This window comes from Enterobacter sp. RHBSTW-00175 (assembly GCF_013927005.1).
In the GTDB taxonomy this organism is placed as follows: Bacteria; Pseudomonadota; Gammaproteobacteria; order Enterobacterales; family Enterobacteriaceae; genus Enterobacter.
On sequence record NZ_CP055930.1, the window covers coordinates 1,153,433 to 1,210,553 of the forward strand.

At 53.7% G+C, this 57,121-nt stretch carries 55 protein-coding genes and 1 tRNA gene (2 of these 56 cut by a window edge); 27 read left to right on the forward strand and 29 right to left on the reverse strand.

Annotation, left to right across the window (positions count from 1 at the left end; all coding sequences use genetic code 11):
• Positions 1 to 877: the 5' portion of a phosphoglycerate dehydrogenase gene (gene serA / locus HV107_RS05405; RefSeq protein WP_182062355.1), read on the reverse strand. Its footprint begins 356 nt before the window's first position; 877 of the gene's 1,233 nt are visible here — the first part of the coding sequence; the start codon lies at positions 875 to 877; the stop codon falls past the left edge of the window.
• Positions 878 to 1,143: 266 nt separating this feature from the next.
• A complete protein-coding gene (rpiA, locus tag HV107_RS05410) occupies positions 1,144 to 1,803 on the reverse strand; it encodes a ribose-5-phosphate isomerase RpiA (RefSeq protein WP_014071676.1) in 660 nt (219 codons plus the stop codon).
• A gap of 189 nt (positions 1,804 to 1,992) precedes the next feature.
• Between rpiA and argP the strand changes: the two genes are divergently transcribed.
• Positions 1,993 to 2,886: a DNA-binding transcriptional regulator ArgP gene (gene argP, locus HV107_RS05415; RefSeq protein WP_003860089.1), complete on the forward strand. Its 894-nt coding sequence runs from the start codon at positions 1,993 to 1,995 to the stop codon at positions 2,884 to 2,886.
• 45 nt (positions 2,887 to 2,931) lie between these two features.
• Here argP and HV107_RS05420 read toward each other — a convergent pair whose 3' ends face one another.
• The 8 genes from HV107_RS05420 to tkt form a co-directional block, all read right to left on the reverse strand.
• Positions 2,932 to 3,654, reverse strand: a complete 723-nt coding sequence (locus tag HV107_RS05420) for an oxidative stress defense protein (RefSeq protein ID WP_182063462.1) — start codon at positions 3,652 to 3,654, stop codon at positions 2,932 to 2,934.
• 92 nt (positions 3,655 to 3,746) lie between these two features.
• On the reverse strand, positions 3,747 to 4,382 hold the full coding sequence (gene argO, locus HV107_RS05425) for an arginine exporter ArgO (protein WP_182062356.1): 636 nt from the start codon (positions 4,380 to 4,382) through the stop codon (positions 3,747 to 3,749).
• 142 nt (positions 4,383 to 4,524) lie between these two features.
• Positions 4,525 to 5,379: a small-conductance mechanosensitive channel MscS gene (gene mscS, locus HV107_RS05430; protein ID WP_182062357.1), complete on the reverse strand. Its 855-nt coding sequence runs from the start codon at positions 5,377 to 5,379 to the stop codon at positions 4,525 to 4,527.
• 187 nt (positions 5,380 to 5,566) lie between these two features.
• On the reverse strand, positions 5,567 to 6,646 hold the full coding sequence (gene fbaA / locus HV107_RS05435) for a class II fructose-bisphosphate aldolase (RefSeq protein WP_134348806.1): 1,080 nt from the start codon (positions 6,644 to 6,646) through the stop codon (positions 5,567 to 5,569).
• A gap of 89 nt (positions 6,647 to 6,735) precedes the next feature.
• Positions 6,736 to 7,899: a phosphoglycerate kinase gene (gene pgk / locus HV107_RS05440; protein ID WP_182062358.1), complete on the reverse strand. Its 1,164-nt coding sequence runs from the start codon at positions 7,897 to 7,899 to the stop codon at positions 6,736 to 6,738.
• Between the two features lie 49 nt (positions 7,900 to 7,948).
• Complete coding sequence (gene epd, locus HV107_RS05445; protein ID WP_182062359.1) at positions 7,949 to 8,968, reverse strand: erythrose-4-phosphate dehydrogenase; 1,020 nt, start codon at positions 8,966 to 8,968, stop codon at positions 7,949 to 7,951.
• A 305-nt stretch (positions 8,969 to 9,273) separates the two neighbouring features.
• Positions 9,274 to 11,601, reverse strand: a complete 2,328-nt coding sequence (locus tag HV107_RS05450; protein ID WP_182062360.1) for a glycosyl hydrolase family 18 protein — start codon at positions 11,599 to 11,601, stop codon at positions 9,274 to 9,276.
• Between the two features lie 247 nt (positions 11,602 to 11,848).
• Entirely contained in the window at positions 11,849 to 13,840 is a 1,992-nt protein-coding gene (tkt, locus tag HV107_RS05455) for a transketolase (protein WP_182062361.1), read from the reverse strand.
• A 272-nt stretch (positions 13,841 to 14,112) separates the two neighbouring features.
• On the opposite strand from tkt, the gene HV107_RS05460 reads away from it, so the two are divergent.
• Entirely contained in the window at positions 14,113 to 14,871 is a 759-nt protein-coding gene (locus HV107_RS05460; protein WP_014071684.1) for a M48 family metallopeptidase, read from the forward strand.
• 209 nt (positions 14,872 to 15,080) lie between these two features.
• A complete protein-coding gene (locus HV107_RS05465) occupies positions 15,081 to 16,349 on the forward strand; it encodes an OprD family outer membrane porin (protein WP_182062362.1) in 1,269 nt (422 codons plus the stop codon).
• 51 nt (positions 16,350 to 16,400) lie between these two features.
• On the opposite strand, the gene speB is transcribed toward HV107_RS05465, so the two are convergent.
• The 3 genes from speB to yqgB all read right to left on the reverse strand — a co-directional run bounded on the left by speB (position 16,401) and on the right by yqgB (position 19,645).
• A complete protein-coding gene (speB, locus tag HV107_RS05470; RefSeq protein WP_014071686.1) occupies positions 16,401 to 17,321 on the reverse strand; it encodes an agmatinase in 921 nt (306 codons plus the stop codon).
• Between the two features lie 207 nt (positions 17,322 to 17,528).
• Positions 17,529 to 19,505, reverse strand: a complete 1,977-nt coding sequence (speA, locus tag HV107_RS05475; protein WP_182062363.1) for a biosynthetic arginine decarboxylase — start codon at positions 19,503 to 19,505, stop codon at positions 17,529 to 17,531.
• Between the two features lie 8 nt (positions 19,506 to 19,513).
• Entirely contained in the window at positions 19,514 to 19,645 is a 132-nt protein-coding gene (gene yqgB, locus HV107_RS05480; protein ID WP_182062364.1) for an acid stress response protein YqgB, read from the reverse strand.
• Positions 19,646 to 20,308: 663 nt separating this feature from the next.
• On the opposite strand from yqgB, the gene metK reads away from it, so the two are divergent.
• The 8 genes from metK (at position 20,309) to ruvX (ending at position 27,388) form a co-directional block, all read left to right on the forward strand.
• Complete coding sequence (gene metK / locus HV107_RS05490) at positions 20,309 to 21,463, forward strand: methionine adenosyltransferase (RefSeq protein WP_182062365.1); 1,155 nt, start codon at positions 20,309 to 20,311, stop codon at positions 21,461 to 21,463.
• Positions 21,464 to 21,830: 367 nt separating this feature from the next.
• Complete coding sequence (galP, locus tag HV107_RS05495; RefSeq protein ID WP_182062366.1) at positions 21,831 to 23,228, forward strand: galactose/proton symporter; 1,398 nt, start codon at positions 21,831 to 21,833, stop codon at positions 23,226 to 23,228.
• A gap of 58 nt (positions 23,229 to 23,286) precedes the next feature.
• Positions 23,287 to 23,784: a SprT family zinc-dependent metalloprotease gene (locus HV107_RS05500; RefSeq protein ID WP_182062367.1), complete on the forward strand. Its 498-nt coding sequence runs from the start codon at positions 23,287 to 23,289 to the stop codon at positions 23,782 to 23,784.
• Between the two features lie 94 nt (positions 23,785 to 23,878).
• Entirely contained in the window at positions 23,879 to 24,586 is a 708-nt protein-coding gene (endA, locus tag HV107_RS05505; RefSeq protein ID WP_182062368.1) for a deoxyribonuclease I, read from the forward strand.
• Between the two features lie 52 nt (positions 24,587 to 24,638).
• On the forward strand, positions 24,639 to 25,370 hold the full coding sequence (rsmE, locus tag HV107_RS05510) for a 16S rRNA (uracil(1498)-N(3))-methyltransferase (protein WP_182062369.1): 732 nt from the start codon (positions 24,639 to 24,641) through the stop codon (positions 25,368 to 25,370).
• Between the two features lie 19 nt (positions 25,371 to 25,389).
• Entirely contained in the window at positions 25,390 to 26,337 is a 948-nt protein-coding gene (gene gshB, locus HV107_RS05515; RefSeq protein ID WP_182062370.1) for a glutathione synthase, read from the forward strand.
• A gap of 74 nt (positions 26,338 to 26,411) precedes the next feature.
• A complete protein-coding gene (locus HV107_RS05520; RefSeq protein ID WP_182062371.1) occupies positions 26,412 to 26,972 on the forward strand; it encodes a YqgE/AlgH family protein in 561 nt (186 codons plus the stop codon).
• Positions 26,972 to 27,388 (forward strand): Holliday junction resolvase RuvX, encoded by a 417-nt coding sequence (ruvX, locus tag HV107_RS05525; RefSeq protein ID WP_014071696.1) that lies wholly within the window; start codon positions 26,972 to 26,974, stop codon positions 27,386 to 27,388. Before HV107_RS05520 ends, ruvX begins: the two co-directional genes overlap by 1 nt.
• On the opposite strand, the gene HV107_RS05530 is transcribed toward ruvX, so the two are convergent.
• Positions 27,382 to 28,104, reverse strand: coding sequence for an IclR family transcriptional regulator (locus HV107_RS05530; protein ID WP_182062372.1), 723 nt, complete (start codon positions 28,102 to 28,104; stop codon positions 27,382 to 27,384). The genes ruvX and HV107_RS05530 overlap by 7 nt on opposite strands.
• A gap of 60 nt (positions 28,105 to 28,164) precedes the next feature.
• The gene (locus tag HV107_RS05535) at positions 28,165 to 29,172 is read right to left on the reverse strand and encodes a type IV pilus twitching motility protein PilT (protein WP_182062373.1); all 1,008 of its coding nucleotides are present in this window, start codon (positions 29,170 to 29,172) and stop codon (positions 28,165 to 28,167) included.
• A gap of 17 nt (positions 29,173 to 29,189) precedes the next feature.
• Between HV107_RS05535 and HV107_RS05540 the strand changes: the two genes are divergently transcribed.
• Genes HV107_RS05540 through HV107_RS05565 form a run of 6 tightly spaced genes read left to right on the forward strand, consistent with a single transcriptional unit; the run spans position 29,190 to position 32,905 of the window.
• Positions 29,190 to 29,894, forward strand: a complete 705-nt coding sequence (locus tag HV107_RS05540) for a YggS family pyridoxal phosphate-dependent enzyme (RefSeq protein WP_182062374.1) — start codon at positions 29,190 to 29,192, stop codon at positions 29,892 to 29,894.
• A gap of 18 nt (positions 29,895 to 29,912) precedes the next feature.
• On the forward strand, positions 29,913 to 30,479 hold the full coding sequence (locus HV107_RS05545; RefSeq protein WP_182062375.1) for a YggT family protein: 567 nt from the start codon (positions 29,913 to 29,915) through the stop codon (positions 30,477 to 30,479).
• Positions 30,476 to 30,772 carry a DUF167 family protein YggU gene (gene yggU / locus HV107_RS05550; RefSeq protein WP_182062376.1) on the forward strand — a complete coding sequence of 99 codons (297 nt, stop codon included), beginning with the start codon at positions 30,476 to 30,478 and terminating at the stop codon, positions 30,770 to 30,772. Before HV107_RS05545 ends, yggU begins: the two co-directional genes overlap by 4 nt.
• A 3-nt stretch (positions 30,773 to 30,775) precedes the next feature.
• The gene (locus tag HV107_RS05555) at positions 30,776 to 31,369 is read left to right on the forward strand and encodes an XTP/dITP diphosphatase (protein WP_182062377.1); all 594 of its coding nucleotides are present in this window, start codon (positions 30,776 to 30,778) and stop codon (positions 31,367 to 31,369) included.
• Positions 31,362 to 32,510 (forward strand): radical SAM family heme chaperone HemW, encoded by a 1,149-nt coding sequence (gene hemW / locus HV107_RS05560; protein ID WP_182062378.1) that lies wholly within the window; start codon positions 31,362 to 31,364, stop codon positions 32,508 to 32,510. The genes HV107_RS05555 and hemW overlap by 8 nt, the downstream gene beginning before the upstream one ends.
• Before the next feature lie 56 nt (positions 32,511 to 32,566).
• Positions 32,567 to 32,905: an endonuclease domain-containing protein gene (locus tag HV107_RS05565; protein WP_182062379.1), complete on the forward strand. Its 339-nt coding sequence runs from the start codon at positions 32,567 to 32,569 to the stop codon at positions 32,903 to 32,905.
• A gap of 99 nt (positions 32,906 to 33,004) precedes the next feature.
• Here HV107_RS05565 and HV107_RS05570 read toward each other — a convergent pair whose 3' ends face one another.
• The 4 genes from HV107_RS05570 to trmB all read right to left on the reverse strand — a co-directional run bounded on the left by HV107_RS05570 (position 33,005) and on the right by trmB (position 36,096).
• Positions 33,005 to 34,159 carry an IS481 family transposase gene (locus HV107_RS05570; RefSeq protein ID WP_182059390.1) on the reverse strand — a complete coding sequence of 385 codons (1,155 nt, stop codon included), beginning with the start codon at positions 34,157 to 34,159 and terminating at the stop codon, positions 33,005 to 33,007.
• Between the two features lie 118 nt (positions 34,160 to 34,277).
• Positions 34,278 to 34,997 (reverse strand): DUF2884 domain-containing protein, encoded by a 720-nt coding sequence (locus tag HV107_RS05575; RefSeq protein ID WP_014071705.1) that lies wholly within the window; start codon positions 34,995 to 34,997, stop codon positions 34,278 to 34,280.
• 53 nt (positions 34,998 to 35,050) lie between these two features.
• Positions 35,051 to 35,377 carry a YggL family protein gene (locus tag HV107_RS05580; protein WP_182062380.1) on the reverse strand — a complete coding sequence of 109 codons (327 nt, stop codon included), beginning with the start codon at positions 35,375 to 35,377 and terminating at the stop codon, positions 35,051 to 35,053.
• Positions 35,377 to 36,096: a tRNA (guanosine(46)-N7)-methyltransferase TrmB gene (gene trmB / locus HV107_RS05585; RefSeq protein ID WP_182062381.1), complete on the reverse strand. Its 720-nt coding sequence runs from the start codon at positions 36,094 to 36,096 to the stop codon at positions 35,377 to 35,379. The genes HV107_RS05580 and trmB overlap by 1 nt, the downstream gene beginning before the upstream one ends.
• Positions 36,097 to 36,240: 144 nt before the next feature.
• Between trmB and mutY the strand changes: the two genes are divergently transcribed.
• The 3 genes from mutY (at position 36,241) to mltC (ending at position 38,794) form a co-directional block, all read left to right on the forward strand.
• Positions 36,241 to 37,293: an A/G-specific adenine glycosylase gene (gene mutY, locus HV107_RS05590; RefSeq protein ID WP_182062382.1), complete on the forward strand. Its 1,053-nt coding sequence runs from the start codon at positions 36,241 to 36,243 to the stop codon at positions 37,291 to 37,293.
• Between the two features lie 26 nt (positions 37,294 to 37,319).
• Positions 37,320 to 37,592 carry an oxidative damage protection protein gene (locus HV107_RS05595; protein WP_182062383.1) on the forward strand — a complete coding sequence of 91 codons (273 nt, stop codon included), beginning with the start codon at positions 37,320 to 37,322 and terminating at the stop codon, positions 37,590 to 37,592.
• 125 nt (positions 37,593 to 37,717) lie between these two features.
• Positions 37,718 to 38,794: a membrane-bound lytic murein transglycosylase MltC gene (mltC, locus tag HV107_RS05600; RefSeq protein WP_182063463.1), complete on the forward strand. Its 1,077-nt coding sequence runs from the start codon at positions 37,718 to 37,720 to the stop codon at positions 38,792 to 38,794.
• A gap of 77 nt (positions 38,795 to 38,871) precedes the next feature.
• Here the strand turns inward: mltC and HV107_RS05605 are convergent, their stop codons facing one another.
• Positions 38,872 to 40,026 carry an IS481 family transposase gene (locus HV107_RS05605; protein ID WP_182059485.1) on the reverse strand — a complete coding sequence of 385 codons (1,155 nt, stop codon included), beginning with the start codon at positions 40,024 to 40,026 and terminating at the stop codon, positions 38,872 to 38,874.
• Between the two features lie 279 nt (positions 40,027 to 40,305).
• Between HV107_RS05605 and HV107_RS05610 the strand changes: the two genes are divergently transcribed.
• Positions 40,306 to 41,562, forward strand: coding sequence for a nucleoside permease (locus HV107_RS05610; RefSeq protein ID WP_182062384.1), 1,257 nt, complete (start codon positions 40,306 to 40,308; stop codon positions 41,560 to 41,562).
• Between the two features lie 90 nt (positions 41,563 to 41,652).
• On the opposite strand, the gene citG is transcribed toward HV107_RS05610, so the two are convergent.
• From citG to HV107_RS05650, 8 genes are read right to left on the reverse strand one after another with little or no spacing between them, the layout of a single operon-like run.
• On the reverse strand, positions 41,653 to 42,456 hold the full coding sequence (gene citG, locus HV107_RS05615) for a triphosphoribosyl-dephospho-CoA synthase CitG (RefSeq protein ID WP_182062385.1): 804 nt from the start codon (positions 42,454 to 42,456) through the stop codon (positions 41,653 to 41,655).
• A complete protein-coding gene (gene citX, locus HV107_RS05620) occupies positions 42,434 to 42,973 on the reverse strand; it encodes a citrate lyase holo-[acyl-carrier protein] synthase (protein ID WP_182062386.1) in 540 nt (179 codons plus the stop codon). The genes citG and citX overlap by 23 nt, the downstream gene beginning before the upstream one ends.
• A gap of 2 nt (positions 42,974 to 42,975) precedes the next feature.
• Positions 42,976 to 44,493, reverse strand: a complete 1,518-nt coding sequence (citF, locus tag HV107_RS05625) for a citrate lyase subunit alpha (RefSeq protein ID WP_182062387.1) — start codon at positions 44,491 to 44,493, stop codon at positions 42,976 to 42,978.
• A 10-nt stretch (positions 44,494 to 44,503) separates the two neighbouring features.
• On the reverse strand, positions 44,504 to 45,379 hold the full coding sequence (gene citE, locus HV107_RS05630; RefSeq protein ID WP_182062388.1) for a citrate (pro-3S)-lyase subunit beta: 876 nt from the start codon (positions 45,377 to 45,379) through the stop codon (positions 44,504 to 44,506).
• Positions 45,376 to 45,669, reverse strand: a complete 294-nt coding sequence (gene citD, locus HV107_RS05635) for a citrate lyase acyl carrier protein (protein ID WP_182062389.1) — start codon at positions 45,667 to 45,669, stop codon at positions 45,376 to 45,378. The genes citE and citD overlap by 4 nt, the downstream gene beginning before the upstream one ends.
• A gap of 16 nt (positions 45,670 to 45,685) precedes the next feature.
• Positions 45,686 to 46,711 (reverse strand): [citrate (pro-3S)-lyase] ligase, encoded by a 1,026-nt coding sequence (gene citC / locus HV107_RS05640; protein WP_182062390.1) that lies wholly within the window; start codon positions 46,709 to 46,711, stop codon positions 45,686 to 45,688.
• A gap of 13 nt (positions 46,712 to 46,724) precedes the next feature.
• Entirely contained in the window at positions 46,725 to 47,588 is an 864-nt protein-coding gene (locus HV107_RS05645) for a fumarylacetoacetate hydrolase family protein (protein ID WP_182062391.1), read from the reverse strand.
• A gap of 17 nt (positions 47,589 to 47,605) precedes the next feature.
• The gene (locus HV107_RS05650) at positions 47,606 to 48,967 is read right to left on the reverse strand and encodes a 2-hydroxycarboxylate transporter family protein (RefSeq protein WP_182062392.1); all 1,362 of its coding nucleotides are present in this window, start codon (positions 48,965 to 48,967) and stop codon (positions 47,606 to 47,608) included.
• Positions 48,968 to 49,312: 345 nt separating this feature from the next.
• Here HV107_RS05650 and HV107_RS05655 point away from each other — a divergent pair, with 345 nt between their 5' ends.
• Positions 49,313 to 50,950: a sensor histidine kinase gene (locus tag HV107_RS05655; protein WP_182062393.1), complete on the forward strand. Its 1,638-nt coding sequence runs from the start codon at positions 49,313 to 49,315 to the stop codon at positions 50,948 to 50,950.
• A complete protein-coding gene (locus tag HV107_RS05660; RefSeq protein WP_182062394.1) occupies positions 50,940 to 51,632 on the forward strand; it encodes a response regulator in 693 nt (230 codons plus the stop codon). The genes HV107_RS05655 and HV107_RS05660 overlap by 11 nt, the downstream gene beginning before the upstream one ends.
• Positions 51,633 to 51,689: 57 nt before the next feature.
• Here HV107_RS05660 and HV107_RS05665 read toward each other — a convergent pair whose 3' ends face one another.
• On the reverse strand, positions 51,690 to 53,825 hold the full coding sequence (locus HV107_RS05665) for an ornithine decarboxylase (protein ID WP_182062395.1): 2,136 nt from the start codon (positions 53,823 to 53,825) through the stop codon (positions 51,690 to 51,692).
• A 399-nt stretch (positions 53,826 to 54,224) separates the two neighbouring features.
• Here HV107_RS05665 and HV107_RS05670 point away from each other — a divergent pair, with 399 nt between their 5' ends.
• From HV107_RS05670 to HV107_RS05685, 4 genes are all read left to right on the forward strand, one after another.
• On the forward strand, positions 54,225 to 54,938 hold the full coding sequence (locus tag HV107_RS05670; RefSeq protein ID WP_182062396.1) for a DUF554 domain-containing protein: 714 nt from the start codon (positions 54,225 to 54,227) through the stop codon (positions 54,936 to 54,938).
• A 95-nt stretch (positions 54,939 to 55,033) separates the two neighbouring features.
• A tRNA-Phe gene (locus HV107_RS05675) sits at positions 55,034 to 55,109 on the forward strand.
• 129 nt (positions 55,110 to 55,238) lie between these two features.
• Positions 55,239 to 56,909, forward strand: a complete 1,671-nt coding sequence (locus tag HV107_RS05680; RefSeq protein ID WP_182062397.1) for a site-specific integrase — start codon at positions 55,239 to 55,241, stop codon at positions 56,907 to 56,909.
• Between the two features lie 45 nt (positions 56,910 to 56,954).
• Positions 56,955 to 57,121, forward strand: the 5' portion of a protein-coding gene (locus tag HV107_RS05685) for a hypothetical protein (protein WP_182062398.1). The gene runs 769 nt beyond the window's last position; the window shows 167 of its 936 coding nt (coding positions 1-167); its start codon is at positions 56,955 to 56,957; its stop codon lies beyond the right edge, outside the window.

Below are 57,121 nucleotides of genomic sequence, written 5' to 3' on the forward strand. Positions count from 1 at the left end.
TGTGCGGCGTCAGGATCACGTTATCGAACTCGCACAGCGGAGATGTAAACGGATCGCTGTTGGTTGCAGGCTCGGTCGGGAATACGTCGATTGCCGCCCCTGCCAGATGCTTACGCTTCAGCGCATCACACAGTGCCGGGATGTCGACAACGGTGCCGCGCGCGGCGTTGATCAGCAGTGAACCAGGCTTCATCAGCGCCAGCTCTTCTGCACCCATCATGTTTTTCGTGGACGCATTTTCCGGCACATGCAGGCTCACGACATCACTCATGTTCAGCAGGTCAGACAGGTGTTGAACCTGGGTAGCATTCCCCAGCGGCAGCTTGCTTTCGATATCGTAGAAGAAGACGTTCATACCGAGGGATTCAGCAAGAATACCCAGCTGCGTACCGATATGGCCGTAACCGATGATACCCAGTTTTTTGCCACGCGCTTCGAAAGAGCCGGACGCCAGTTTATTCCACACACCGCGGTGTGCTTTGGCGTTCGCTTCAGGAATACCGCGCAGCAGCAGCAGCAGTTCGCCAATCACCAGCTCCGCAACAGAACGGGTGTTAGAGAACGGTGCGTTAAAGACAGGAATACCGCGCTTTGCAGCTGCATTCAGGTCAACCTGGTTGGTGCCGATGCAGAAGCAACCAATGGCCACCAGCTTTTCCGCCGCAGCGATAACGTCTTCAGTCAGGTGAGTACGGGATCGCAGGCCAATGAAGTGGGCATCACGGATGGACGCTTTCAGCTCTTCAGTATCCAGCGCGCCTTTGTGAAATTCGATGTTGGTGTAGCCTGCTGCACGAAGGTTATCGAGTGCTTTTTGGTGCACGCCTTCTACTAGCAGGAATTTAATCTTGTCTTTCTCCAGTGATACCTTTGCCATTTCCCCGACCCTGTTTTTGTCTGAACTGATGTTGTGCTGGATTTGAATCCGCTGTAGCCAACATATCAAAAAAAACTATTGCAGCAATATGAACGTTTGCGTCGGCACTCTGAAGAAAAGTCATACAGGGCAAAATGGCAGAGGAAAATGCTGCATAAGTTTACGAAAGTGGCAGGATCGGCAAAAGAGGCGCAAAAACGTGACACAAGTCACCGAATTTAGCTTTTCAAAAATTTTTTAGCGGGGGGAGACTTCCCCCCGTCAGATCATTTTACGATGGTTTTCACGCCGTCAGCCGTACCGATCAGCGCAACATCCGCGCCACGGTTGGCAAATAACCCTACGGTGACTACGCCTGGAAGGCCATTAATGGCATTTTCCAGGGCAATGGCATCCAGAATTTCCAGACCGTGCACATCCAGGATCACGTTACCGTTGTCAGTCACAACACCCTGACGGTATTCCGGGCGGCCACCCAGCTTCACCAGTTCGCGCGCCACTGCGCTGCGCGCCATTGGGATCACTTCTACCGGCAGCGGGAATTTACCCAGAATATCAACCTGCTTAGAGGCATCCGCGATACAGATAAATTTATCCGCAACAGAAGCGATGATCTTCTCACGCGTCAGCGCTGCGCCGCCGCCTTTGATCATCTGCATGTGGCCGTTGATCTCATCAGCGCCATCAACGTAGATCCCCAGGCGATCCACTTCGTTCAGGTCAAAAACGGTAATGCCAAGGCTTTTCAGCTTTTCCGTGGAAGCATCGGAGCTGGATACTGCGCCCTCGATCTGCCCTTTCATCGTGCCCAGCGCATCGATAAAGTGCGCCGCCGTAGAGCCCGTGCCGACACCAACAATTGTTCCTGGTTGCACGTACTGGAGAGCGGCCCATCCTACTGCTTTTTTCAGTTCATCCTGCGTCATGATCTTTTTGCCTGTGGTGTGAAAACTCAGGGCGCATTATAGAACACGTAAGCAGGAAATGTCCCTGTGACCACCATCACATAACCGCGCAAAGCCCTGACAGATCCGATGTGGGTGCATTTCGTCTGTATCAAACGTAAATTTGTGTCATAGTGCTGAATAAGCACATTTCAGGAGTAAGCCAGAGCAATGAAACGTCCGGACTACAGAACACTACAGGCACTTGATGCGGTTATTCGTGAACGAGGTTTTGAGCGCGCGGCGCAAAAGCTGTGCATCACTCAATCCGCCGTATCACAACGTATCAAACAGCTTGAAAACATGTTCGGGCAGCCGCTGCTGGTGCGTACCGTACCCCCTCGCCCAACGGAACAAGGTCAAAAGCTCCTTGCCCTGTTGCGCCAGGTTGAACTGCTGGAAGATGAATGGCTGGGTGACGAACAGACCGGCTCCACGCCACTGCTGCTGTCGCTGGCGGTGAACGCCGACAGCCTGGCAACCTGGCTGCTGCCCGCTCTTGCCCCGGTACTGGCCGACTCCCCTATTCGCCTGAATTTACAGGTAGAAGATGAAACCCGTACCCAGGAACGCCTGCGCCGCGGCGAAGTGGTGGGTGCCGTCAGTATTCAGCCGCAAGCGCTGCCAAGCTGCCTTGTGGATCAGCTCGGTGCGCTGGATTACCTGTTTGTGGGTTCGAAGGCTTTCGCAGAACGCTATTTCCCGAATGGCGTTACCCGTGCAGCGCTGCTTAAAGCCCCTGCCGTTGCGTTCGACCATCTTGATGATATGCATCAGGCCTTCCTGCAACAAAACTTCGACCTGCCGCCTGGCAGCGTGCCGTGCCACATTGTGAACTCATCTGAAGCCTTTGTGCAGCTTGCGCGTCAGGGAACCACCTGCTGCATGATCCCGCATCTGCAAATTGAGAAAGAGTTAAAAAGCGGTGAGCTTATCGATTTAACGCCGGGGCTGTACCAGCGCCGGATGCTCTACTGGCATCGTTTTGCACCCGAGAGCCGCATGATGCGCAACGTGACAGATGCACTGCTGGCATTTGGGCATAAGGTATTAAGACAGGATTAAAAAGAAAAAGCCGGGTGGCGGCTACGCCTTACCCGGCCTACTGGTTTACTGAGCGGATTTTTGAGCGGGTTCCAGCTCAAACACCACATCAACCTGATCGTCGAACTGGATAGTCGGCTGCTCGTAAGTTTCCTGAGCAGAAACCGGCGCAGCATCGGCCTTCATCATCCGAACCATCGGGCTTGGCTGGTAGTTAGAGACGTGGTAACGCACGCTATACACCGGGCCGAGTTTGCTGTTAAAGCCTGAAGCCAGCTGCTGCGCCTGATGGATTGCATCATCAATGGCCGCTTTGCGCGCTTCGTCTTTGTATTTTTCAGGTTGCGCAACGCCCAGTGAGACAGAACGAATTTCGTTCAGACCCGCTTTCAGCGCGCCATCCAGTAATGAATTGAGCTTATCGAGCTGGCGCAGCGTGACCTCAACGGTACGCACCGCGCGATAGCCTTTCAGAATACTTTTGCCGTTCTGGTAGTCGTAATCAGGCTGAGTGCGCAGGTTTGCGGAGTTGATATCCTTTTTCGCGACACCATTCTGTTCGAGGAAGGAGAGATATTGCGCAACACGATCGTCTGCCTGTTTTTTGGCAGAAGCGGCATCTTTTGCGGCCACATTCACTTCGATTGCCAACGTTGCCACATCCGGGACGGCATCCACACTTGCCGTGCCTGAAGTCACAATGTGCGGGCCAGCAGGCAATTCATTCGCCTGAACCGACACCGCGCCTAAACTTACTAATGCCGCCAGGGCCATCACTTTAAACTTCACTGTCATTCCTCCATGTTGCGAAGAGTGCCCTATCAACAGAGCACATGCCAGCAAGCTTAGCGGGTCTTATTCAGTTGTCCATAAGACAACACTTAGTTGAGTAAACCCTGTACATGTTGAACACCGTCTTTTGCCAGCTGGAAAGCGATAAACCACATAACGACACCCACAAGCGTGTTAATGATCCGCTGTGCTTTCGCCGTGCGCAGACGGGGAGCCAGCCAGGCCGCCAGTATCGCCAGGCCGAAGAACCACAAGAAAGAGGCGCTGACCGTGCCAAGTGCAAACCAACGTTTTGGTTCGACATCCAGTTGCCCGCCAAGACTTCCCAGGACGACAAAGGTATCGAGATACACATGCGGGTTAAGCCAGGTGACTGCCAGCATGGTGACGATAATCTTCCATCGCCCCTGTTTCATGACCTCTGCCGTGGCTAATTCAAGATTGCTACTCATGGCGGTTTTCAGCGCACCAAAACCGTACCACAGCAGAAACGCCACGCCACCCCAGGTGACCAGCGCCAGCAACCAGGGCGACTGCATCAGTAGTGCGCTACCACCAAAAATCCCGGCGCAAATCAGCAGCAAATCACTTATCGCGCACAGCAGCGCAATCATCAGATGGTACTGACGGCGAATTCCCTGATTCATCACAAATGCATTCTGGGGGCCGAGTGGAAGGATCATGGCCGCGCCTAACGCAAGACCTTGAAAATAATAGGATAACATGACGAAAATCTCACAGAGTTGTCTTGGGGACAGACTATACTGCGAGAGCGACATTAGAGGAAATTGATAATATTAATTGGTGATTAGCATCGCTAATAAAAAGCCCGGTGGCGCTCACGCGTACCGGGCCTGGGGGAGAACGTTATTCGGCTTCTTTCACTTTCTTAACGTTCACGTCCATCTGCGGGTACGGGAAGCTAATGCCATTGGCGTCGAAGTCACGCTTGATGCGTTCCAGAACATCCCAGTAAACGTTTTGCAGATCGCTGCTTTTGCTCCAGATACGTACCACGAAGTTGATGGATGACGCACCCAGCTCGTTCAGTCGTACGGTCTGCTCTTTGTCTTTCAGGATGCGGTCGTCCGACGCAATGATGTTGGTAATCAGCGACTTCACCTGATCGATATCCGAATCATACGCGACACTTATCACCAGTTCGTTGCGGCGCACCGGCTCGCGGGAAAAGTTAATAATGTTCCCCGCGATAATTTTACCGTTCGGAACCACCACAATACGGCCGTCGACGGTACGCATAGTGGTAGAGAAGATCTGCACCTGGAGCACAGTTCCGGCAATGCCGCCCAAATCAACATATTCGCCAGAGCGGAATGGACGGAAGGTTACCAGAAGCACGCCAGCGGCGAGGTTCGACAGCGATCCCTGCAACGCCAGACCAATCGCCAGACCCGCGGCACCGAGTACTGCGATGACCGATGCCGTTTGCACACCAACACGCCCCAGGGCGGCAATCAGGGTAAAGGCCACAATCCCATAGCGCACCAGCGCAGAGAGGAAGTCGGCAACCGTGGCATCAATGTTTCGCGCCACCATTACGCGGTTAACGGTATTTGACACAATCCGCGCCACGATCATCCCGACAATAATAATCGCGATTGCCGCAACGATGTTCACGGCATAACTCAGCAGTAACTCCTGGTTACGCGCAAGCCAGGTACCGGCGTTATTGATGCTGTCTACGACATCGAGTTGTTCCATTTATTCTTCCTTTTATTAAACCAATACACAAAATCCATCCCCCATGGAGACAGGCAGGTCAGTAAAGGGTAAACAAAAAGGACAAATATTGCCAAGCAGATCACAAAAACCAGACTAGCAGTCCATTGAAAAGCCATAAAAAAAGGCCCGCATTTGCGGACCTTTCTGTGGTGTTTAGCAACTCAAATTACAGAACGTCAACCGCGTTCAGTTCTTTGAATGCCTGCTCCAGACGAGTAATCATTGAAGTCTGTGCAGCACGCAGCCATACGCGTGGATCGTAGTATTTCTTGTTCGGCTGGTCTTCGCCTTTCGGGTTGCCCAGCTGGCCTTGCAGGTAAGCTTCGTTGGTTTTGTAGTATTGCAGGATACCGTCCCAGGTTGCCCATTGGGTGTCGGTATCGATGTTCATTTTCACTACACCGTAGCTTACTGAGTCTTTGATTTCCTGAGCAGAAGAACCGGAACCACCGTGGAATACGAAGTTCAGGCTGTTGTGCGGCAGGTTGTGTTTCTTGGAAACGTATTCCTGAGAATCACGCAGGATGGTTGGGGTCAGAACCACGTTACCTGGTTTGTAAACGCCGTGCACGTTACCGAAAGACGCTGCAATGGTGAAGCGTGGGCTGATTTTGCTCAGCTCGGTGTATGCGTAATCAACGTCTTCTGGCTGGGTGTACAGTGCAGAAGCGTCCATGTGGCTGTTGTCCACGCCGTCTTCTTCACCACCGGTGCAACCCAGTTCGATTTCCAGAGTCATATCCATTTTGGACATGCGCGCCAGGTATTTAGAACAGATTTCGATGTTTTCGTGCAGTGACTCTTCAGACAGATCGATCATGTGAGAAGAGAACAGTGGTTTACCGGTTGCCGCGAAGTGTTTCTCACCCGCGTCCAGCAGACCGTCAATCCATGGCAGCAGTTTCTTAGCGCAGTGGTCGGTGTGCAGGATAACCGGAACACCGTAGTGTTCAGCCATCTGGTGAACGTGGTGCGCACCAGAAATAGCACCCAGGATTGCAGCACCCTGAGGAACGTCAGTTTTCACGCCTTTACCTGCGATGAACGCAGCGCCGCCGTTAGAGAACTGAACGATTACCGGCGCTTTAACTTTTGCAGCGGTTTCCAGAACGGCATTGATGGAGTCGGTACCCACGCAGTTAACTGCTGGCAGAGCAAAGTTGTTTTCTTTAGCTACCTGGAACACTTTCTGAACGTCATCACCAGTGATCACGCCAGGTTTTACGAAATCAAAAATTTTAGACATGTTACGAGTCCTGTATCTTCGGCCTTGGAAAGAGGTGCGTGCCCTAAAGCGCGCTGAAAATTGGGCAGGTTTCCCTGCCCTTAAATGGCTTACTTCTTAGCGCGCTCTTCGAGCATAGCTACTGCTGGCAGTACTTTGCCTTCCACGAATTCGAGGAATGCGCCGCCACCAGTGGAGATGTAGGAGATCTTGTCAGCGATACCGAACAGGTCGATAGCTGCCAGCGTGTCACCGCCGCCTGCGATTGAGAACGCTTCGCTGTCTGCGATTGCGTTAGCAACGATTTCAGTACCTTTACGGAAGTTCGGGAACTCGAACACACCAACAGGACCGTTCCACAGGATAGTTTTTGCATTTTTCAGGATTTCGGCCAGTTTCTGCGCAGAAACATCGCCCAGGTCCAGAATCTGCTCTTCATCTTTGATGTCGTTTACAGATTTCAGGGTAGCGGTTGCTGTTTCAGAGAACTCAGTCGCGACACGAACGTCAGTTGGAACCGGGATATCACAGGTGGTCAGCAGGCGTTTAGCTTCGTCAACCAGGTCTGCTTCGTACAGGGATTTACCTACATTGTGGCCTTGAGCGGCAACGAAGGTATTTGCAATACCACCGCCAACGATCAGCTGGTCAGCGATTTTAGACAGGGAATCCAGAACGGTCAGTTTGGTAGAAACTTTAGAACCACCAACGATGGCAACCATTGGACGAGCAGGTTCTTTCAGTGCTTTACCCAGTGCTTCCAGTTCGTCAGCCAGCAGAGGACCTGCACACGCTACGTCTGCAAATTTACCGATGCCGTGGGTAGAAGCCTGAGCACGGTGAGCCGTACCGAATGCATCCATCACGAATACGTCGCACAGTGCAGCGTATTTTTTGGACAGTGCTTCGTCGTCTTTCTTCTCGCCTTTGTTGAAACGAACGTTTTCCAGAACAACCAGTTCACCGGCAGCCACTTCAACGCCGCCCAGGTAATCTTTAACCAGGCGAACCGGGTTGGACAGCTTGTCTTTCAGGTAATTAACAACTGGCAGCAGAGAGAACTCTTCGTTGTATTCGCCTTCAGTTGGACGACCCAGGTGGGAGGTTACCATCACTTTTGCACCTTGCTTCAGTGCCAGTTCGATGGTTGGCAGAGATGCACGGATACGCGCGTCGCTGGTCACTTTGCCATCTTTAACCGGTACGTTCAGATCTGCACGGATGAAAACGCGTTTACCAGCCAGATCCAGATCGGTCATCTTAATTACAGACATGGTGAATCCTCTCGTTGATTCTTAAAGTTTTGCAGACGCACGATGCGTCTTACCTGAAACCTTGAGCAGCCATTGCTAACGTGGTGTCGAGCATTCGGTTAGCAAAGCCCCATTCGTTATCACACCAGACCAGCGTCTTGATAAGGTGCGCGCCACTGACTCGCGTTTGAGTGCCATCAACAATGGCGCTATGCGGGTCGTGGTTAAAATCTACTGAGACCAACGGTAATTCCGTATAGTCAACTATACCATGAAATGCACCCTGTGCCGCTTTTTGCAGCAACAGGTTGACTTCACAGGCTTTTACCGGTTTTTTCACCGTTACACTGAGGTCAATTGCGGTGACATTAATCGTCGGAACACGCACGGCAATCGCTTCAAAACGGTCGTTAAACTGCGGGAAAATACGGGTAATCCCTGCCGCAAGTTTCGTATCCACCGGAATGATCGACTGGCTCGCCGCGCGAGTGCGTCGTAAGTCCGGGTGGTATGCGTCGATAACCTGCTGATCGTGCATGGCGGAGTGAATCGTGGTCACGGTGCCGGATTCAATGCCATACGCATCGTCTAACAGTTTGATGACCGGAATAATGCAGTTGGTGGTACAGGAGGCGTTGGAAACAATACGGTGTTCAGCTTGCAGTTCTTGCTGGTTAACGCCAAAGACGACGGTGGCGTCGAGGTCGTTACTCCCCGGATGTGAGAACAGGACTTTTTTAGCGCCTGCCGCCAGATGGGCTTCACCATGTTCACGGTTGCCGTACACACCGGTACAGTCCAGCACTACATCCACACCCAGCTCACGCCATGGAAGCGCCTCGATACTGCGCTCGTGGAGCACGCGAATCGCATCGTCACCGACAAAAAGCTGGTCTCTTTCCTGGCGAACATCCCAGGCAAAGCGGCCATGACTGGTGTCGTATTTCAATAAATGCGCCATGCCCGTGGCATCCGCCAGTTCATTGATTGCCACCACGGTCATTTCCGCACGACGCCCGGATTCATATAAAGCACGAACCACGTTACGCCCGATGCGACCGAAGCCATTAATCGCTACGCGTACGGTCATAGATCTCCTGCAAAGCTATCCCTGGGTTTGAGGTGGCTGAAAGAGTAATCCAGCTACGCCCGAAGGGGAATGCTTGCCTATCACAAACTGCGATTGATTGGTCAAATGTCGAACACATAATCGACTGAAACGCTTCAGCTAGAGTAAGCGAAAAGAGGAATAAAAGGAACGTCAGTCCAGCGCAATAAGCCAGCTATATGACTTGCGTCACATTTTCGATGGAATAATATGTTTGTTCAGAGACTGGTTTGTGCAATGGACTGGAAGATAAGGGCAAAGCGACTGCTTTGCCCGTAAGGAACAAATCAATAGTATTCTGTATAAGTTCCGCGAGGAATAGTCAGCTGTGCGACCAATGTCTTATTGCCACCAACGTTCTGGTAAACTTTCACTACGTCATCCTGCTGCGGAACAATGTCTTTCGTCGTAGCGTAGACCATTTTCTGCTGACCTTTACCTGCGGCCTTCATGTGCTCAAGAGTGTCGGAGCCTGCAGTTTTAGTCGTCACACTGGCGACGTATTGATCGTTTAAATATACTTGGTATTGGTTGTTAAAAAATCCATCTGTAACAAGCTGAATTGCAGTATAGCCATTAAGCCTACTCACATAGACGGCCTTCAACATGTTCCCGTCAACGAGCATGGCATCGCCTAACATCTGTTTCGTTGCTGTCGTCGAGATCTGAAGTATGTCTTCTCCACTGTCCTGGCGAACAACGCTAACTACGTCACCTTCGTTAATGGTGGTTGTATCCGTCGTTACCTGTACCGTCTGTCCGTTTCTGTAAATACTCGCTTTGCTAGCTGTTCCATTAACCAGTTTCGCAATCGAAACATTGTTTACCCTTACATCAAAGGTTCCGTTTTGGAAGTCCTCATAAGGCAGTTCAAAATAGACGCCAGGTATAAAAGAAAACAGTGCCGTGGCGTCGTTGTAGCTTAAGGAGTTGCCTGCACCAGGTTTTACCGTCACATACGAGACAACGCTGCTGTCGCTGTCACCGCCGTCATCATCGCCATCGTCATTGTCATCGCTGTCCGTCGGTTTCAGGGTCGCGACAATTTTTCCGAGCGCATGATCGCTGGAATCACCGCTGATATCCCAAATAATGACGCCACCAAAGCCCTGTTCCTTGATGTAATTAACCTTATCGGTAATCGAGGCTTCATCGTCGTAGGTCAAAAATTCTTTTGTTTTTGCATCGTAAAGATAGGGAACATGCGCCTGAGGATCCCAGTAACGCGTGTAGTCGCCGCTGGCGATTTTTTGCTGCAGCACGTAAAACGGATTGGTCCCGGTGTATTGGTCTTCATCGTCCCATGCCCCGTGAACCGTAGCGTTGCCCTGAGCGAATAAACCAGGCAATCCTTTTACGATCTCAGTGGGTTCAACATTTCCCCACCCGCGACCGTAGAATGGTACACCCATTGTCAGTTTATTTTTTGGAACACCCCATATCGTTGCATACTCGTTCATTGCCGAGGAAACATTGAGTTTTTGATCTTCATCCTGATCGTTGGCATACAGCGCAGCATTGTGGCCCGTAACAGGATCGAAAGCGCCGTGGATGTCGTAAGCCATGACGTTGACAGAGTCGAGTAACGTGATCGTGGCCTTAGGATTGATATATGCCATGTTATTGTGATTCACCGTCACGGCAGCGGAGAGTTGATAATAAATATCATTTTGCTTACCCAGCATATCTAGCTTACTTCGCAGGCTGGTAATTAAATTGGTGAACTGTGTTTTTTCAGCGTCAGTATCTGGATATTCCCAGTCAATATCCACACCATCAAATTTCCATTCAACAGCATAATCGACAATGCTTTGCGCCAGTTTTTCGACGCCTTCGGCCGTTGTGGTTGCCGCTTCAAATCCCCCTTCTTCCGAGTTGGTCCAGCCACCCACTGAAAGAATATTTTTCACCCCTGCCTGTTTGCTGGCTGTGGCGATCTCTCTCATCAGTTCCGGACCCTTTTCGGTATCGTGGGTCACTACCACGCCATTTTTCACCACGCCAAACGCATAAGAGATATGGGTCAGCTGATCCCAGGCAATTTTGTCCGGAGTAAAATAGTTATGCGCAGCGTAAACACCCCATTCAGGATAATACCCGTATATGCGGGTCTGTTTGGCGACCTTATCTTTTTGCTGCGTCTGATAATCTTCAGCCTGTTGCCCCTGCCACGGCGTAAAGTTGTAGCTTGCGATAACATTATCTTCCAGCGTAGTGGCGGCACCTTTTAACCATACGCTATTGCTCCCGGGAATTTCGCCTGGATTCGCCCACCATTGGTTGGTCCAGTAATATCCGTTATAGCGAACTTTAGTATTTGCAGTACTGTAGGTTTGCGTCGGATCGTAAAGAGGCGTTGTAATAACTTCGGGTAATTTGTTGGCGACAACAACGGTTTCGGTACCAGGAAAGTCGTTATTTATCCCTTTGCTTGTTTCATCGCTTGCTTTAAGCTCAAGCCAGGTTTTGCCATTATCGGTAGAACGCATCAGGGCATTACTGTACGTGCCTTCGATTTTGTTGGTGTCGTCATTAGCGGTTAAGGTAGCCATCGCACTCGTGGAAATAAAACACGACAATATCGCCATGGTAATTATTGATGGTGCTATTTTCATACAATATCCTTATTAGTTTACTTATAATATCAATCAAAACACATAATATTACCTACTAAGTAATTAAGACTAACAAATCACATTAGCAAAAACTAATATTGAAATCTTGGCGAATTCGCATGAAAATATTCACAGGACAAATAAGGTGAGACATATATTAATATATGCACAATTTATATTAATAACTGAACTGGAATTTATGTGAATAAAAAAGGGTGCCGAAGCACCCTTTTTGAAAAAACTGTAATTACAGCAGTTCTTTCGCTTTCGCGACAACGTTCTCTACGGTGAAGCCGAACTCTTCGAACAGCAGCTCTGCCGGTGCAGACTCACCGAAGGTGGTCATGCCAACGATAGCGCCATTCAGGCCCACGTATTTGAACCAGTAGTCAGCGATACCCGCTTCCACTGCCACGCGAGCGGAAACCGCTTTAGGCAGTACGGATTCACGATAGGCCGCATCCTGCTTGTCGAACGCGTCGGTAGACGGCATAGAAACCACGCGCGCTTTAACGCCTTCGGCAGACAGTTTGTCCCACGCAGCAACGGCCAGCTCAACTTCAGAACCGGTGGCGATGAAGATAAGCTCTGGCTGGCCAGCGCAGTCTTTCAGCACGTAACCACCGCGGGCGATGTTCGCCAGCTGCTCTTCGGTACGATCCTGCTGTGCCAGGTTCTGACGGGAGAGGATCAGTGCGGTCGGGCCGTCCTGACGCTCAACGCCGTATTTCCACGCCACCGCAGATTCAACCTGGTCACATGGACGCCATGTGCTCATGTTCGGGGTCACACGCAGAGAAGCCACCTGCTCTACCGGCTGGTGAGTTGGACCATCTTCGCCCAGACCGATGGAGTCGTGGGTGTAGACCATCACCTGACGCTGTTTCATCAGCGCAGCCATACGCACGGCGTTACGTGCATATTCTACGAACATCAGGAAAGTAGAGGTGTACGGCAGGAAGCCACCGTGCAGGGAGATACCGTTCGCGATAGCGGTCATACCGAATTCACGTACACCGTAATGGATGTAGTTACCGGCGGTATCTTCGTTGATCGCTTTAGAGCCAGACCAGATAGTCAGGTTAGATGGCGCCAGGTCAGCGGAGCCGCCCAGGAATTCTGGAAGCCAAGGGCCGAATGCTTCAATCGCATTCTGTGATGCTTTACGGCTGGCGATTTTGGACGGGTTCGCCTGAAGTTTCGCAATGAACTCGTTCGCTTTCGCGTCGAAGTCAGACGGCATGTCGCCTTTCATACGACGGGTGAATTCAGCTGCTTCCTGCGGGAAGGCTTTCGCGTACGCCGCGAACTTCTCGTTCCATGCCGCTTCTTTCACCTGGCCGGCTTCTTTAGCATCCCACTGAGCATAGATGTCAGATGGGATTTCGAATGCAGGGTGGTTCCAGCCCAGAGCTTCACGGGTCAGCGCGATTTCCGCATCACCCAGTGGCGCACCGTGGGAATCGTGGGTGCCCGCTTTGTTCGGAGAACCGAAGCCGATGATGGTTTTGCACATCAGCAGGGACGGTTTGTCGGTCACGGCGCGAGCTTCTTCTACTGCGCGTTTGATCGAGTCAGCATCGTGGCCATCAACACCACGCACCACGTGCCAGCCGTAGGCTTCGAAACGTGCTGCGGTGTCATCAGTAAACCAGCCTTCAACGTGACCGTCGATGGAGATACCGTTGTCGTCATAGAACGCAACCAGTTTGCCCAGCTTCAGGGTACCTGCCAGGGAGCACACTTCGTGAGAAATGCCTTCCATCATGCAGCCGTCGCCCATGAAAGCGTAGGTGAAGTGGTCAACGATATCGTGACCCGGACGGTTGAACTGTGCTGCCAGAGTTTTCTCGGCAATCGCCATACCCACAGCGTTAGCAATACCCTGACCCAGCGGGCCAGTGGTGGTTTCTACACCAGCGGTGTAGCCCACTTCCGGGTGACCCGGGGTTTTGGAGTGCAGCTGACGGAAGTTTTTCAGTTCTTCGATTGGCAGGTCATAGCCAGTGAGGTGCAGCAGGCTGTAGATCAGCATTGAGCCGTGGCCGTTAGACAGCACGAAACGGTCGCGGTCAGCCCAGGCCGGGTTCTGCGGGTTGTGGTTCAGGAAATCACGCCACAGGACTTCGGCGATATCAGCCATACCCATAGGGGCGCCCGGGTGGCCGGATTTGGCTTTCTGTACTGCGTCCATGCTCAGCGCACGAATAGCATTAGCAAGCTCTTTACGTGAGGACATTTTAACTCCAGATCGGACTGTTAAAGGCCATGCCCTTGACGACAGCGCGTTTTGGGCTACGCCGGAAAAAAGTGCCAACAATGTAACCCAAGCGACAAGGCATGTACATGGAGCATTCTTTTGCCGCTTAAGAAATCTCTGGATCATGCTCGCATGTTGCGCAATCTGCTCGCTCGCTACCGTATATCTTCCTTATACTTAGCCCGACACTGGCTTTCTGGCCGGTGCACTTTTCGGATTTAATTCAGACTAACGAGTACGGAAGCAACATCATGAAAATGCGTGCAATTGTGCTGGCCCTGGGTACAACTCTCCTGCTGAGCGGCTGTCAGAATATGGATTCTAATGGTCTGATGACCTCTGGCGCGGAAGCATTTCAGGCATATTCCCTGAGCGATGCGCAGGTAAAAGCGTTGAGCGACCAGGCCTGTAAAGATATGGACGGAAAAGCCACTATCGCCCCTGCCAGCAGCACATACGCGCAGCGTCTGAATAAGATAGCCTCCGCTCTGGGTGACAACATCAACGGCCAGCCCGTGAACTACAAGGTCTACATGGCGAAAGACGTTAACGCATTTGCCATGGCAAACGGCTGTATTCGCGTCTACAGCGGGCTGATGGACATGATGAACGACAACGAAGTTGAAGCGGTCATCGGTCATGAAATGGGTCACGTTGCACTCGGCCACGTGAAAAAAGGGATGCAGGTTGCGCTGGGCACCAACGCCGTTCGCGCGGCAGCGGCCTCCGCAGGTGGGATTGTCGGCAGCCTGTCCCAGTCTCAGTTGGGCGATATGGGTGAAAAACTGGTCAACTCTCAGTTCTCTCAGCGTCAGGAATCCGAGGCCGATGACTACTCCTACGACTTGTTGCGCAAACGCGGCATTAATCCGTCAGGGTTAGCCACCAGCTTCGAAAAACTGGCAAAACAGGAAGCGGGACGCCAAAGCTCAATGTTTGACGATCACCCAGCGTCAGAAGAACGCGCACAGCATATTCGCGATCGTATGGCGGCAGACGGAATTAAATAATTTATGAAGGAGGCAATATTGCCTCCTTTTTTATTTCGCACGTATTGTCAATTTAACCGCACGTATCGATAACGCTCTGAAAGCCTTGCCGCATCAGCATTCTGACGCTGAAACCTTTGCTCACATAATTATTGCAATCAGTAAATTTTCCGGTAATTATCCCTTCGCAGTCTTTCAAATTAATATATCAAGACAGAGATGTTCCCTCCGTGAAAAAACAATTATCGTTAGTTGCTTTAAGTTTATTTGCCGCATTACCCGCGTTTGCAAGCCAACAATCAGACAGCCAGGGTTTTATTGACGACAGCCATCTGGATCTGTTTTTACGTAATGCGTATATCAGCCGCGATTATCATCAGGGCCAGCAGGATAAAGCTGAATGGGGTCAGGGCATCGTCGCCACATTTGCATCTGGATACACCGAAGGCCTGGTCGGCTTTGGCGTCGATGGAATTGCACAGTACGGCGTACGCCTTGATGGTGGCCGTGGTAAGAGCGGCGCAGGCGGTATCGACTTTTTCAAACAGGAAGACGATGGCCGTGCGAAATCCGATCTGGCGAAATTTGGCGCGACCGCCAAAATGCGCATCTCCAGTACCGTGCTGAGCTACGGTAACCAGCGTCCTGAACTTCCGATTGTGAATGCCGACAGCTCCCGCCTGCTGTTTGAAAGCTATACCGGGACGATGCTGACCTCGAAAGAGATAGACGGGCTGGAAGTCAATGCGGGTTACTTCACTGACGAACAACGCAAAAGCGACGACCGCCACGACAGCGGCCTGAAAAGCCTCTCCTTCGGCGGCGCGAGCTATCAGTTCAATGACCAGTTCAGCGGCGCGCTTTACGCTTCTCACGTTGAAGAGGTAATGAACAAGCAGTATCTGGGCATGAACTTCAAACAGCCGTTCAGCACCGGGCAACAGCTGGTTCTCGACTTTAACGGCTACAACTCACGTCTGGATCAGGGTTACGCTGACAGCCTCGATACGGGTCGCAGCAACACCATCTGGAGCATGGCGGCGAGCTATATCTGGGATATTCATACCTTTAAGGTGGCGTATCAGCAAAGCAGCGGCAGCACCGGTTACCACTATGGCAGCTATCGCGATCAGGGCGGCGTGGGTGACGGTGGTAATACCATCTGGCTTGCGAACTCTTACTGGTCTGATTTTAACGGTGAAGACGAACGCTCATGGCAGGCATCTTACGGGCTGGACTTCGCCGGACTCGGCTTACCGGGTCTGAGCTGGACCACCGCATACGTGCGCGGCGACAACATAAAAACCTCTGAAACCAGCAACGGTAAAGAGCATGAGTGGTTTAACCAGGTTCAGTACCAGGTGCAGGATGGCCCGGCGAAAGATCTGAAACTGAAACTGCGCTACTCCGTACTGCGCGTGTCCAGTAACGCCAGTGATTACAACGTGGGCGGGGACGAAATCCGCGTCTATGTGGAATACCCGTTTAACGTGTTTTAAGCGTAAAAAAGCCCTCACCTGCTGGTGAGGGTTTTTACTTAACCGCTAAGCTTACTCGCCTTTTTTCGCCGCCTGGATATAGAGCATTTCCAGTGCCAGCGTCGCAGCAGCCAGGGCTGTGATTTCGGATTGATCGTACGCAGGCGCAACTTCCACCACATCCATACCCACGATGTTCAAATCTTTCAGGCCACGCACCAGTTTGATGGCACGGTCAGACGTCAGGCCGCCAATCACCGGCGTACCGGTACCCGGAGCAAATGCCGGATCCAGGCAGTCGATGTCGAAAGTCAGATAAACAGGCATATCACCGACGATCTGCTTCACCTGCGCGATGATGTCGTCAACGCCACGATCGTTAACCTGGCCGGCATCCAGCACGGTGAAGCCATTGTCTTTATCGAACTCAGTACGAATACCGATCTGTACAGAGTGGTTCGGATCGATCAGGCCTTCGTTTGGCGCGGTGAAGAACATGGTGCCGTGATCGAATTCACAGCCGTTCGCGTAGGTGTCGGTATGTGCATCAAAGTGAACCAGCGCCATTTTACCGAAGTGTTTCGCGTGCGCACGCAGCAATGGCAGAGTCACGAAATGGTCACCACCGAAGGAGAGCATACGTTTACCGGCAGCCAGCAGTTTCTCGGCGTGCGCCTGGAGTTTTTCGCTCATTTCACGCGCATCGCCAAAGGCGTACACCAGGTCACCGCAGTCAACCACGTTCAGGCGCTCACGCATGTCGAAGTTCCACGGGAAGCGATTGTGCTCCCAGGCCAGGTTAGTCGATACCTGACGGATAGCTGCCGGGCCATGACGACCACCCGCACGGCCAGAGGTGGCCATATCAAACGGCACGCCGGTGATAACCCAGTCAGCATCACTGTCGTACGGCTGGAAGTTCATCGGAAGGCGTAAAAAACCAAACGCGTTAGATACCAGAGAGTTATCGTACTGATGACCTAAAGTGCTCATGTCCTGACCTCTTTTAAAGTCGATTCATTAAAAAAAGATGAAAAAAAATCCCCTCCGCGTCGTTAAACCCGACGAGGAAGGGATTGATTCGTAAATAGCATATTGAGGCGAATTATCGCCGTTAATTCATACGGGTTCAAGAGAGTATAGGGCATTGTGCGGTCTTTGCCCCTTCCCCCTCTCCCCACAGGGGAGAGGGGGAAGGAATTACTCGTCTTCCAGGTAAGTGTACCCGTACAGACCCGCTTCAAACTCTTCCAGGAACTGCTGCTGCAAGGCGTCGTCCAGACCGGTGTTTTTCACCTGATCGCGGAACTGGATAAGCAGTTTTTTCGGATCCAACTGAACGTATTCCAGCATGTCCGCCACGGTGTCACCCTCATCGGACAGCTCAACTTCCACGCTGCCGTCAGGGAAGACAAACACGTCCACCGCTTCGGTATCGCCGAACAGGTTGTGCATGTTACCGAGGATCTCCTGGTACGCCCCGACCATAAAGAAGCCCAGCATTGGTGGGTTCTCCGGGTCGTATTCCGGCATTGGCATCGTGGTCGCGATACCGTCACCATCCACATAGTGATCGATGGCACCGTCTGAGTCACAGGTGATATCCAGCAGCACCGCACGGCGTTCCGGGGCGTGGTTCAGCCCTTCCAGCGGCAGTACCGGGAACAGCTGATCAATACCCCATGCATCCGGCATCGACTGGAACAGCGAGAAGTTGACGTAAATCTTATCCGCCATACGTTCCTGCAACTCATCGATAATCGGACGGTGCGCGCGGTTGCTCGGGTCGAGCTGTTTCTGCACTTCATGGCACATGTTCAGATAGAGCTGCTCTGCCCACGCGCGCTCCTGCAAGCTAAAGGTGCCTGAAGAATAGCCGACGTGAATGTCGTGCAGATCCATCTGGCTGTCATGCAGCCATTCGCGCAGTGAACGGCGCGTGCCCGGCTCGTGCATCTCCTGCCAGGTTTCCCACATGCTTTGCAGGGAACGTGGGGCATCGTCTGCCGGAGGCGTCGCTTCGGTGATTTCGCTGCGTTCAACACCAATAATGTTGGACACCAGCACCGTATGGTGCGCGGTGACTGCACGGCCAGACTCGGTGATCACCGTTGGGTGCGGCAGGCCGTTCTCTTCACAGGCATCACCAATCGCCCAGATGATGTTGTTAGCGTATTCGTTCAGACCGTAGTTTACGGAACAGTCAGACTGCGAACGCGTACCTTCATAGTCCACACCCAGGCCGCCGCCCACGTCGAAGCACTGAATATTCACGCCAAGCTTATGCAGCTCAACGTAAAAACGCGCCGACTCACGTACACCTGTTGCGATATCGCGAATGTTGGCCATCTGCGAACCAAGGTGGAAGTGCAGCAACTGAATGCTGTCCAGACGACCGCGCTCACGCAGGATCTCCACCAGTTGCAGCACCTGGTTTGCCGCCAGGCCGAATTTGGATTTTTCGCCGCCGGAGGACTGCCATTTACCGGAACCCTGAGAGGCCAGACGTGCACGCACGCCAAGGCGTGGGATCACGTTCAGACGCTCGGCTTCTTCCAGCACGATAGCGATTTCGGACATCTTTTCGATAACCAGATAGACCTTGTGGCCCATCTTCTCGCCAATCAGCGCCAGACGAATGTATTCACGGTCTTTATAGCCATTACAGACGATCACTGAGCGGGTCATCCCCGCGTGCGCCAGTACAGCCATCAGCTCCGCTTTTGAACCGGCTTCCAGCCCCAGCGGTTCGCCAGAGTGGATCAAGGATTCAATGACGCGGCGATGCTGGTTCACCTTGATCGGGTAAACCAGGAAATAGTCGCCTTTGTAGCCGTAGGATTCACGCGCGCGCTTGAACGCGGCGTTAATAGAACGCAGACGATGTTGCAGGATCTGCGGGAAGCAGAACAGTGCAGGCAAACGCTGGCCCTGTGCTTCGCGGGCTTTGACCAGCTTGGCGAGATCCACGCGCGCTTCAGGGACGTCGGGATCCGGGCAAACGCTGATGTGGCCCAGTTCGTTGACGTCGTAGTAGTTATTGCCCCACCAGGCAATATTGTAAGTGCGCAGCATCTTGCTGGCTTCCTCGGAGCTCATCGCAACCTCCTGCATAGAACGTAGTACACCCTGTTCGCCCGCTGACGAAGGCGAAAAAGAAGACATGTCGTCAGACATAGCGAACCTCAACTCTTTGTAATAAGTGTAAAACAGTTGACTACTATCGCAGCGTTATACGGCGATAACAACCCATAAACGGCTCCGTTTTCCAGCATAGTATGCTGAAATCCTGACCGTGCGACCGGTTTCTTATTCATATCATTGTAAAACACGTATCCGAACTCTGTATGACAAGGTTCGGCGAAACCACGAGAAAACTCTTGTATTAACAAGAGCGCCCTTGTTCAGTTTTCACAAAGCGTGACCGGCCCTGGAATCCTGAGAAGCGCCGAGATGGGTATAACATCGGCAGGTTTGCAGACTAGAAATGCGGGTTGCGGGAATCAAATGCGCGCCAGAACGGCTGCGCTGAATTAGCGGAAAACGATGGTTCATTATCTCGTATCACCTCCACGGCCGCTCCTGTTGAAACGGACCACAAGCCAAAGCTAAAAGTTCACTGCTTAACCCGGCTGGAAGTGGCGACACGATGAGTTCATCGAGCGCTTTTTTTGCATGAGCCGCGCGCCGCGTTTTATACCGAGAAGGTGGCTAAAAAGCAAAACAAAAATATGCGTGTTGCCATCGCCGTCAGGAAATATTTCCAGCTTCGATTTCAACGCAGTGAGAGCTTAGTCAAAAAAAACTGGAAATCGGGTGAAGAAGTGACCTAAAATAGACGTCCAGATGTTAATCCATCCATACTGATTAACACTCAGACTGCCAGTGTCAAAATCCTGCAGGCCTTGGTAGAATTATCTCCTTTGGCTATTCCACACAGCAGCTTGAGCTAACCAAATTCCTCTTAGGTGAAATAAAACATGGCAAAACACCTGTTTACGTCCGAGTCCGTATCAGAAGGACATCCTGATAAAATTGCTGACCAAATCTCCGATGCGGTGCTGGATGCGATCCTGGAGCAGGATCCTAAAGCGCGCGTAGCGTGTGAAACCTATGTCAAAACCGGCATGGTTCTGGTTGGCGGTGAGATCACCACCAGCGCATGGGTTGATATCGAAGAGATCACCCGTAACACGGTGCGTGAAATCGGTTATGTACATTCTGATATGGGCTTTGATGCCAATTCTTGTGCAGTACTGAGCGCAATCGGCAAACAGTCTCCGGACATCAACCAGGGTGTTGACCGTGCCGATCCGCTGGAACAGGGCGCGGGCGACCAGGGTCTGATGTTCGGTTATGCAACCAACGAAACTGACGTGCTGATGCCAGCACCTGTGACCTACGCACACCGTCTGGTGCAGCGTCAGGCTGAAGTGCGTAAAAACGGTACCCTGCCGTGGCTGCGCCCGGATGCGAAAAGCCAGGTAACCTTCCAGTATGACGACGGCAAAATCGTCGGTATCGATGCCGTAGTTCTGTCCACTCAGCACGCCGAAGATATTGATCAGAAATCTCTGCAAGAAGCCGTGATGGAAGAGATCATCAAGCCGGTACTGCCTTCCGAGTGGCTGAGCGCGTCGACCAAATTCTTCATCAACCCAACCGGACGCTTTGTTATCGGTGGCCCAATGGGTGACTGCGGTCTGACCGGTCGTAAAATCATCGTTGATACCTACGGCGGCATGGCGCGTCACGGCGGCGGTGCATTCTCTGGTAAAGATCCGTCTAAAGTTGACCGTTCTGCTGCGTACGCTGCACGTTATGTTGCGAAAAACATCGTTGCTGCGGGCCTGGCTGACCGTTGTGAGATTCAGGTTTCCTACGCTATCGGCGTGGCTGAACCAACCTCCATCATGGTTGAAACCTTCGGTACTGAGAAAGTGCCTTCTGAACAGCTAACCCTGCTGGTGCGCGAGTTCTTCGACCTGCGTCCATACGGCCTGATTCAGATGCTGGATCTGCTGCACCCAATCTACAAAGAAACCGCTGCGTACGGTCACTTTGGTCGTGAACATTTCCCATGGGAAAAAACCGACAAAGCCGCGCAGCTGCGTGAAGCTGCCGGCCTGAAATAACCGACTGACCGTTGCTTTGAAAGGCCAGCCTCCGGGCTGGCCTTTTTGCATTTTAAAGTCGGGTGGCTGCAGCAAAGCACATCATATGAAACCGCTTACACAACCCACGTATTGCTTTTCTTTCAGAATAATCTCTTTGCATGATCGCCTTTCTTCTGGCGTTACATTTCATTTCAGTTAAGTCTGAAATATAAACACCCCCGATGCACATCACTCAATTTATATCTATATTTTCAATATCTTAATTACATTTACATCAGAATACCTGTGTAACCGATTACACCAATGTGATTTGCATCACATATTTTTACCCCTTACTAACCTACCCTTTACATCGATAAAACTGATAACCCAACTGGAGGGCATAATGCCTGACAATAAAAAACAGGGGCGTACGTCCAACAAGGCGATGACTTTCTTCGTCTGCTTCCTCGCCGCCCTGGCAGGATTACTCTTTGGCCTGGATATCGGCGTGATTGCCGGTGCGCTACCCTTCATCACCGATGAGTTCCAGATAACCGCCCACACTCAGGAATGGGTAGTGAGCTCCATGATGTTCGGTGCAGCGGTGGGTGCAGTCGGCAGCGGCTGGCTCTCCTTCAAACTGGGCCGTAAAAAAAGCCTGATGATCGGCGCTATTCTGTTCGTAGCCGGTTCACTGTTCTCTGCGGCGGCACCAAACGTAGAAGTGCTGCTGCTATCCCGTGTACTGCTCGGTCTGGCGGTTGGTGTGGCCTCTTATACCGCCCCGCTTTACCTGTCAGAAATCGCACCAGAGAAAATCCGTGGCAGCATGATTTCGATGTATCAGCTGATGATCACCATCGGTATTCTGGGAGCCTACCTTTCCGATACCGCGTTCAGCTACAGCGGCGCCTGGCGCTGGATGCTCGGCGTCATTATTATCCCTGCGATCCTGCTGCTGATTGGTGTGTTCTTCCTGCCGGACAGCCCGCGCTGGTTTGCCGCAAAACGCCGCTTCGTGGATGCTGAGCGCGTGTTATTGCGCCTGCGCGATACCAGCGCAGAAGCGAAAAAAGAGCTGGAAGAGATCCGCGAAAGCCTGAAGGTGAAACAGTCCGGCTGGGCACTGTTCAAAGAAAACAGCAACTTCCGCCGCGCCGTATTCCTGGGCGTACTCCTCCAGGTGATGCAGCAGTTCACCGGGATGAACGTCATCATGTACTACGCGCCAAAAATTTTTGAGCTGGCGGGTTACACCAATACCACCGAACAGATGTGGGGCACCGTGATCGTGGGCCTGACTAACGTGCTGGCCACCTTTATCGCCATTGGTCTGGTTGACCGTTGGGGACGCAAACCAACGTTGACGCTGGGCTTCCTGGTGATGGCGGTGGGGATGGGCGTCCTCGGTACCATGATGCATGTGGGCATTCACTCACCTTCTGCACAGTACTTTGCCGTGGCCATGCTGCTGATGTTCATTGTAGGTTTTGCGATGAGCGCCGGCCCGCTGATTTGGGTCCTGTGCTCTGAGATCCAGCCGCTGAAAGGGCGTGATTTTGGTATCACCTGCTCTACCGCAACCAACTGGATCGCCAACATGATTGTCGGCGCAACCTTCCTGACCATGCTTAATAGCCTGGGTAATGCCAACACCTTCTGGGTTTACTCTGCTCTGAACCTGTTCTTTATTGTGCTGACCGTGTGGCTGGTTCCAGAAACCAAACACGTGTCGCTGGAACATATTGAACGTAATCTGATGAAAGGCCGTCCTCTGCGCGAGATTGGCGCGCACGACTAACCTGCCTGCGGGAGGTGCCTCTTGCACCTCCCTTTCGCAAGCTCTATGCTCTGCCCCTATGAAAACGCCCCGTCTTCCCATCGCTATTCAGCAGGCCGTAATGCGCAGCCTGCGGGAAAAACTCGCCCAGGCAAACCAGAAGCTCGATCGCAATTACCCGGAACCTAAGCTCGTCTATCAGCAGCGTGGAACCTCTGCCGGCACGGCCTGGCTGGAGTCGTACGAAATCCGTCTTAACCCGGTGCTGATGATGGAAAACCAGCAGGCGTTTATCGATGAAGTGGTTCCGCACGAGCTGGCCCATCTGCTGGTATGGAAACACTTTGGGCGCGTTGCGCCGCACGGCAAAGAGTGGAAATGGATGATGGAAGCGGTGCTTGGCATTCCGGCACGCAGAACTCATCAGTTCGAGCTGGAGTCGGTTCGCCGCAATACCTTCCCCTACCGCTGCCAGTGCCAGCAGCATCAACTGACCGTGCGCCGTCATAATCGCGTGGTACGCGGTGAAGCCACCTATCGCTGCGTCAAATGCGGCGAGCCGCTGGTTGCAGAATAATCAATTGAACAATCAGGAACTTTCCTGATCTGACTGATTGCATACAGGAACAACATTCGTTACGTTGCGGGCTCGTTTTGACACGGAGTTAACGATGTCCCGTAATATTTCTCTCGCGGTCGCTTTTCTGGCGACGGCATTCTCAGGCTATACGCTGGCCGATGGTATTAACAGTTTCTCTCAGGCTAAAAACGCAGGTGTAAAAGTTAACGCCGACGTTCCAGGTGATTTCTACTGTGGCTGTAAGATTAACTGGCAGGGCAAAAAAGGGATCGTTGATCTCGAATCCTGCGGCTATAAAGTGCGTAAAAATGAAAACCGCGCCAGCCGAATCGAATGGGAACACGTTGTTCCGGCATGGCAGTTTGGCCACCAGCGCCAGTGCTGGCAGGACGGCGGGCGAAAAAACTGCGCCAAAGACCCGGTCTACCGCCAGATGGAAAGCGATATGCATAACCTGCAACCGGCGGTGGGCGAAGTGAACGGCGATCGCGGCAACTTTATGTACGGCCAGTGGAATGGCGGCGAAGGTCAGTACGGGCAGTGCGCCATGAAGGTAGATTTTAAAGAGAAAGTGGCTGAGCCACCGGCTCGAGCGCGCGGCAGTATCGCCCGCACCTACTTCTATATGCGTGACCGTTACGACCTCACCCTCTCCCGCCAGCAGACACAGCTGTTTAATGCCTGGGATAAGCAATATCCGGTCACCGACTGGGAGTGCCAGCGCGACGAACGCATCGCCAAAGCGCAGGGGAATCATAACCCTTATGTCCAGCGAGCTTGCCAGGCGCAAAAGAGCTAACCTACACTAGCGGCAATTCGCTTACATTGCATGACACACGGAATTTCTGACTATGCGCATCCCTCGCATTTACCACCCTGAACTGATTACCGCAGGCCGCGAAATCGCCCTGTCCGACGAAGCCGCCAACCATGTTGGCCGCGTGCTGCGCATGGGCGCAGGCCAGGCTGTCCAGCTTTTCGACGGCTCAAATCAGGTTTTCGACGCTGAAATCACCCGTGCTGATAAGAAAAGCGTGCATGTAAATGTGCTGCGTGGCGAAGTGGATGACCGTGAATCGCCGCTGCATATTCATTTAGGCCAGGTGATGTCGCGCGGTGAAAAGATGGAATTCACCATCCAGAAATCGATCGAACTGGGTGTAAGCCTCATTACGCCACTTTTTTCTGAGCGCTGTGGCGTTAAACTGGATGCGGAACGTCTGAACAAAAAGATCCAGCAGTGGCAGAAAATCGCCATTGCTGCCTGTGAACAGAGCGGCCGCAACCGCATCCCGGAGATCCGCCCGGCGATGGATCTGGAAAACTGGTGTGCCGAACAGGACAGCGGGCTTAAGCTCAACCTCCACCCGCGCGCCAGCGCCAGTATTAATACGTTGCCGCTGCCCGTTGAACGTGTTCGCCTGTTGATTGGCCCGGAAGGCGGCCTGTCTGCTGACGAAATTGCTATGACGGCGCGTTACGAGTTTACTGATATTCTGTTGGGACCTCGCGTTCTGCGCACTGAGACAACGGCACTCACTGCCATTACCGCGCTGCAAGTGCGGTTTGGCGATCTGGGTTGAAGCATTATTGGAGAGGAACATGATCAAGCTCGGCATCGTGATGGATCCCATCGCAAACATTAACATCAAGAAAGATTCCAGCTTCGCTATGCTGCTGGAAGCGCAGCGTCGCGGCTATGAACTCCACTACATGGAGATGAACGATCTCTACCTGATCAACGGTGAAGCCCGCGCACGCACCCGTATTGTTAACGTCGAGCAGAACTACGATAAATGGTACGAATTCGGCACCGAGCAGGATATCCAGCTTGCCGATCTCGATGTGATCCTGATGCGTAAAGATCCGCCGTTCGACACCGAATTTATCTACTGCACCTATATCCTTGAGCGCGCAGAAGAAAAAGGCACGCTGATCGTGAATAAACCGCAGAGCCTGCGCGACTGTAACGAGAAGCTCTACACCGCCTGGTTCTCAGATCTGACGCCGGAAACGCTGGTAACCCGCAATAAAGCACAGCTGAAAGCCTTCTGGCAGAAGCACGGCGATATCATCATGAAACCGCTGGACGGTATGGGCGGCGCATCGATTTTCCGCGTGAAAGAGAGCGACCCGAACATTGGCGTGATTGCCGAAACGCTGACCGAACTGGGTACCCGTTACTGCATGGCGCAAAACTATCTGCCTGCCATCGTCGATGGCGACAAGCGCGTTCTGGTGGTGGATGGCGAACCGGTTCCTTACTGCCTGGCGCGTATCCCGCAGGGCGGCGAAACCCGTGGTAACCTGGCGGCAGGTGGCCGTGGCGAACCGCGTCCGTTGACCGAAAGCGACTGGGAAATTGCCCGCCGCGTTGGCCCAACGCTTAAAGCCAAAGGCCTGATCTTCGTTGGCCTGGATATCATCGGCGACCGCCTGACCGAAGTGAACGTCACCAGCCCAACCTGCATTCGTGAAATCGAGGCCGAATTCCCAATCTCGATCACCGGAATGCTGATGGACGCTATTGAAAAACGTTTACAGAAATAACCTGTGACAGCGCCTGAGTTTGTCCCCATACTGGGCGCTGTCGCTTTTTAAACCAGGAAACAGAACCTCTGACAATGAATTTACAGCATCACTTTCTTATTGCCATGCCTGCTCTCCAGGATCCTATTTTCCGCCGTTCCGTCGTTTATATCTGTGAATACAATGAAGACGGTGCGATGGGTATCATCATTAATAAGCCTCTGGAAAACCTGCAAATTGAAGGCATTCTGGAAAAGCTAAAAATCACCACTGAAGAACGTCTGCCTGAAATTCGTCTTGATAAACCGGTGATGTTAGGTGGGCCGCTTGCTGAAGATCGCGGTTTTATCCTGCATACGCCGCCGGGTTTCTCTTCCAGCATTCGTATCTCGGATAACACCGTGATCACGACTTCGCGCGACGTGCTTGAAACGCTGGGCACCGCCGAACAGCCTTCGGAAGTGCTGGTTGCGCTGGGCTATGCGTCCTGGGAAAAAGGCCAGCTTGAGCAGGAGATCCTGGATAACGCGTGGCTGACTGCGCCTGCGGATCTGAACATCCTGTTTAAGACCCCTATTGCCGATCGCTGGCGCGATGCAGCTAAACTCATTGGCATTGATATTCTGACCATGCCGGGCGTAGCGGGGCACGCATAATGAGCGGGACGCTTTTAGCTTTTGATTTTGGCACCCGAAGTATTGGCGTTGCCGTCGGCCAGCGTATTACCGGCACGGCGCGCCCACTGACGGCGTTAAAAGCGAACGATGGCACGCCAGACTGGACGCTTATCGAACGCCTGCTCAAAGAGTGGCAACCGGATGACGTTATCGTTGGGCTACCGCTGAATATGGATGGCACCGAACAACCGCTCACCGCGCGTGCGCGTAAGTTCGCCAACAAAATCCATGGCCGCTTTGGTGTCTCAGTGAAGCTGCACGACGAGCGCCTTAGCACTGTCGAAGCCCGTGCTGGCCTGTTCGAGCATGGCGGTTTCAGGGCGCTCAACAAGGGTAGCGTGGACTCTGCTTCTGCTGTGGTGATCCTCGAAAGCTATTTCGAGCAGGGTTACTGAGCCTCTTCTGAATTGCCCGTAAAATCGGGCATTTCCAGCAGTTTAGCGTTGAGTTCCTGTAGCGCCTGAAGGCGCGCTTCCACCACATCATTCCCGACATTCCACATTCCGGCAAATGCCAGCGCAGCATGATGAACACCAACCGGAATAGCCATCGATACTTCCCCATCATCGTGATGCCAGATAACGTGGCCGGTTTTACGCTGCAGCTCAACGTGGGGCGCCAGGTTGCGCCACTGCTCGTCGGTGAAGCGTAATTTCAGCTGTTCGTCGCTCTCTTCTGCCAGTAATGCCATGCCAATGACGGACTGCCAGGCCGGGAGCATCCGATAACCGGCCAGCGCCTGTGTCGTTTGGCTGCCTGGCACCGAGTGCCAGATGTAGATAATCTGATCCTCCCACAGCACCCCGAGCGCGACGACAATATCGCGCGGAGCGTAACGCTCCAGTATTGGCAACGCGCGGGAAAAAAGCGCTGAACCACGAATGGACTGCGCCGCAAGGGCATGGATACCTGGCCCCGGCAGATAGCGGCGGTGTTCGTCCTGCATCGTCAGGCCAATCGAGGCCATTGTCATCAGCAGGCGGTTAGCGCGAGTGGTGTTAATTCCCATCAGACGCGCCAGCTCGCGACACCCAATCGCACGATCGCTGGACACCAGGTATTGCAGACAGCGTATACCGTCAATCAGGCTTTGATTTGGTTGTGATGACATGGTTTCGTTTGCTCAAAAGATAGAGACTCGATTCTACCGCTCGCACGCAAGGATACAAGGTCAACCCGGCGCAACCGCCGACCTTTCGTGAAGCCGCCCTTGCGCTCTGCGTTCGGCAAAGCTTTGGTCAAAATTCTGCATCCCCGCCTGTTGCCCGGTCTGGATAATACCAGGCAATTGCCAGGTTTTGCCCTCACGGATAAGGTTTGCCGACGCTGAAGTATTCACCAGCAGTTCGTACAGTGCCACGCGCCCTCCCTGAACATCCCGAAAGAGCTTTTGCGCCAGTACCGCGCGAAGACTACCCGCCAGTTGATTGCGCACCGGATCTTTTTCCTGTGCCGGAAAGGTATCGACCAGGCGCTCTATTGCCTGCGCAGCACCACGTGTATGCAGCGTTGCCAGCACCAGATGGCCGGTTTCCGCTGCCGTAAGGGCCAGCCTGATCGTTTCGCTATCGCGAAGCTCCCCCAACAAAATCACATCAGGATCTTCACGTAATGCGGCGCGAAGCGCCTCTGCAAATGAAGGACAGTGTTGGCCTATCTCCCGCTGATGGATAAGACAGCGATCGCTTTGATATATAAACTCAACCGGGTCTTCCAGCGTCAGAATGTGTTTATCGTAGTGGCGGTTAAGATGATCCACCATTGCCGCAAGCGTGGTGGATTTGCCACTTCCGGTTGCCCCTGTCACCAGAATCAGACCACTGTCGTTGTCCAGCAGTACCGGGAGCACACGTGGCGCACCCAGCGCCGAAAGCTGCGGGCAGCTCGCCGGCAAGAGTCTGAGCGTGAGTGAGGCCCCGTTAATGTGGCGGAATGCACTGCCGCGTAAACGCTGCTGGCTGGTGAGCGTCACTGCAAAATCCACCTGCCCATTTGCCCACCAGGTTCCCTGTTGTTCGTCGTTAAGCCACGTTTTTAATAGCTGCGTAATATCCGGCGGCGGGAATGGCGCAGGTTCAAGCGTACCTGCCCTGCGCCAGCGTGGCGGTGAATCACTACACAGGTGTAGATCCGACACATTATGCTTTACACTAAGGGCCACAATTTCTTCCATTACCACACGACTCTCCTCGGAAAATGAACGACATTGCGCATAACCTGGCACAGGTCCGGGACAAAATCTCAGCCGCAGCAACGCGTTGCGGCCGTGCTCCAGAAGAAGTTACGTTACTTGCAGTGAGCAAAACCAAGCCTGCGAGCGCCATCGCAGAAGCGATTGCCGCTGGCCATCGTGCGTTTGGTGAAAACTACGTGCAGGAGGGCGTGGACAAAATTCGTTATTTCCAGGAACGGGGAAATAGCGACCTGCAATGGCACTTTATTGGCCCGTTGCAGTCGAACAAAAGCCGTCTGGTCGCAGAGCACTTTGACTGGTGTCATACCCTTGATCGCCTGCGTATTGCGACCCGTCTCAGCGAGCAACGTCCGGCCGGACTCGCGCCACTTAACGTGCTGATTCAAATCAATATCAGTGACGAGAACAGCAAGTCGGGCATCGCGCTAAACGAGCTGGATACGCTGGCGGCAGAGGTGGCCGCGCTTCCGGGGTTAACCCTGCGCGGATTGATGGCCATCCCGGCGCCTGAGTCAAGTTACGAAAGGCAGTTTGCCGTGGCACAGCAAATGGCTGTAGCATTTGAGGCGCTTAAAGCGCGCTACTCTACGGTCGACACGCTTTCTCTGGGCATGTCGGACGATATGGAAGCCGCAATTGCGGCAGGCAGCACTATGGTGCGCATTGGCACAGCTATTTTCGGTGCGCGCGATTACCCCCAAAAATAAGGAAACCTGAGGAACGCCATGAAGACGTTGACTTTCCTGCTCTCAACGGTGATTGAACTGTATACGATGGCGCTATTACTGCGCGTCTGGATGCAGTGGGCGCGTTGTGATTTTTACAATCCCTTCTCGCAGTTTGTTGTGAAAATCACGCAACCTGTGGTGGGGCCACTGCGCCGTGTGATCCCGGCAATGGGGCCAATTGACAGCGCCTCTTTACTGGTCGCTTTTGTACTCAGCGTCATTAAGGCCATCGTGCTGTTTATGGTGGTGACGTTCCAGCCAATTATCTGGATCGCCGCCGTTCTGATTCTGGTCAAAACCATCGGGTTGTTGATTTTCTGGGTGCTGCTGGTGATGGCAATCATGAGCTGGGTAAGCCAGGGCCGTAGTCCGGTGGAATATGCCCTGATTCAGCTTGCCGAGCCGCTGCTGCGCCCAATCCGCAGTCTGTTGCCTTCGATGGGCGGCATCGACTTTTCACCGATGATTCTGGTGTTGTTGTTGTACGTCATCAACATGGGCATCACCGAGCTGCTACAGGCTACGGGCAACATGCTGCTGCCGGGGCTGTGGATGGCGTTATGAGTGCAGTAAGCACCTGCGCCGATGGGCTGGTTTTACGGTTGTATATTCAACCTAAAGCCAGCCGCGATAGTATTGTTGGACTGCATGGCGACGAATTAAAAGTCGCCATCACCGCCCCACCCGTTGATGGCCAGGCGAATGCGCATCTGACCAAATATCTGGCTAAACAGTTTCGCGTCGCCAAAAGTCAGGTCATCATTGAAAAGGGTGAACTTGGGCGTCATAAACAGGTAAAAATCCTCGACCCGAAATCCATCCCGACGGAAGTCGCGGCTCTGAAAGAACAGGAATAAACGATGCAGAAAGTTGTTCTCGCTACCGGTAACGCCGGTAAGGTGCGCGAGCTGGCCTCGCTGTTGAATGATTTTGGTCTGGATGTCGTCGCACAGACTGAACTGGGCGTAGAGTCCGCCGAAGAGACGGGCCTGACGTTTATTGAAAACGCGATCCTGAAGGCGCGCCACGCGGCACAGGTTACTGGCCTGCCCGCGATTGCCGATGACTCTGGTCTGGCTGTTGATTATCTGGGTGGTGCGCCAGGCATCTATTCCGCGCGTTATTCAGGCGTTGATGCTACTGACCAGCAGAATCTGGAAAAACTGCTTGTTGCGCTGCAAGATGTTCCTGACGAAAAGCGTCAGGCGCAGTTCCACTGCGTGCTGGTCTATCTGCGTCATGCAGAAGACCCAACACCCGTTGTCTGCCACGGCAGTTGGCCGGGCGTGATTACCCGTGAAGCGGCAGGCAACGGCGGTTTTGGCTATGATCCGATTTTCTTTGTCCCGACTGAGGGCAAAACCGCTGCGGAACTGACCCGCGAAGAGAAAAGCGCGATTTCCCACCGTGGACGCGCACTGAAACTGTTACTGGAAGCATTACGTAATGGCTAATTTGCCACCTCTGAGTCTTTATATTCATATCCCGTGGTGCGTACAGAAATGCCCGTACTGCGATTTCAACTCGCACGCGCTGAAAGGCGAAGTGCCGCACGATGACTACGTTGCGCATCTGCTGGCTGACCTGGATGCCGATGTACCTTACGCACAGGGACGTGAAGTTAAGACCATTTTTATTGGTGGCGGTACGCCGAGCCTGCTGTCAGGCCCGGCAATGCAAACGCTGCTGGATGGCGTGAGAGCGCGCCTCAATCTGGCGGCGGATGCTGAAATTACGATGGAAGCCAACCCCGGAACCGTTGAAGCTGACCGTTTTATCGAGTATCAGCGCGCGGGGGTGAACCGTATTTCCATCGGCGTGCAGAGTTTTAGCGAGCCAAAATTAAAACGTCTGGGACGTATTCACGGCCCGGAAGAGGCAAAACGTGCGGCAAACCTGGCGACGGGTCTTGGCCTGCGCAGTTTTAACCTCGATTTGATGCACGGCCTGCCGGATCAGTCCCTGGAAGAGGCGCTGGACGACTTGCGCCAGGCAATTGCGCTGAACCCGCCGCATCTCTCCTGGTATCAGTTGACCATTGAACCGAACACGCTGTTTGGCTCCCGCCCACCGGTACTGCCGGATGATGACGCGCTGTGGGACATCTTTGAGCAGGGGCATCAGTTGCTGACCGCCGCAGGCTATCAGCAGTACGAAACCTCCGCGTATGCGAAGCCAGGCTACCAGTGTCAGCACAACCTGAACTACTGGCGCTTTGGTGATTATCTGGGTATTGGCTGCGGCGCACACGGTAAAGTGACCTTCCCGGACGGACGCATTCTGCGTACCGCCAAGACGCGTCATCCGCGCGGGTTTATGGAAGGGCGTTACCTGGAGCGCAGTCATGATGTTGAGGTTGCTGATAAACCGTTCGAGTTCTTTATGAACCGCTTCCGCCTGCTGGAAGCCGCCCCACGTGCGGAGTTTACGCTGTACACCGGCTTGCCGGAGTCGGTGATACGCCCACAGATTGACGAAGCGCTGGCGCAGAAGTATCTCACCGAGTGCGATGATTTCTGGCAGATTACCGAACACGGAAAACTGTTCTTAAATTCCCTTCTGGAGCTGTTCCTCGCCGAAGAATCTGAAAGCTGATTCAGGATTTTGCATCCCGTTCTGCCAGCTAAGAGAAAGGCTGGCAGAGTGTGGGGATGGACAAATCAAAACAACTCCGCAAACAAATGACGCCCGAAGAATTACGCCTCTGGTATTTGCTCAGAGGACGGCGATTCTTTGGGTATAAGTTTCGCCGCCAGATGCCGGTTGGTACGTATATCGTCGATTTTGCTTGTTTTAAGGCGAAACTGATCGTTGAGCTGGATGGAGGGCAACATCAGGATGAAGCGGCGTATGACTTACGAAGAACTGCGTTCTTAAACGCAAACGGCTGGGAAGTTTTGCGGTTCTGGAATAATGAATTTATGGTGAACGAAGAAGAAGTCTTGATGGTTATTTTGCAAAAATTGCAGAGCCTGATGCCCTCACCCTAACCCTCTCCCACAGGGAGAGGGAACGCTTACCCCCTCTCCCTGTGGGTGTACGTTCCGGGGACATGGTAGACAGGTGTTCGGGGACATGGTGAACACTTTTTAACATCCTTTACCCATGGTGATCGACTTTTTCTTCAGGTCGATCACCCCCACTTTCGTGCTGTACCACCACACCTCGTAGCTGCCGTCTTCCTGCATCTCCTTCAGCCCGACCCGTTCTCCCCTGAACGCCTTGCCTGCGCTCAGACTTACCCCTTTCACGCTCAGCTTTCCGCTGATATCCACTTTCCTGACCATCACGCCCTCGTCGTATTCCGGGGGCGTGGTGTTGCCGCTGTACTGCCGCTCTGACGGCTTATACCGCGACCCCGGTACCGCCATATCCAGCGCCTCATGCGGGCGTTCAAGGTTATAGACTGTCCGCCAGTGGTCGAAGGCGCGCTGCAGTTCGCCCCCGCTCGCGAACCACTTCCCCTGCAGCACTTCTGCCTTCAGGCTCCGGTGAAAACGCTCCAGCTTACCCTGCGTCTGCGGATGATACGGCCGGGAGTGCCCCACCCGGATACCCAGACGCATCAGCCACAGCTCCAGCGCCGTCCAGGTGCCGGTGGTGTCTCCCCACGGAGAACCGTTGTCCATCGTCATCCGGTCCGGCAGGCCGTAGCGCTCAAACACGCTGACCAGCTGCTGCTGCACGGTCTCGCGCCGTTCATCGGTACAGTGCGCCAGGCACAGGGAAAATCGGGAGTGGTCGTCCAGCAGGGTGAGCGGATGGCAGCGGCCGCCTCCAAAGGGAAAGTGGCCCTTAAAATCCATCTGCCAGAGGCGGTTCGGCGCGTCATGTTCGAACCGTCCCGTGGCGGGAATGCCCGGTGAAGTGCCCGGCAGCAGACCGTGACGGGCCATGAGGTTATGGACGGTGCTGAAGGCGGGCATGGTGTGCCCCTGGTCTTCCAGCCAGCGCTTTATCTTGCGTGCGCCCCAGCGTTCATGGCGGTCATGCGCTATACGCAGCAGGGCAGTGATGTCGTCAGATGAGCGGTTCGGGGAATGGTGCGGTATGCGCGGGCGGTCCTGAAGGCCGGAGGCCCCTTCCTCCGCCCAGCGGCGAAGCCACTTATAGCCGGTGGCAGGTGAAATGCCGAAGCGACGGCAGAGGGAACGGATGTTCGCCCCGTCCTGCGAGGCGAACAAAACAAACTCGGTACGTAATGACATGGTATCTCTCGCATCCCAGGACATAAGCGACTCCATAAACGGGTTCTTATGCCTTAGTTGTAAGTGTCTACCATGTCCCCGAACAAGTGTTCACTATGTCCCCGGACCGTACAGTGGGAGAGGGCCGGGGTGAGGGGCACAGCGCGCAGAAATCTTACTTCAGCGTCCCCACCAGCGCCTTACGGCTGTCTTCCAGCGATACCACGCGCTTACACACGTCTTTACCGAACTGCTGGAAATCATCTTCCTGATTCTTCCATTCGTTCTGAATCGAGGTCTGTAGGCCGCCCAGACTACCTAAAACGCCCTGCAATGGGTTTCCGCCGCCTTTTAGCACAGCTTTGGCACCCATTTCGTTGATGCTGTCCTGCAAGATACCGCCCATCGCCTGATTCACCAGTTGCTGCCCATCGGCACGGACCTGGTCAATCGCTTTATAGTGGAACGTCAGGCCATCGGTACGATGCTCAATAATGCGGTTCATCTGCTCTTTTAGCTGTTTGTCCAGCTTGGTCAGGCGAGTACGCATATTGCTGCTCTCACCCACCTCTTTGGTGATGATTTTATCCAGTGCGACACGGCTCTTTTCAACGCGTGTCAGCGCACCTTCATCAATCCACGGCAGCGCGGTACGCAAATCTGCCTGATAATCTTTTGCCTGCTCGCGCTGCGCGGCGCTCAGATTGTACTGTTTGCCGTTAAACGTTACGTTGCCATCTGGTGTAATCACCAGATTGCCGTTTTCGCCTTTAACCTGCACGGTTTGCGGGCTTAATACCACATCGTCGCGCGGCGTCACGCCACATTTATACTCCGCATGGGCGGTGAATCCGGTTGCCATTAATGCAACAGCCAGCAACGTTTTGCGCATCATAAAAACTCCCTCAGACAAAATGGGCCAGCTAATGCTGGCCCCTTGATGCTTACTTAGTCCCACCAAATATCGAAAAGTTCGCTGATACGCACGTCTTCAAATTTGCGGTCTTCAAGCCATTTACGTACTGCTGCCTGATGTTCTTCAGTGCATTTACCCACTTCTTGCAGGCAAATCAGGCCTTCCCATGACAGGTAACCACTGCCGTCAAACGCCAGCTTGTTGGGTTCAATCACGTCGCTAATGAAGGCATCAACGTCCTGATCAATTTGCTCTACGCTTGTACCTTCCGGGAAACGCCATGCGATAGAGAAACCCACTTCCTGGAATTCCTCGATGTGCATTTTTTTACGCAGACGACGGCTACGGTTCTTTGCCATTATTTTACCCTCTCGAACATTAAGTCCCATACACCGTGACCAAGACGATGGCCACGCTGTTCAAATTTCGTCACCGGACGTGAATCCGGGCGCGGTACATAGTCGTTGCTCTCAGACTGGTTTTTATACCCGTCCAGAGACGACATCACTTCCAGCATATGTTCCGCATAAGGTTCCCAGTCGGTCGCCATGTGGAAGACGCCGCCCAGTTTAAGTTTGCTTTTTACAAGCTCAGCAAACTGCGCCTGAACGATACGGCGTTTATTATGACGTGCTTTGTGCCACGGGTCAGGGAAAAAGAGCTGAACCATGTTCAAAGAATTGTCAGGAATCATTTTGTGCAGCACTTCTACCGCGTCGTGACACATCACGCGCAGGTTTTCTACGCCCTCTTCATGGGCGGTGGCCAGACATGCACCCACACCCGGCGAGTGAACTTCAATACCGAGGAAACTCTGCTCCGGGCGCGCTTTGGCCATGGTCACAAGCGACGTACCCATGCCAAAACCAATCTCAAGCGTAACCGGTGTTTCACGGCCAAACAGTTCGGCGAAATCAACAGGCTGTTCACTGAACTCAACGCCCATCACCGGCCAGTAGTTATCCAGCGCATGTTGCTGCCCTTTGGTCAGGCGGCCCTGACGGCGGACAAAGCTGCGAATACGGCGCAGTGGGCGGCCGTTTTCATCAAATTCCGGTGAAATGACGTCGTTTTTCATAAAAGAGTTGTCTGCTTGTGAGAATGTTCGTGAAACGGGCATTATCCAAAGTTAAGGCTTCTATGCAAGCATGGGAAAGATCCGGTTTACAGCAGATTGACGCTGTGCTGCAATCTGCGTCCCTGATTATGTGAATCGATAACCATGCAAGCCTCTCAATTTTCAGCCCAGGTGCTGGACTGGTACGACAAATACGGGCGTAAAACCCTGCCCTGGCAAATTGAAAAAACGCCTTACAAAGTATGGCTCTCCGAAGTGATGTTGCAACAAACGCAGGTCGCCACGGTTATTCCTTATTTTGAGCGTTTTATGGCACGCTTCCCTACGGTGACCGACCTGGCGAATGCCCCGCTGGACGAGGTACTGCACCTGTGGACGGGGCTTGGCTATTACGCCCGTGCGCGTAATCTGCACAAAGCAGCACAGCAGGTTGCCACTCGCCATCATGGCAAATTCCCTGAAACCTTTGAAGAGGTTGCTGATTTACCTGGCGTTGGGCGCTCAACCGCAGGCGCGATCCTCTCTTTGTCATTAGGTAAACATTTCCCAATCCTCGACGGCAACGTCAAACGCGTGCTCGCACGTTCTTACGCGGTGGGCGGCTGGCCTGGCAAGAAAGACGTTGAGAAACGTCTGTGGGAAATCAGTGAAGTGGTCACGCCCGCTAAAGGTGTGGAACGTTTTAATCAGGCGATGATGGATCTGGGTGCGATGGTATGTACCCGTTCCCGACCTAAGTGCGAACTCTGTCCGGTGAATAATATTTGCGTGGCCTATGCCAACAACAGCTGGGCGCAGTACCCGGGCAAAAAACCGAAACAGACGCTTCCAGAGCGCACTGGCTACATGTTGCTGATGCAGCAGGGCGATGATGTATTTCTCGCCCAGCGCCCGCCAAGCGGCCTGTGGGGTGGTCTATACTGCTTCCCACAATTTGAAGATGAAGCATCGCTGCGGGAATGGCTTAAGCAGCGCGGGATTGCTGCCGATAACCTCATGCAACAGACCGCGTTTCGCCACACCTTCAGCCATTTCCATCTGGATATTGTGCCAATGTGGCTTCCCGTGTCCTCATTTGCCTCGTGCATGGATGAAGGTCCGGCTCTCTGGTATAACTTAGCGCAACCGCCATCAGTCGGGCTCGCGGCTCCCGTAGAGCGTCTGTTACAGCAATTACGTGCCGGTGCAATGGTTTAGCATCGGCTAGATAAAGAGGAATGAGTATGGCCAGAACCATTTTTTGCACTTTTTTACAGCGCGACGCTGAAGGACAAGACTTTCAGCTCTATCCAGGTGAAATAGGAAAGCGCATCTATAACGAAATCTCCAAAGAAGCCTGGGGACAGTGGCAGAAAAAGCAAACCATGCTGATTAACGAGAAAAAACTCAGCATGATGAACCCGGAACACCGCAAGCTGCTGGAACAAGAAATGGTGAACTTCCTGTTCGAAGGTAAAGACGTGCACATCGAAGGCTATACGCCACCGGAAAAATAATATTCTGCGGGCTGGTACCCGGCGGCGCTTCGCTTACCCGGGCCTACGGTTTCGTAGGCCGGGTAAGCGCAGCGCCAACCGGCGAAAGCAACGACTAAGCAAACACAACACGCACTCCCGGAATGATGAAAAAAATTTTAGCGCTAGCTCTTATTGCGCCGTTGCTTGTGTCTTGTTCGTCTAAAAAAGGCGATGATTACAACGAAGCCTGGGTAAAGGACACCAACGGTTTTGACATTTTGATGGGGCAATTTGCCCATAACATCGAAAACATTTGGGGATTTAACGAAGTTCTTATCGCTGGCCCTAAGGACTACGTTAAGTACACCGACGCTTATCAGACCCGTAGCCACATCAATTTTGATGACGGTACGATCACGGTCGAGACTATCGCAGGCACCGAACCTGCCGCGCACCTGCGCCAGGCCATCATCAAAACTCTGCTGATGGGCGACGATCCGGGCTCTATTGACCTCTACTCCGATGCTGACGACATTACTATCTCCAAAGAACCGTTCCTGTACGGTCAGGTTGTCGATCAGACCGGTCAGGCGATTCGCTGGGAAGGCCGCGCCACGAAATTCGCCGACTACCTGTTGCAAACGCGTCTGAAGAGCCGGACTAACGGGCTGCGTATTATTTACAGCGTGACCATCAATCTGGTGCCAAACCACCTTGATAAACGTGCACATAAATACGTGGGCATGGTGCGTCAGGCGTCGCGGAAATACGGTGTGGATGAGTCATTGATTCTCGCGATTATGCAGACCGAGTCTTCCTTTAACCCTTACGCCGTAAGCCGTTCTGATGCGTTGGGCCTGATGCAGGTTGTCCAGCACAGCGCCGGGAAAGACGTTTTCCGCTCGCAGGGGAAATCGGGGACGCCAAGTCGTAACTACCTGTTCGATCCGCAAAGCAACATTGATACCGGCACGGCTTATCTGGCGATGCTGAGCAATGTCTATCTTGGCGGAATTGATAACCCAACCTCACGTCGCTATGCGGTCATCACCGCGTATAACGGAGGTGCAGGCAGCGTACTGCGCGTCTTCTCAAATGACAAAGTGCAGGCCGCGAACATCATCAACAGCATGGCGCCGGGAGATGTCTATTCGACGCTGACCTCCCGCCACCCGTCTGCGGAATCCCGTCGTTATCTGTATAAGGTCAATACGGCGCAGAAGAACTACCGTCGCCGTTAGTCCCCTCACCCTGCCCTCTCCCCCTGTACGTTCCGGGGACATGGTAGACAGGTGTTCGGGGACATGGTGAACACTTTTTAACATCCTTTACCCATGGTGATCGACTTTTTCTTCAGGTCGATCACCCCCACTTTCGTGCTGTACCACCACACCTCGTAGCTGCCGTCTTCCTGCATCTCCTTCAGCCCGACCCGTTCTCCCCTGAACGCCTTGCCTGCGCTCAGACTTACCCCTTTCACGCTCAGCTTTCCGCTGATATCCACTTTCCTGACCATCACGCCCTCGTCGTATTCCGGGGGCGTGGTGTTGCCGCTGTACTGCCGCTCTGACGGCTTATACCGCGACCCCGGTACCGCCATATCCAGCGCCTCATGCGGGCGTTCAAGGTTATAGACTGTCCGCCAGTGGTCGAAGGCGCGCTGCAGTTCGCCCCCGCTCGCGAACCACTTCCCCTGCAGCACTTCTGCCTTCAGGCTCCGGTGAAAACGCTCCAGCTTACCCTGCGTCTGCGGATGATACGGCCGGGAGTGCCCCACCCGGATACCCAGACGCATCAGCCACAGCTCCAGCGCCGTCCAGGTGCCGGTGGTGTCTCCCCACGGAGAACCGTTGTCCATCGTCATCCGGTCCGGCAGGCCGTAGCGCTCAAACACGCTGACCAGCTGCTGCTGCACGGTCTCGCGCCGTTCATCGGTACAGTGCGCCAGGCACAGGGAAAATCGGGAGTGGTCGTCCAGCAGGGTGAGCGGATGGCAGCGGCCGCCTCCAAAGGGAAAGTGGCCCTTAAAATCCATCTGCCAGAGGCGGTTCGGCGCGTCATGTTCGAACCGTCCCGTGGCGGGAATGCCCGGTGAAGTGCCCGGCAGCAGACCGTGACGGGCCATGAGGTTATGGACGGTGCTGAAGGCGGGCATGGTGTGCCCCTGGTCTTCCAGCCAGCGCTTTATCTTGCGTGCGCCCCAGCGTTCATGGCGGTCATGCGCCATACGCAGCAGGGCAGTGATGTCGTCAGATGAGCGGTTCGGGGAATGGTGCGGTATGCGCGGGCGGTCCTGAAGGCCGGAGGCCCCTTCCTCCGCCCAGCGGCGAAGCCACTTATAGCCGGTGGCAGGTGAAATGCCGAAGCGACGGCAGAGGGAACGGATGTTCGCCCCGTCCTGCGAGGCGAACAAAACAAACTCGGTACGTAATGACATGGTATCTCTCGCATCCCAGGACATAAGCGACTCCATAAACGGGTTCTTATGCCTTAGTTGTAAGTGTCTACCATGTCCCCGAACAAGTGTTCACTATGTCCCCGGACCGTACACCCCCAAGGGGAGAGGGTAAAAAGATCCCACCCATACGAAAATGTTATTTGCATCACAATCCAAACTGCAAATTAATGTGGATTGCATTTTTTTGCGGGAGGTAACAAAACAAATTGTTGCCTGCTGATAGAATTGCATCAAATACCAACCCTGAATGTTTCTATAACAACATATCTCCCGCTCACTTGTGAGGAAAGTAACATGAACCTTAAGCTGCAGCTTAAAATCTTGTCGTTTCTGCAGTTCTGCCTGTGGGGTAGCTGGCTGACTACACTCGGCTCCTATATGTTTGTGACGCTCAAGTTCGATGGTGCGTCTATCGGTGCCGTATACAGCTCGCTCGGTATTGCGGCTGTCTTCATGCCAACGCTGCTGGGTATCGTGGCGGATAAATGGTTAAGCGCAAAATGGTTATACATGCTGTGTCATCTGGTGGGTGCGGGGACGCTGTTTATGGCAGCCGAAGTCACCACGCCTGGCGCGATGTTCATGATTATCCTGCTTAACTCGCTGGCCTATATGCCAACGCTTGGCCTTATCAACACCATCTCCTACTACCGCCTGAAATCAAACGGTATGGATATTGTGACTGACTTCCCGCCAATCCGTATCTGGGGCACTATCGGCTTTATCATGGCGATGTGGGGCGTGAGCTTCGCGGGCTTCGAACTGAGCCATATGCAGCTCTATATCGGTGCTGCGCTGTCTGTTGTGCTGGCGATCTTCACCCTGACGCTGCCGCACATTCCGGTATCTAACCAGCAGAAAAACCAGAGCTGGAGCACCATGCTGGGCCTGGATGCATTTGCGCTGTTCAAAAACAAACGCATGGCGATTTTCTTTATCTTCTCCATGCTGCTGGGTGCAGAACTGCAAATCACCAACATGTTCGGCAACACCTTCCTGCACAGCTTCGATAACAACCCGCTGTTCTCCGGTAGCTTTATCGTTGAACACGCGTCCGTCATGATGTCTATCTCTCAGATCTCTGAGACGCTGTTCATCCTGACCATCCCGTTCTTCCTGAGCCGCTACGGCATCAAGAACGTGATGCTTATCAGTATCGCTGCCTGGATGTTGCGCTTCGGCCTGTTCGCTTACGGCGACCCAAGCCCGTTCGGCACCGTGCTGCTGGTTCTGTCGATGATTGTTTACGGCTGCGCCTTCGACTTCTTCAACATTTCGGGTTCCGTATTTGTGGAAAAAGAAGTGAAGCCTGAAATCCGCGCCAGTGCTCAGGGTATGTTCCTGATGATGACCAACGGCTTCGGCTGTATTCTGGGCGGTGTGGTGAGCGGTAAAGTGGTTGAGATGTACACCACCAACGGCATCACTAACTGGCAGCCAGTGTGGCTCATCTTCGCCGCGTACTCGCTGGTACTGTTCTTCGCGTTTATCGCGCTGTTCAAGTACAAACACGTTCGCGTTCCGAACGGTGCGCAGCCAATCGCGCATTGATCTTTGGCGTGTTGTGCCCGGTGGCGGCTACGCCTTACCGGGCCTACAAAAGCACAGAAAGATAGCCGGGTAAGCGTTAGCGCCACCCGGCTATTTTATTTCAGAAAGCACCCATCCCACCGACAGCAAATCCGCACTGCCTCCCGGGCTCAGGTTCCGTTCAATCAATGCGTTATCCATCTTAAGCAGCGCATCATGATCCCAGCCATTCGCCAGCAGTTCACGCGCATAGCCCTGCACGTAGCGCAGCCCATCGATACCGCCGCGCGACACCAGGTTACTGTCCTGATTAACCGCCATCAGGCATAACAGTAATTCATGAAGCGAACGCCCGCTCCACTTCGCCAGCGCGTTGCGTACCGTCGAAAAACCGCTTTCCGCCTCACCGCGTGCGCCGGTTAGACCATACTGCTGAAACTGCCGCTCGCCCGCCGTTGCCTGCCCGCTGCGCCCTGCCAGCTCACGCGTCACCAGCCCACGGCAGATGTTACTCACCTCACAGCACAGGCTCTCTGCGCTCACTTTTTGCACCCTCCCGGAGGCAAAACAGAGCAAGCCGAGGGCAAAAATCCCACCTTTGTGAGTGTTCACTCCGTCCGTTGCCATATACATGGCCTGTTCACAGGCTATGCCCATCGGGCGGATAAGGCGCAACTGTTCTGTCACAGGCTTATCTGCATGGGCATCGCCCAGCGCGGCAAAGCGCGTAAACCACGGCGAAATTGCCGCAATGCTGCGGGCAAACAGGGCATGGTCCATATCGCGGTGGGAACCATTATTAAGCTTATCCACTAGACCCGGTTTTGGCGTCAGCTCCAGCTCCTGCCAGAGCGCCTCTTCCGCAAGTCCGGGCACATCCCACTGACGCGGTTTAGTCGCGAGCAAACCAGTCATCAATCATCTTCTCCACGCGAGCCGTCACCTGTTCAACAGGATGATTTCGCGAACGGGAACAGGCGTGGGCGGGTTCGTCACAAATCAGGCAACGACGCAGATTCGCGCCTAATGATACCCGGCCAACATGGCCGTTATGGGGGCAAATCACATCCAGATCCCAGAGCCTGCCGAGTGGATGCGTCTGTTCCAGCTCTGCGCAGTGGGCTTTCATTTCCGCCGCCTGATGGGCCACGCACCATAGCGCCTCTGGCCCTGTCGGCAGCCATAAAACCTGGCGGTCAAGCACCTGCCAACGGTTCTCCCACAGCAGCTGATCGCACATCTGTAGTGCCACACCCATCGTATTGCGATAACGCAGGCTGTCTTTGATTTCACCCGGCGTGACCAGGGTAAGAGAAATCACCGGTTGTTGATAGTGCGCAAGCCAGTCAGCCTGGCGTGCTGCGCGGCGCTCTTTCGCCGCCAGCAACGCTTCCAGGCTGACACCCGCCTGCACGGGTGTCGCTGTCGTCATGATTACTCCTTCACCTGTCTTACGGTGTCGATCACACTGCCGTCGCGGTAGCGGATCACGCCCACAATTTTATCGGTAAATTCAATCGCTTTTGGCACGCCCGTTAGCGAGATAGCCCGCTCGTATAACGCATCGATATCGACGATTTTCAGCCCGGCCTCAAGCAGACGCTCGCGGATCTCCGGGCGCGCCGGGTTGACCGCAATGCCGTGGTCAGTGACTAACACATCGATGCTCTCTCCCGGCGTCAGACGAGTGGTAACACGCTTCACCACCGTCGGAATACGGCTACGCAACAGCGGCGCTACCACAATCGTCAGGTTCGCTGCCGCGGCAACATCGCAGTGCCCGCCAGATGCCCCGCGCATTACCCCGTCGGAGCCGGTGATCACGTTAACGTTAAAATCGACGTCAATTTCCAGGGCGCTAAGGATAACGACGTCGAGCTGGTCGCAACATGCGGCTTTGCTGCCCGGGTTGGCGTAGACGTTGGTGGAGATCTCCACGTGATTCGGGTTGCGCGCCAGCGATGCCGCCGCCTGCCCGTCAAAGCACTGGGTATCGAGCAGCTTTTCAATCAGCCCTTTTTCGTGCAGATCCACCAGGCTGCCGGTTATGCCGCCGAGTGCAAAGCGTGCTTTCACCCCGCTGCGCTCCATCTTTTCTTCCATAAAGCGCGTGCACGCGGTGGCTGCCGCGCCAGAGCCGGTCTGCATGGAGAAGCCCGGTTTGAAATAGCCGGAGTGTTCAATCACATCTGCCGCGTAGCGGGCAATCATCAACTCGCGCGGGTTGCTGGTTACACGCGCGGCACCAACGCTGATTTTGGCCGGATCACCCACGCTCTCGACCTGCACGATGTAGTCCACCTGATCCTGCACCAGGCTGGCGGGCATATTAGGGAATGGCACCAGCTCTTCGGTCAACAGCACCACCTTGCGGGCAAAGTGGGCGTCTACCATGGCATATCCCAGCGAGCCGCAGCTCGATTTCCCGTGCGTGCCGTTGGCGTTACCAAATTCATCGCTGCACGGCACGCCGAGGAACGCAACGTCAATATTCAGCTCCCCGTCCTGCAATAATTTGACCCGTCCGCCGTGGGAGTGGATCTGCACCGGCTCATCCATCAGCCCGTGAGAGATGGCATCTGCCAGCTTGCCGCGCATCCCGGAGGTGTAAATACGGCTGATCACGCCGCTTTGGATATGTTCAATCAGCGCATCGTTGCAGGTCATCAGCGAGCTGGAGGCCAGGGTCAGGTTTTTGAAGCCCATCTTCGCCAGCAGCGCCACCACGGAGTTGATTACCCGGTCGCCTTCACGAAACGCATGGTGAAACGAAATGGTCATGCCGTCCTGCAAGCCGCTGCGTAACACCGCCTCTTCAACAGATGCGCACAGCTTACGATTATGCTTCTCTTCCGGGCTGTTCAGCCACGGCGTCGCGCTGTGGGCCGTATCGAAAGGTGTTAACGCCCGCAGATGGGGAAAATTCACATGGAGAAGTTCTGTCTGATTCATTTTGAAATCCTTAACGACGCACGCCGGAGGCCGCCGCGCGTTCCAGCACCATCTGCGCGTGGTTGATAATCGGGGCATCGACCATTTTGCCGTTGAGCGATACCACGCCCAGGCCGTTACGCTCGCCCTCTTCTGCTGCTTCAATCACCCGTCTGGCGTGATCCACTTCCTGCTGAGTTGGCGCATAGGCGTTGTGTAGCAGGTCGATCTGGCGCGGGTTAATCAGCGATTTGCCGTTGAAGCCCATCTTGCGGATCAGTTCCACTTCACGCAGGAACCCGGCTTCGTCGTTTACGTCTGACCACACCACATCAAAGGCGTCGATGCCTGCGGCGCGCGCCGCGTGCAGCACGGCACAACGGGCGTAGAACAGCTCGGTGCCGTCACCGCGCTCGGTTTGCATGTCCATCACGTAGTCAAAGGCCGCCAGCGCGATACCGATTAAACGCGGGGAGCTGCGGGCAATCGCCACGGCATTAATGACGCCAATAGCCGATTCAATGGCCGCCATCACACGGGTAGAACCCACTTCACGCCCGCATTCGCGCTCGATGCGCTCCAGGTGGCCTTCCAGTTCAGCAATATCGTCAGGCGTATCGGTTTTCGGCAGACGGATCACGTCCACACCGGCACGCACGGCGGCTTCCAGATCCAGCAAGCCAAACGGCGTGCTCAGTGGGTTAATACGCACCACGGTTTCGATATCCTGATACATCGGGTGCTGTAACGCGTGGAAGACCAGCAGGCGCGCGGTGTCTTTCTCGCGCAGCGCCACCGCGTCTTCAAGGTCGAACATGATGGAGTCGGGACGGTAGATAAACGCCGTTGAGAGCATGGCGGCGTTCGCCCCCGGCAGGAACAGCATACTGCGGCGGAGTTTGCTCATTTCAGCGCCCCCCAGTTGATGGTCTGTTCTTCTGCGGCGCGCAGAATCGCGCTTTGCAGACGGGCGCGGATCACACAGTCCAGCGCCCCTTTATCTTCAACGATGATCAATCCCTGCTGCACGTTCATCGCGCGTAATGTCTCATCGACGACCTGGCGGATCTGCTCGCCAAACTGCTTGATCACTTCACTGTGGATGACAATCTCCAGCTCGCCGTGAGCGGGAGCGATTTTCACCATCAGGTCGCTGGACTCCTGCGTTCCGGCCAGCGCCTCCCTTACAATTTTCATGATAAATTCCTGATAGTTATGCGACTTCCGCGCGCGCACTGTAGTGCGCTTCGAGATGCGCGAAAGTGGATTCCGGGACAATCTCCCGGATCCGGGTAAACTGCTGTGTCTTGAGTAAACGGCGAACTTCCGAGGCTGAAATGGCGTTGCCGGTGGCCTTTATGCGCGGCATTTCCACTACGTCGATGCGTGAGGAAAGCAGCGCGTGCAGCGTCTGGTTGTACTGACGGGTGATATCGCAAAATGGCTCTGAGCCGATAAAACGGTGGGTGATCCCCAGGGCCGGCGCGATGTGATCCCGGAAGATCAACACATCGATTTCACTCCATGCTTGCTGCACTTTGCCGGTATCTTTCAGGAAATAGGCCGGGAAGGTCGCGCGGGAAATGATGTACTGTGAACCTTCATGCACAACCACGTTTGGCAGATGTGCCACACCTGCGCTCACCATCTCCAGGCGTGCGCTGAACGGGAAGAACGATGCGTCTTCACGCACTACAAACAGATGCAGCACATCGCACTGCTGCGCGGCCTGCTCCACCAGATGACGGTGCCCAAGGGTGAACGGATTGGCGTTCATCACAATCGCCCCCACTTTCTCGCCACACTTGCGCTTAGCGCTAAGCGTACGGCAGTAACGCTCAATGCCCTGCGGCGTGTTCTCCATCAACACGGCGTTGTTACCGCTCTGGGCAATGGGCCAGAAGCCGCTGCGGGAAAAGCGCTCTTTATTGCACGGACGCGTGCACAGAAAGAGATGAAAGTGCCCACGCGCCAGCGCAGCGTTTTCCACCTCTGCCAGTAACCGCGCGCTCAAGTTCTCGCCCCGAAGCTGCTCGTTTACCGCCACGCATTTGATGACGTTACCGGCAAGGCCTGCGCAACCCACCAGCTGCATTCCGACCCAGGCCTCAACGAACAGCGTAATGTCGTTGTCCAGGCCAAGACCGCTGTCTGCCAGTAAATAACGGATCTGGCTTAAGCGTTCCGGGTGTTTCGCCACGTCTGTCAGACGAAAATCGATAGTGGGTTGCGATTGCATACTGCCGCCTTACTTAATGTGCTGCCGCAAGCGTGGTTGCCGGCGCTTCCATGATCACGTTACTCAGATGGCCGATATGTTCGATCTCCACCTCAATGCGATCCCCCTCTTTCATAAACAGCGGTGGGTTACGCTTTTTACCTACGCCACCCGGGGAGCCGGTGATGATCACATCGCCAGGGCTTAAGCGGGTGAAGGTGGTGATGTACTCGATCAGTTCCGCCACCTTGTGGATCATGCTGCTGGTGTTGTCTTCCTGCACCATGCGGCCATTCAGCCAGGTGCGGATCGCTAACTGGTGCGGGTCCGGGATTTCATCTGCGGTAGCCATCCACGGACCGAACGCCCCGGTCTGACGCCAGTTCTTCCCGGCGGTAAACCAGGTGTGCTGCCAGTCGCGGGCTGAACCGTCCATGTAGCAGCTGTAACCGGCCACGTGGCGCAGAGCGTCGTCGCGGCTGATGTTCTCCCCGCCTTTACCGATAATCACCGCCAGCTCGCCTTCATAATCGAACTCGCTGGAGTGGCGCGGTTTCAGCACCGGCTCGTTGTGGCCAGTCTGGGAATCCGGGAAGCGGACAAACAGCGTGGGTGCCGGGTTGTGCTGGTCAAACTCCTTGCGCTTGTCGGCATAGTTCATGCCCACGCAGAGGATTTTTTCCGGCTGCTCAATCACCGGTAAAAAGGTGATGGCGCTCATCGGCACATCCACGGCATCGTTGAGATAACGGGTGGCCTGTGCCAGCCCGTTCCCCTGCAACAGCGCTTTAAGGTCGCTGTAGCGGTCGCCCAGACGGCGACCTAAATCAATCACACCTTCGGCCTGCACGATGCCGTAGCTGCGTTTACCCTGGTATAAAAAGCTTGCGAGTTTCATTGTTCTTTCCTGAAAACTTAAACGAGGAAGTTGCCCAGTATCAGCAGTGAGACGGAGACGTTAATCGCGCCGCCAATACGGGTGGCTATCTGGGCGAATGGCATCAGGCTCATGCGGTTGCCTGCGGTCAGGATCGCCACGTCACCGGTACCGCCCTGGCCGCTCTGGCAGCAAGAGACGATGGCGACATCAATTGGGTGCATCCCAATCTTTTTACCGACGAAGAACCCGGTCGCGACCAGCGCAGAGACGGTGCTCACAATCACCAGCAGGTTGCTGATGGTGAACGCAGCCACCAGTTCGTGCCACGGGGTGATAGCCACACCGACAGCAAAGAGGATTGGATAGGTCACAGAGGTCTGGAAGAATTTGTACACCACCTGCGAGCCCTCAAGCAGACGCGGGGATGCGCCGTTGCAGAGCTTCACCAGCACCGCCATAAACAACATGCCAACCGGTGCAGGCAGGCCAATCAGCTTGTGGCCAAGCATCCCGAGCATATAGAGCAGTACCGCCAGCAGTGCGCCAGAGGCAATCGTGGTGACATCGGCTTTGCCAGAGAACGCAGGCTGAGTGGCAGTTGCATCGGCATTGGCGCGGTTTGGCATCAGCTGGCCTTCACCGGTCAGATGCGGGTAGCGTTTACCGAGCTGGTTCAGGCAGCCAGAGATAATGATTGCCGTCAGACCGCCAAGCATCACCATCGGCAGCACGCGGCCGAGCGCAACGCCCTGGTCCATATGCAGCAAGGTGGCATAACCAATTGAGAGTGGAATGGCCCCTTCGCCTACACCGCCCGCCATGATCGGCAGAATAATGAAGAAGAAGATCTGGAAGGGCTCAAGACCCAGCGCCAGGCCAACGCCCATTCCGACAATCATGCCGACGATTTCACCGCACAGCATCGGGAAGAAGATGCGCAGGAAGCCCTGAATCAGCACCGTACGGTTCATGCTCATGATGCTGCCGACGATAATGCAGCAGATGTAGAGATAGAGAATATTGGTGGATTTGTAGAACTTGGTTGTGGATTCGACCACCACGTCCGGCAGCAGGCCATAATAGACCAGCGCAGACGGGATAAAGGTGGCGCAAATCGCCGCCGCGCCCAGCTTGCCGATAATCGGCAGGCGTTTGCCAAACTCACCGCAGGCAAAGCCGAAGAACGCCAGCGTCGCCACCATCACCACGATGTCGCTTGGCAGTTTGCCGCCCAGACAGTCAATGGCAATCAGCGCGCCCGCCAGGATAAACAGTGGCAGAGGAATAATCCCGACTTTCCAGGTATCCATAATATGCCACCAGCGCTCCTTGAGCGATGGCCGCTGAATATCAATCGGGTCGTGGGTAACAGAGAAAGAGTCGTCAGTTGTGCTCATAATAAGCCCCTTGGTTATTTTGTGCGTTCAGCTTAAAGTCACAAAGGCTTACTTTATGTGAGGAATGGCATATTAAAACCGAAGTTTTAATGGCAACTATGGTTTTAATGGTTTCTTTTATTTAGTGTGATTTATGCCTTATTAATGGCCGTGGTTTTTATGGTTTCTTTTCTAAATTGAACAAACAAATAACATTTCTGAATTTCATTTCAGGGCGATAAACCTTTCAGATAAATCTTTTACAGGCCGTGCTGTGCAAGGGATCACAAGTTTTCGGCAAACCGGGGGCTGGCGCGAGAAAAGATGATATATTGGCGCCTCTCATTGATACCCTGCGTGATAGTTATGAAAGTATCGTTTCAGATCAAGCTGTTTATTTCGCTGGTAGCCTTTTTCTCAGTGCTGTTTACGTTACTGGGAGGATATTATTATGTCGATGTTGGCAGGCAGCTTTATCAGGAAATGAGTACACGCGCTAAAATACAAGCTGAAGAGATTGCGCTTATTCCGACTTTGCGTAATGAAGTCGAACAAAAAGATATCAAGTCAATCCATGACTTTATGCAAAAAATAGCCATCCACAGTGATGCCAGTTTTATTGTGATTGGCGATAACAAAGGGCAGCATCTGTTCCATTCCGTGTTTGCTGACCGGGTCGGTACAACGCTTGTCGGCGGTGATAACGAAGAAGTGCTGCTGGGAAAAAGCACCACGACCATTCGCAAAGGCGGGTTGGGCATTTCTCTGCGCAGCAAAGCGCCCATTTTTAACGATGCCGGGCAGGTGGTGGGGATTGTTTCGGTGGGGTATCTCACCAGCTATCTCGACACCATTACCGTGAATAAGGTCGTCAATATTTTAATTGCAGCGGTGCTACTGCTCATCGCCCTGTTTATCTTCTCGTGGTTTTTCACCCGCAGTATAAAGAAGCAGATCTTCTCCCTGGAGCCACGCGAAATCGGCCTGCTGGTGCGCCAGCAAAAAGCGATGATGGAGTCCATTTATGAAGGGGTGATCGCCATCGATGATAACCTGCGCATTGAAGTGATCAACCAGGCGGCCAGAAAGCTGCTGGGGTTAAGCCAGCCCGCCCGGGAGTTGCGCGGCCAGCTGATTAGCCAGGTTATCGAACCTGTCCCTTTCTTTGCCCCACAAACCATGCTGGCGAAAGACACCCACGATGAGATCTGCCGCTTTAACGATCTCACGGTGATTGCCAGCCGGGTCCGCATCATGCTGGAAAATTCGCTTCAGGGATGGGTTATCACCTTCCGCGATCGCAATGAGATAGATACCCTGAGCGCCCAGCTCAGCCAGGTAAAACGCTATGTCGATAACCTGCGCATTATGCGTCATGAGCAACTTAACCGCATGACCACGCTCTCTGGCCTGCTGCATATGGGCCGTTATGAAGAAGCCATTGGCTATATTCAGGCACAATCGGAGCACGCTCAGGAGCTACTGGACTTTATTTCGTCCCGCTTTAGCTCGCCCACGCTGTGCGGCCTGCTGCTGGGTAAAACAGCCCGCGCACGTGAAAAAGGGGTCGAGCTGAATTTCGATCCGGCCTGTCGGATGGACACCGTGTTCCAGCCCCTGCATGAAGCCGAGCTGATCTCAATCATTGGTAATTTGCTGGATAACGCCATCGAAGCGACGCAACGCTCTGAACTGCCGCACGCACCGGTGGAGGTGTTGATCAAACTGAACGAACAGGAACTGATCGTTGAAGTTGCCGATCAGGGCGTGGGCATCAAACCGGAGATCCGCGACAGGATTTTTGAGCGCGGCATCACCACCAAAACACGCGGCGATCATGGTATTGGCCTGTACCTGATTGAAAGCTATGTCACGCAGGCTGGCGGCTCGATAGAAGTTGCCGATAACATGCCGCGTGGCGCAATTTTCTCACTGTTTATTCCCGCCACGGGAGCCGCCCGGCGTTCCGTTCAGGAACTGGAAGATACCGATTATGCAACATGAACTTATCGACGTACTGATTGTTGAAGACGAGCGCGCGCTGGCACAGCTCCACGCCGAGCTTATCAGCAAACACCCGCGACTGCGCCTGGTGGGTATTGCATCGTCCCTGGCAGACGCGCAAGTGCAGCTCGAAAGCAAACAGCCGCAGCTGATGCTGCTGGACAACTACCTTCCCGATGGCAAAGGGATCACGCTTATCAGCAACCCGATGCTGACCTGCGCTAACTGCTCGGTGATTTTCATCACGGCCGCAAGCGACATGGACACGTGCAGCCAGGCCATTCGCAACGGCGCGTTTGATTACATTCTGAAACCCGTGTCCTGGAAAAGGCTCAGCCAGTCGCTTGAACGCTTTGTGCAGTTCGCCGAACAACAGCGGGTCTGGAAGATTGTCGATCAACAAAACGTTGATTCGCTGTACCAGCTCCAGGCCAAAAACTATCGCCAGGATAATGGCAGTAAAGGCATTGAAGAGAACACGCTGGCGCTGGTGCAAACCCTGTTTAACCAGAAATCAGCCCACTATTTTTCCGTTGACGAGGTAGTGACCGAAACGGGGTTGAGTAAAACGACAACCCGGCGCTATCTGGAGCACTGCGTGGAGGCAGGTTTTTTGAGTGTGGAAATGCTGTACGGGAAGATTGGGCATCCGCGCAGAATGTACAGGCGGGCAGAGGTCTGAATGTTTTTGTTGGCCGGGTAAGCGTTAGCGCCACCCGGCGTTCGTTCGGGCAGAGGTTTACTTCAATACATACCCATAAAGCCGCTGGATCCCGTCGGCGTCTTTTTCGCTGTAAACGCCCTGCAACTCCGGCGAGAAGCCCGGTAACAGGTTAACGCCCTCTTCCAGCGCCAGGAAGTAACGCTGCACCGCCCCACCCCAGATTTCGCCAGGCACCACGCACAGCACACCCGGCGGGTACGGCAGCGCCCCTTCAGCAGCAATGCGCCCTTCGGCATCACGAATACGCACCAGTTCGACGTTACCGCGAATGTACTCCTGGTTAGCATCCTGTGGGTTCATCACCACCGCAGGCAGGCTCTCTTTGCGGAACATCGCCTTTTGCAGATCTTTCACGTTAAAACTGACGTACAGATCGTGCATCTCCTGGCACAACTGACGCAGGGTGTAGTCCCGATAGCGCACCGGGTATTTCTGATAAATGGTCGGCAGCACGTCGGCAAGCGGGGTGTCATCTTCAATGTGCTGCTCAAACTGCCCCAGCATCGCCACCAGCTGCGCCATCTTCTCGCTGCTTTCAGCAGGGGTTAGCAGGAACAGGATCGAGTTCAGATCGCATTTCTCCGGTACGATGCCATTTTCACGCAGGTAGTGCGCGAGGATGGTCGCCGGGATGCCAAACTCAGTGTAGTGACCGGTTTCCGCGTCAATACCTGGGGTGGTCAGCAGCAGCTTGCAGGGATCGACAAAATATTGCTCGCGGGCATAGCCTTCAAACCCATGCCATTTCGCGCCTGGCTCAAAGCTGAAGAAACGACGCTCGCTGGCGATGGTCGATGTCGGGTGATCCTGCCACGGACGCCCTGCCACCACGGGTGGAATAAAGGGTTTGATCATATGGCAGTTCGCAATGATCGCCTTACGCGCCTCAATGCCCAGCTCCACGCACTCCGCCCAGAGCCTGCGGCCACTTTCGCCTTCATGAATTTTTGCATTCACATCAAGCGCCGCGAACAGCGGATAAAACGGGCTGGTCGAGGCGTGCAGCATGAACGCGTTGTTAAGCCGCTTGTGCGGGCAGAAACGCGCCTGGCCACGAATATGGTTGTCTTTTTTATGGATCTGCGAGGTTTGCGAGAACCCGGCCTGCTGCTTGTGCACAGACTGGGTCACGAAAATACCCGGATCGTTCTCGTTGAGTTCCAGCAACAGCGGAGATGTTTCCGCCATCATCGGGATAAATTGCTCATAACCTACCCAGGCGGAATCAAACAGGATGTAGTCACACAGATGGCCTATCTTGTCGATTACCTGACGGGCGTTATAGATAGTGCCGTCGTAGGTGCCAAGCTGAATGATTGCCAGCCGGAACGGCCGTGCCTCGTCGGCCTTTTCCGGCGCAGCCTCGCGGATCAACTCCCGCAGATATCCATCATCAAAGCAGTGCTCATCAATACCGCCAATAAAGCCGAACGGGTTACGCGCTGCTTCGAGATACACCGGCGTAGCGCCGGCCTGGATCAGCGCACCGTGGTGGTTGGACTTATGGTTATTGCGATCGAACAGCACCAGGTCGCCACGGGTCAGCAGCGCGTTGGTGACCACCTTGTTGGCGGCAGATGTTCCGTTGAGCACGAAGTAGGTTTTATCCGCATTAAAGACTTTCGCCGCGAACTTTTGCGCGTGCTTGGCAGAACCTTCGTGAATTAACAGATCGCCGAGTTTCACATCGGCATTGCACATATCGGCGCGAAACACATTCTCACCGAAGAAATCATAGAACTGCCGTCCCGCAGGGTGTTTTTTGAAAAACGCGCCATGCTGATGCCCAGGGCAGGCAAACGTGCTGTTCCCCATCGCCACATACTGACTCAGGGTGTCAAAAAACGGCGGCAGCAGATCCTCTTCATAACGGCAGGCAGCCGTTTCCAGTTCCAGAAACTCCTGCGCTTTACCGGCGATAACTGCCGTCACGCCCTCAGGAACATCCGTTGGCTCTTGTGAGAACATAAACACCGGTAAGTGGAAGCCGGTACGCTTCAGTAACGCAAGGATGCCGCTGCAACTATCAGCGACCGTAATGACGACTGCCGCCACGTCGGTAAAATCGGTATTGTCCAGCGTCACCTTTTCGCGGTGAGTAGACACGGTGGACACCAGCTCGCGGCTGACGGCAATTTTCATTGATTTCATAAGCACAAATACCCGTTTCAGGGGAGAAAAGGCCCCGGACAGGGTAAATACCCTGCCCAACGAATGTGTCTGATCGGAATCAGCTCCGACCGCCAGACATCAGTAAAATCAGAACGCGTCTGGTTTTACTGTTGTCCTGCAGTGAGCCAGCGTTACCCTCACCGCACGGTGAGACAAGAGTAGAATAGCGTGATACGGACAGGCATTCGCGCAGCGGTAAGCAGTGTCAACATTGGCGGCTCCGTATCAGAAGAGGAGAAAATTCGCGCAATCATGTCACCTTTTATTTTAGGGTGCAAGAAGGAATCATTATGCACTTAATCATCCAAAGCTAAGCCTTTAACACCGAGTCCGTGCAATAATAATGCAATATCAATGATTAAATAACAGGAGCTTACTGTGGTTATCGGTCCTTTTATTAATGCAGGTGCCGTCTTACTGGGCGGTGTACTTGGCGCCGTATTAAGCCAGCGGTTACCGGAGCGTATTCGCTCCTCCATGCCTTCTATTTTCGGCCTTGCATCGTTAGGTATCGGTATCCTGCTGGTCATTAAATGTGCCAACCTGCCGGTGATGGTGCTCGCGACCCTGCTCGGCGCGCTAATTGGCGAGTTTTGCTATCTGGAAAAAGGGATCAACAACGCGGTAAGTAAAGCGAAGAGCCTGATTACGCGCCCGGGCAAAGCGAAGCACGGCAATCACGAGTCGTTTATTCAAAACTATGTCGCCATCATTATTCTGTTTTGCGCCAGCGGCACGGGGATATTCGGCTCGATGCAGGAAGGGATGACAGGTGACCCCAGTATATTGATTGCTAAAGCCTTTCTGGATTTATTTACCGCCACTATTTTTGCCACCACGCTTGGCATAGCGGTAGCCGCGATTTGCGTGCCGATGCTGCTTATCCAGCTGGCGCTGGCAACCTGCGCGACGCTTATCCTGCCGCTGACCACTCCGGCAATGATGGCAGATTTTACCGCCGTGGGCGGTTTGCTGCTGCTGGCAACCGGGTTGCGCATCTGCGGGATTAAGATGTTCGCAGTAGTAAATATGCTGCCTGCCCTGCTGATAGCAATGCCGCTTTCTGCGCTCTGGACACACTTTTTCGCCTGAGATGGCCACAAACTGGCGAGAGAGTGTGCAGTCTGTAACGAAAACAACAAATTTCGTTGACGCCAGAATGTGGATCGGGTTTAATGCGCCCCGTTGCCCGGATAGCTCAGTCGGTAGAGCAGGGGATTGAAAATCCCCGTGTCCTTGGTTCGATTCCGAGTCCGGGCACCACTCATTTATAACCCTCGCTTCGGCGGGGGTTTTTGCTTTTTGAGTCAACAACTTGTTGGTTTACCAGTAGTTACCTCTTTTTAATTTCCTCCGGCCCCGCTTCCCGGTGGTACAGAAAGGTGGTACAAAATGGGCATTATGATACAGCCAACAAAGAACCGTTTCGGCGTTTACCTCGTCCGTAAGGCCGTCCCCAAACACCTGCAAGGCATCCTCAATAAACGTGAGATCAAGTTTACCCTTGATACCAAAGACGTGAGGGAGGCCAGAGAACGTGCACCCGCAAAAATCATTCAGATCGACCTGATGCTAAGACGGGCTGAAGAACTACTTAAGGCAGAGCAATCGTTAACCGATGCGGATATTGAGCTGATTGCGGGTGTATGGGCTTCGAAAATCATGCAGCAGGACCAACTAATCCGTGAGCGATATCTCGTGGAGGAGCTGTTCGACGGTAAAGTAGGGCTGGTTCACTCACCAGAAAACGCGATAATTCACGACTGGCTGGAAGACCGCGAACGTAAGCCCCGCTATAAGTCACAAACATGGCAGGAAGAACGTGACGTATCTATCTGCAAACTGATGTCCATAGAGCTGGATGAAGCTCTGGAATACTCGCCAGTCGTTCTCACTCCGGCCTGGCGAAATCGTCTGGCATGGCGGCTGGCAGAACGACGTAATGAAATCACAAACACGTACCTTCTGAACCTTCGCCCAAGGCTCTATGCCATAAGCAAAGGGCTGGATTCGCTGCCGGAAGCAAAAACACCCCAAAAAACCTTCACCCAATTATTTGAGGCATACAAAGAGTTTAAGTGCCCTTCCGACGCCGAAACTATCGATAAAAAAGCGCTGGCACATGTCAAAGACTACGCCGCAGCAGCGGACCGCTTTGTTGAGATAATCGGCAACCTCGCCATTGACGACATTACTGCCGATCATATTGTTAAATTCCGGGATACGATGGCGAAGTACCCCAAGAATCTGACCAAGAAAGAGAAAGCTTTATCGTTAGCCCAAAAGCTGTCCCTGCAAAACAAAGACCACCTTACCCCAGACAGGGTGCGGAACATGCTCAACCATCTGTCGTCATTCTTTGAGCATGCTATCTACGTTAACTGGCTTAAGCACAACATCGTGAGGGATGTACGCAAACCTTCCCGGACAGCCCGTGACAGCAGCGATAAGCCCTTCACTCAACAAGAGTTGGCGAGAATGTTCTCCGGTCCTGTTTTCACTGGACAAGAAGAGCCTTACGAAGCCATGGATTACTGGATCCCGATTATCCTTTACTACACTGGCTGCCGTGTTGAGGAAATCGCACAGTTGCACAAGCGTGATATTCAGCAACGTGATGGCGTTTTGTGTATGAAATTGCAGGAGAACGAAACGCAGTCCATTAAGACAGGTAAAACGCGTTATGTTCCCGTGCCTCTTCATGTCACAGAGTTGGGCTTCACCAATTTCGTTGCCAGCAGGAGTGCCTTTCTGTTCTCTGACGAAGCCCTTGCTGAGAAGAAATACTCAACTAATTTCCGTAAGCGATTCGGCCGCTACATAAGAAACAACGGTATTGAGCGTGATGAAATATCACCGACACACAGTTTCCGTCATACATTCGTAACGAACTGCCGGAGAAACGGGGTCGCAATGGATATTCGCGACAGCATCACGGGTCACATCGACTCGAACAGAAACGAAAGCGAAAACTATGGCGACAAACCTGTAGAAACAAAATTGGAAGCCATCGAGACCATCCCAAAGTTAAATCTACGCCGAATCAAGGACTGGGGCCGTTAAGGGTACAAGCCATGAAACAGCAGACTAACTATGGAGACGTTCTAAATGTTGAAAATTCCTGATTCAGACTGGCAGACCGTTGACGGGGTCCCCCAGCTTTCCGTTGCTTTCTTGCGGAAAATGACGCCTCAGGCAGCCAGATTTACTCAATGGGCACAGCGGACACATGCCAAATTGCTCAAGGCTCCCGAAAATGTCCTGTCGTGCTGCAC

What these genes read in the sequence shown, in the direction of transcription:
- HV107_RS05665 (WP_182062395.1), bottom strand. Translation starts at nt 53,825, where the DNA reads ATGAAATCAATGAAAATTGCCGTCAGCCGCGAGCTGGTGTCCACCGTG.
- speA (WP_182062363.1), bottom strand. Translation starts at nt 19,505, where the DNA reads ATGTCTGACGACATGTCTTCTTTTTCGCCTTCGTCAGCGGGCGAACAG.
- HV107_RS05595 (WP_182062383.1), top strand. Translation starts at nt 37,320, where the DNA reads ATGGCCAGAACCATTTTTTGCACTTTTTTACAGCGCGACGCTGAAGGA.
- galP (WP_182062366.1), top strand. Translation starts at nt 21,831, where the DNA reads ATGCCTGACAATAAAAAACAGGGGCGTACGTCCAACAAGGCGATGACT.
- HV107_RS05500 (WP_182062367.1), top strand. Translation starts at nt 23,287, where the DNA reads ATGAAAACGCCCCGTCTTCCCATCGCTATTCAGCAGGCCGTAATGCGC.
- metK (WP_182062365.1), top strand. Translation starts at nt 20,309, where the DNA reads ATGGCAAAACACCTGTTTACGTCCGAGTCCGTATCAGAAGGACATCCT.
- HV107_RS05530 (WP_182062372.1), bottom strand. Translation starts at nt 28,104, where the DNA reads ATGTCATCACAACCAAATCAAAGCCTGATTGACGGTATACGCTGTCTG.
- citX (WP_182062386.1), bottom strand. Translation starts at nt 42,973, where the DNA reads ATGACGACAGCGACACCCGTGCAGGCGGGTGTCAGCCTGGAAGCGTTG.
- rsmE (WP_182062369.1), top strand. Translation starts at nt 24,639, where the DNA reads ATGCGCATCCCTCGCATTTACCACCCTGAACTGATTACCGCAGGCCGC.
- HV107_RS05555 (WP_182062377.1), top strand. Translation starts at nt 30,776, where the DNA reads ATGCAGAAAGTTGTTCTCGCTACCGGTAACGCCGGTAAGGTGCGCGAG.
- mutY (WP_182062382.1), top strand. Translation starts at nt 36,241, where the DNA reads ATGCAAGCCTCTCAATTTTCAGCCCAGGTGCTGGACTGGTACGACAAA.
- HV107_RS05605 (WP_182059485.1), bottom strand. Translation starts at nt 40,026, where the DNA reads ATGGAGTCGCTTATGTCCTGGGATGCGAGAGATACCATGTCATTACGT.
- trmB (WP_182062381.1), bottom strand. Translation starts at nt 36,096, where the DNA reads ATGAAAAACGACGTCATTTCACCGGAATTTGATGAAAACGGCCGCCCA.
- yqgB (WP_182062364.1), bottom strand. Translation starts at nt 19,645, where the DNA reads ATGAATAAGAAACCGGTCGCACGGTCAGGATTTCAGCATACTATGCTG.
- HV107_RS05610 (WP_182062384.1), top strand. Translation starts at nt 40,306, where the DNA reads ATGAACCTTAAGCTGCAGCTTAAAATCTTGTCGTTTCTGCAGTTCTGC.
- HV107_RS05680 (WP_182062397.1), top strand. Translation starts at nt 55,239, where the DNA reads ATGGGCATTATGATACAGCCAACAAAGAACCGTTTCGGCGTTTACCTC.
- hemW (WP_182062378.1), top strand. Translation starts at nt 31,362, where the DNA reads ATGGCTAATTTGCCACCTCTGAGTCTTTATATTCATATCCCGTGGTGC.
- HV107_RS05540 (WP_182062374.1), top strand. Translation starts at nt 29,190, where the DNA reads ATGAACGACATTGCGCATAACCTGGCACAGGTCCGGGACAAAATCTCA.
- HV107_RS05655 (WP_182062393.1), top strand. Translation starts at nt 49,313, where the DNA reads ATGAAAGTATCGTTTCAGATCAAGCTGTTTATTTCGCTGGTAGCCTTT.
- epd (WP_182062359.1), bottom strand. Translation starts at nt 8,968, where the DNA reads ATGACCGTACGCGTAGCGATTAATGGCTTCGGTCGCATCGGGCGTAAC.
- gshB (WP_182062370.1), top strand. Translation starts at nt 25,390, where the DNA reads ATGATCAAGCTCGGCATCGTGATGGATCCCATCGCAAACATTAACATC.
- citG (WP_182062385.1), bottom strand. Translation starts at nt 42,456, where the DNA reads ATGACTGGTTTGCTCGCGACTAAACCGCGTCAGTGGGATGTGCCCGGA.
- argO (WP_182062356.1), bottom strand. Translation starts at nt 4,382, where the DNA reads ATGTTATCCTATTATTTTCAAGGTCTTGCGTTAGGCGCGGCCATGATC.
- speB (WP_014071686.1), bottom strand. Translation starts at nt 17,321, where the DNA reads ATGAGCACTTTAGGTCATCAGTACGATAACTCTCTGGTATCTAACGCG.
- mscS (WP_182062357.1), bottom strand. Translation starts at nt 5,379, where the DNA reads ATGGAACAACTCGATGTCGTAGACAGCATCAATAACGCCGGTACCTGG.
- pgk (WP_182062358.1), bottom strand. Translation starts at nt 7,899, where the DNA reads ATGTCTGTAATTAAGATGACCGATCTGGATCTGGCTGGTAAACGCGTT.
- yggU (WP_182062376.1), top strand. Translation starts at nt 30,476, where the DNA reads ATGAGTGCAGTAAGCACCTGCGCCGATGGGCTGGTTTTACGGTTGTAT.
- HV107_RS05545 (WP_182062375.1), top strand. Translation starts at nt 29,913, where the DNA reads ATGAAGACGTTGACTTTCCTGCTCTCAACGGTGATTGAACTGTATACG.
- tkt (WP_182062361.1), bottom strand. Translation starts at nt 13,840, where the DNA reads ATGTCCTCACGTAAAGAGCTTGCTAATGCTATTCGTGCGCTGAGCATG.
- argP (WP_003860089.1), top strand. Translation starts at nt 1,993, where the DNA reads ATGAAACGTCCGGACTACAGAACACTACAGGCACTTGATGCGGTTATT.
- ruvX (WP_014071696.1), top strand. Translation starts at nt 26,972, where the DNA reads ATGAGCGGGACGCTTTTAGCTTTTGATTTTGGCACCCGAAGTATTGGC.
- citE (WP_182062388.1), bottom strand. Translation starts at nt 45,379, where the DNA reads ATGAGCAAACTCCGCCGCAGTATGCTGTTCCTGCCGGGGGCGAACGCC.
- mltC (WP_182063463.1), top strand. Translation starts at nt 37,718, where the DNA reads ATGAAAAAAATTTTAGCGCTAGCTCTTATTGCGCCGTTGCTTGTGTCT.
- HV107_RS05570 (WP_182059390.1), bottom strand. Translation starts at nt 34,159, where the DNA reads ATGGAGTCGCTTATGTCCTGGGATGCGAGAGATACCATGTCATTACGT.
- HV107_RS05575 (WP_014071705.1), bottom strand. Translation starts at nt 34,997, where the DNA reads ATGATGCGCAAAACGTTGCTGGCTGTTGCATTAATGGCAACCGGATTC.
- citC (WP_182062390.1), bottom strand. Translation starts at nt 46,711, where the DNA reads ATGCAATCGCAACCCACTATCGATTTTCGTCTGACAGACGTGGCGAAA.
- HV107_RS05660 (WP_182062394.1), top strand. Translation starts at nt 50,940, where the DNA reads ATGCAACATGAACTTATCGACGTACTGATTGTTGAAGACGAGCGCGCG.
- HV107_RS05650 (WP_182062392.1), bottom strand. Translation starts at nt 48,967, where the DNA reads ATGAGCACAACTGACGACTCTTTCTCTGTTACCCACGACCCGATTGAT.
- citD (WP_182062389.1), bottom strand. Translation starts at nt 45,669, where the DNA reads ATGAAAATTGTAAGGGAGGCGCTGGCCGGAACGCAGGAGTCCAGCGAC.
- HV107_RS05460 (WP_014071684.1), top strand. Translation starts at nt 14,113, where the DNA reads ATGAAAATGCGTGCAATTGTGCTGGCCCTGGGTACAACTCTCCTGCTG.
- HV107_RS05645 (WP_182062391.1), bottom strand. Translation starts at nt 47,588, where the DNA reads ATGAAACTCGCAAGCTTTTTATACCAGGGTAAACGCAGCTACGGCATC.
- endA (WP_182062368.1), top strand. Translation starts at nt 23,879, where the DNA reads ATGTCCCGTAATATTTCTCTCGCGGTCGCTTTTCTGGCGACGGCATTC.
- HV107_RS05450 (WP_182062360.1), bottom strand. Translation starts at nt 11,601, where the DNA reads ATGAAAATAGCACCATCAATAATTACCATGGCGATATTGTCGTGTTTT.
- fbaA (WP_134348806.1), bottom strand. Translation starts at nt 6,646, where the DNA reads ATGTCTAAAATTTTTGATTTCGTAAAACCTGGCGTGATCACTGGTGAT.
- rpiA (WP_014071676.1), bottom strand. Translation starts at nt 1,803, where the DNA reads ATGACGCAGGATGAACTGAAAAAAGCAGTAGGATGGGCCGCTCTCCAG.
- HV107_RS05520 (WP_182062371.1), top strand. Translation starts at nt 26,412, where the DNA reads ATGAATTTACAGCATCACTTTCTTATTGCCATGCCTGCTCTCCAGGAT.
- HV107_RS05565 (WP_182062379.1), top strand. Translation starts at nt 32,567, where the DNA reads ATGGACAAATCAAAACAACTCCGCAAACAAATGACGCCCGAAGAATTA.
- citF (WP_182062387.1), bottom strand. Translation starts at nt 44,493, where the DNA reads ATGAATCAGACAGAACTTCTCCATGTGAATTTTCCCCATCTGCGGGCG.
- HV107_RS05580 (WP_182062380.1), bottom strand. Translation starts at nt 35,377, where the DNA reads ATGGCAAAGAACCGTAGCCGTCGTCTGCGTAAAAAAATGCACATCGAG.